The following is a 57,671-nucleotide window of genomic DNA, read 5'->3' on the forward strand; positions in this document are numbered from 1 at the left end:
GGCAGCAGTTCGGGCAAGGATTATTTTATCGGCACCGTCACGGTCAACGTCGGCATTACCGAAAACAACGACTGGTTTGATATTCACGGTACCGTACGCTTCGGGGAGTTTGAAATTCCCTTCGTGAAGCTGCGGCCTTATATCCTGCAGAAGCGCCACGAATTCAAGCTGCCCAACGGACAGATTGCCATCATTCCGGAGGAGTGGTTTACGCAATACCTGGAGCTGTTTGCCTTCTCGGAGGAGCATCACCATTCGCTCACGCTTAAGAAGCACCACGTCGCTTTGGTTTCGGACCTGGAGAACGGCAACCTGGCTACCGTGACCATGTCGAGGAAGCTGGAGCGCCTGCGCGGCTTCGAAGTAGTGGAGGACCGGCCGTTGCCGGCAGGCTTCAAAGGCAGCCTGCGTCCTTACCAAAAAGCGGGCTACAACTGGCTGCACTTTGTACAGGACTACCACTTCGGCGGCTGCTTAGCCGACGATATGGGTTTGGGCAAAACGGTACAAACGCTGGCCATGCTACTGCAGCGCAAGGAAAGCGGTGCCGCGGCCGGAGCTGCCTCTTTGCTGGTAATGCCCACGTCGCTGGTGTACAACTGGCTGAGCGAGGCTTTGAAGTTCACGCCCGATCTGCGGGTGCTGACCTACACGGGCACCTACCGCGACAAGAACGTGGAGCAGTTTCAGGATTATGACCTGATTCTGACCTCGTACGGTATCGTGCGCCTGGATGCTGAGCTGCTGAAGACCTACAAGTTTGACTATGTCATTCTGGACGAGTCGCAGGCCATCAAGAACCCCAGCTCCACGACCTCGCAGGCCGTGCGGCACCTGCACTCGCGCCACCGCCTGATCCTGACAGGTACGCCGGTGGAAAACAGCACGATGGACCTCTGGTCGCAGATGTCGTTTATCAACCCCGGCCTGCTCGGCTCGCAGACGTTCTTCCGCAAGGAATTCCTGAAGCCCATCGAGAAGGAAAAAGACGAGCTGAAGACGCGCCGCCTGCACGCGCTCATCAAGCCTTTCATTCTGCGCCGTCACAAAGCCCAGGTGGCCACGGAACTGCCCGAGAAAATTGAGCACCTGAGCTACTGCCGCATGACCGACGAGCAGCAGCAGTGCTACGAGGAAACCAAGAGCTACTACCGCAACAAGATTCTGCAGAGCATCGAGGAGCACGGCACGGCCAGCACGCAGTTTATGCTACTGCAGGGCCTCACCAAGCTGCGCCAGATAGCCAACCACCCCCGCATGGCCGACGAGACCTACGAGGCCGAATCGGGCAAGCTGCGCGAGGTGGTGCGCATGATTCGCGGGGTAGTAGCCGAGGGTCACAAGGTGCTGGTGTTTAGTCAGTTCGTGAAGCACTTGGAGCTGGTGCGCCACGTACTCGACGAAAAGCAGATCGAGTACGCCTACCTCGACGGTAATACCCGCGACCGACAAAAGGAAGTGGCCCGTTTTCAGACTGACGAGGACCTGCGCGTGTTCCTCATCAGCCTCAAAGCTGGGGGCGTAGGCCTGAACCTCACCGCCGCCGACTACGTGTTCATTCTCGACCCGTGGTGGAACCCCGCCGTGGAAGCCCAGGCCGTCGACCGTGCCCACCGCATCGGGCAGGAGCGCACGGTCTTCACCTACAAGTTCATCACCAAGGGCACGGTAGAGGAGAAGATTTTGGCCCTGCAGAACCGTAAGATTCAGCTGGTGTCGGATCTGATAACCACCGACGAGGCCATTATCAAGAGCCTGACGAAGGAGGATATCGAGGAACTGCTGGGTTAATCGGCAGCCGGCTTCTTAAGCAATTGTTGCAGCTCCTGTGCTTTGGCCAGGAGCTGCCGCTGTTTTTGAGCCTGTTCCTGCGCGGTGGCTGAGGTGAGCTGCTTTTGACCGCTCATCCAGCGGATGAGCTGACCTCCGCTGAAGTAGTAGCATTGGGTACTGGTAATAGAGCCTGCTAGGGAGGGACGTTTTTGGAAATGAACAGCGTACTGCTGCTCCCGCTCCAGCACGAAGATGAGCTTGCCTTGGTCGAAGTAGTATTCCCAGTGGCTCTGCCCCATTTCGCCGTAGAAGGTGGCTTCCACTAGGCGCAGCTCCTGACGCTGGAAGTAGCCCGTGGCCGTGCCACCCTCCGTCGACCAGCCCCACACATCTATTTTGCGCTTGTGCAAGGTGGACAGGGCCTGACGCGTGATGTTGTATTGCTGGCGAATGCGCGTAAGCTCCGCATTGGAAACAGTAGTTTGCTGCAAATGGGCGCTTAGCAGCGCTGCACATGAAGCAATAACAATAGGCAGCATAATCATGGCTTCAAGTAACGATTTGCTTATCGATTTCCTGCGCCGCATCCACCCCGTGCCCGAGGCCGACCTGGAACGGCTGCTGCCGCTGTGGCAGGAGGTGCACTATGGGCGGCGGGAGTTCATCACGCGCGCCGGAGAAGTCGGGCGGCATCTGTACTTCGTGCTGGAGGGCATTCAGCGCAGCTACCACCTGCGCGATGGAAAGGAATACACGATGGCTTTCACATACCCGCCATCGTTCACGGGCATTCCCGAGTCGGTGCTGACGCGGCAGCCTTCGCCGCACTTTCTGGAGTGCATCACGCCGAGCCGACTGCTACGCCTGCCGTACGACAAAGTAGATGAGCTGCTATTGGAGTCGCCGGCGCTGGAGCGGCTGCTGCGCAAGCTTACGGAGCAGATATTGGTGGGCGTGCTGCACCGCCAGACGGAGTTGCTGACCTGCTCCATGACCGAACGCTTCCGGTTGTTTCTGCAGCGTAGCCCACATCTGCTCAATGCGGTGCCGCATAAGCACCTGGCTTCGTACCTCGGTATGGATGCCACCAATTTCAGCAAGCTACTGAACCAACTGCCGGTGTGAATCTTGGTGCAGACCAAGAATAAGCTGGTCTGCGCAAAAGAGCTTTGCCTTATTCATCTACGGATAAGGCAACATGAAAACAGCACCTGCTACCGAAGTACGGGAAGACACGCCGCCGACCCGCCCGGCCTGGCTGGATGAGAATGAATTCCCGTTTACACCGCGTCATGTGCAGTTGCCGGCGGGCCGCTTGCACTACGTGGACGAGGGACAGGGCGAAACGGTGGTGTTCGTGCATGGCACGCCTACGTGGTCGTTTCTGTTCCGGGCGCAGCTGAAAGCCATGGTCGGTGCCGGGTACCGCTGCATTGCGCCGGACCACCTCGGCTACGGCTTATCCGACAAACCCCAGGACTGGGATTATCACCCCGAAAGCCATTCCCGTAATCTGGAACAACTGCTGGAGCACCTGCAGGTGCGCGACATCACGCTGGTGGTGCACGATTTTGGCGGACCCATCGGGCTTAGCTACGTCCTGCGGCAACCGGAGCGGGTGAAGCGTTTGGTGCTGATGAATACCTGGCTGTGGTCAACCAAGGAGGAGCCGCAAGCCCGGCGGGCCGATGCGTTGCTGCACAGCTGGCTCGGGCGGTTTCTGTACCTGCGCCTCAACTTCTCAGCCAAGGTGCTGCTCCGAAAAGGCTTTGCTGATACCAAGAAGCTGACGCCGCAGGTGCACCAGCACTATCGGTCACCGTTTCCGAATTGGGCTGCCCGCTGGGGCGTGCTCAAAACGGGGCAATGGCTGGTACGCGCTTCCGATTGGTACGCGGCGCAGGAGCGGCAGTTGGCGCAATTAGCCGCCAAGCCGGCATTGCTGCTGTGGGGCAAGCAGGATGCATTCTTCCGCGAAGAGCACCTCGTCCGCTGGCAGCGCCTGTTGCCCCAAGCTTGTACCGTGACGCTGGAGTGTGGCCACTTTTTGCCGGAAGAACAACCAGAGTCGGTAACGAGGGAATTGCTGTTATTTCAGCAAAGATCATGATGGCTGGTCTGATTATCAGCCAAATGCATGGATGCAAAGTCGGCCATCAACTGACTCAGGTGCTCGATATCGGTAGGGGTGTGCAGGGCCGAAAGTACCACCCGGGTAATGCGCGCATCGGCGGGTGTAGGATAATGAAAGCTCGAAACCAGTACGTCACGCTCCTGTAGAAATTCACACAGCGCATCGGCCGGCGTATAGAAAACCGGAAACTCCCGCGCCGACTGAAACAACCCCGATGCGGCGGTAGCCTCGGTGAAGCGGGAAATATTGGCTGCGAGCTGCTGACGTGCCGTCTGGTACAAGCTTGTCGCTTGCATGAAGGCGTGCAGGTATGCCGGCACCACCGGCGAGCTGGCCCCAAAAAAGGCGCTGCGCCGCAGTTCTTCAATAAACGTAGCATCGGCCCAAACCACACCGCCTGGAATACCGCAGGCCTTGCCCAAGGAGCTTACAACCACGAGCTGCACGCCGGATGGTACCCGCACTTCGGGGCTGATGCCGGCTCCGTCTGTACCGATGACGCCGAAGCCGTGGGAATCGTCGATGAGGACGGTGATGGGCCGATCGGTGGGCAACTCTTGCGCCCAGCTGAAGTCGTAGCGCTGCACGCGCAATGGGTCCAGCGAGTTGCTGACGATGACCACCGGCTCGGCAGGTTCTTGGTGCAGGCGCTGCAGCAGCTGCGCGGCCCAGTCGGCGTGAGAAAGGGGCGAGGCGGCCACCACTGCCGGCTCCGATAGCCAAGCCGCTGGGTGCGTGCCCGGCGCGTACTCGAAGCGGCCAGCCGAGGCCAGAGCTTTTACGGCCATCTGACCGGCCAAGTAACCCGACGAAACCGTGACGGCGGCCTCGGCCCCGACTGTGGTGGCCAGGTGGGCTTCGGCCTCTTCGTAAATGCGCAGCCGCAGGGAGCCGTGCCGCGACGAGCCGTAGTTGGTACCGTAGCGGGCCAGGCCTTCGGCGAGCAGACCGGCAAAAGCAGGGTTGCGGGCCATGCCGAGGTAACCGGTACCGCTGCAGTAGAGGTACTCGCGGCCGTCGTCGGCGAGCAGGGTGCGGCCGGGCAGGTGATGAGCGTGCAGCATACTACGGGCAGGCTATTCGCGCAGATACATTCGGAACGTGGTGCCACGCCCTTCCTGACTTTCAACCTCAATGCGGCCGCCATTGGCCTGCACGATGCGGTTGACCAGGTACAGGCCTACGCCTGTTCCTTCGGCGTGGGAGGTGTGGAAGCGGCGAAAAAGCTGGAACATCTCGCCGCCGTGCCGCGCCAAGTTGAAACCCAGGCCGTTGTCGGCCACCAGCAGCACCGGCTGCTCATCGGCCAGCTCCGCTGCTATGTGCACGTGCGGCGTGCGGCTGGGGTCAGCATATTTCAGGGCATTGCCCACGAGGTTAAACAGAATGGTGCGCAGGTTGGTCCGGGAGTACCGTACCCTGGGAACTGAATCGAAAGCAGTGGTGATGCGGGCCTGAGAGGCCGCAACCTGTGGCTGTAGCGCTACGAGTACCTCGCTGATTAGCTCGTCCAGGCTAACCGTTTCCACCGGCAGATTCGTGGTTTGCGGGGTCTGGCCCAGCGCAGCTAAGCCATCGATGCTGCTGCTGAGCTGGTGCAGGGCACTGGCCATCAGCGGCAGCAGCAGCTGTTCTTCGCGCGGGTCGGCAAAGGAGATATTGCGCCGTAGCTCATCGAAAAGGCCGGTGAGGTTATTGACGGGCTGCTTCAGGTCGTGCGAGGCGGCGTACACGAAGTTGTCCAGGTCCTGGTTGGTGCGCGTGAGCTGCTGGTTGCTGCGACTCAGGGCAGTATTGGCCGTTTGAGCTTCCGCCATAGCCGCCTGCAGCGTGGCGTTGGCTTCGGCCAGTTCCTGGCCCAGCTTCTCCAGGCGCTGCCGGGCCAGTACCTGTTCGGTGGCGTACACGGCAAATACCAGCACGCCCTGCTGGTCGCCGTAGGCATCCGTCAGCGGCTGGCACACGAAATTCAGGTAATGCTGTTTGGGCTGGCTGGTGGCCGGATCAAGGAAGCGAATGGGCGTTTCAGTGCCTTTGAACGGCGTGCCCGTGAAGTATACCTGATCGAGCAGCCCAATAAAGCCTTGCTCCACCAGCTCCGGTAAGGCCTCCGCAGCACTAAGCCCTAATTTCGCCCGCCCGCCCACCAGCTGCTGATAGGTGTCGTTGAAAAAAGAGTACCGGTGCTCGGGGCCCACCAGGGTAGCCACGGCCGCGGGTGCCTGGCCCAGAATCTGCTGGAGGTGTTTTTCCTGCGCCTGCAGCTGCAGGCGTTGTTGCTCAGCTTCGTGCAGGGCCCGGGCCAGCGCCTGGGTGCGCTCGGCTACCCGGGCCTCCAGCTCCTCGTTGAGCTGCCGCAACGCTTCCTGCGTGAGCACCAGTTCGTCAAAGTTTGACTGGATTTCCTCGTTGGCGGCTTGCAGCTCCTCGTTGGCGGCCGACAACTCCTGCTCGCTTTCCTCCGCCCGGTACCGCGCTACTACCTGCGGCGTGACTTCATAAGCAAACACGAGGATTCCGTCGATGTCGCCTGTGGCATTGCGGCGCGGCTGGTAAATGAAATTGTAGTAGCGCTTTTCCAGGCGGTTTGGCTGGGAGTTGCTGTGGTCGAGCTGCACCAGCATTTCATTGGCCCGATACGGCATGCCGGTTCGGTACACGTCGTCGAGCAGCCCGAAAATAGGCTGCCCGGCTAGTTCCGGCATGGCTTCGCGGATGGGGCGGCCCAGCAGTGGCCGCTTGCCCACGAGGCGCTGATAGTCGGGGTTGACAAGCTCAAACACGTGCTCCGGTCCCCCAAAGATGCAGATCATGGCTGGCGCCTGCATGAACATGCCGTGCAGCTCCTGCCGTCCGGCTTCGGCCGCCGCCCGTGCCTGCTCGATGGTCTGATTGGCGGTGCGCAACTGCTCGTTGGCCAAGGCGAGTTGCTCGTTCAGGGCTTGCTGGCGCTGCTCGGCCGCCTCCATCAGCCGGCGCGCCCGCACCTGATCGGAGACTTCTACGGCTATGACCACCACTCCCAGCAGTTGCTCATGCTCATGGTACAGCGGTTGGTAAACGAAGGAGTAATAAGGTCCTGCCTCGGTCGGGCGGTCTGGCCGTGAAGTAGACTTTTCGTTTTCGATGGCTGGCACTTGGGTGTGAAATACTGTGGCCACGTGCTGCGCAAAGTCACGACTGTGCAACTCGGGCAGCGCTTCCTCTAAGGGCTGGCCCAGCACTTGCTGCGGGGCGCGCCCCCATATGGCGCACATCATGTCATTGGCCAGGCCGATGCGATGCTCGGGCCCTTCAAAAAAGGCCACTGCTACCGGAGCCTGGTCCAGCAACGCCCAAAAATGTTGGCGCTGGCGCTTGGCCATGGCTAGTGCGGTCTGTTCGCGCAGCTGGCTTTCGTGCAGCGCTTGCTGCAGATCGAGGCCGGAGGGAACAGGTGCTGCCAAGCTCACTAGTAGCCCCGCCCCAACGCGCCGGGCAGTAGCACTCCAATACGGGACGTCGGCGTCATCTGCGGCTTTTTGAAGTTCAAACCCTGCCGCTTCATTCACATGAAAAGCTTGGCAGAGTAGCTGCAGACTGCCATCAGCGGCACTCTGCGGAAACTGCTGGCCCCAGCTTTGGCTGGGAGAGGCGGCCAGGCCCAACTGCTGCTGGGCAGTAGCGTTTAAGAAGGCAAATGCAAAATCCACGGGTGCCTCGTCGCCTTCCGTTGCAAAAATGGGGGTGAGCAGCACCACGCCGTAGGCCGATGCCTCAAGCAGGGCCGTCAGCAGCTCACCGGGCGGAAACGAGTCGGGTAACAAAGGCGGAGCGGCTTTTGACATAGCTTCACTGACCAGCCCGTGCACCGTGCAGCGGCCAGCCGGGTAGGTGACCTACGTAAGATCAGACAATCGGGATGGAAAGCAAGCTATGCGACGGGTAGAGCCCAGCCGGGTGCAAACAAACGGGCAGCGCCCGGGTTGCATCTGCGACCTATGCACCTTACCATCCGAACGCCCGTCCGGCAAACGCCCGCTCAGGTCTGGGCCGGCTTTACGCGTCAGCTGTTTCTGGCGCTGGCGCCGCCCGCGCCGCAGCTTCGCCTGTTGCGCTTCGATGGCTGCCAGCGCGGCGATGTGGTGGAGATAGAGCTGCACCTTGGGCCGGTGCGCCTGACACGCTGGACTTCGCTTATTACTGAGCACGGCGAGCTACCCGGCGGCGGGCGCTATTTCGTGGATCAGGGGCAGGAGGTACCCGCGCCGCTCCGCTTCTGGCGGCATCGTCACCTGCTGGAGGCCGCGCCGAGTGGCGGTACCGTCATCGTCGATGCCATCGAATACCGCACGGCTTCAGCTTGGCTTGATAAGCTGATTTACCCGGTGATGTGGGCGCAGTTTGCCTGGCGCGGCCCCGTTTATCGGCGCGTGTTTGGGGCGCCTACAGCGGCAGCACCATCCTGATATCAGCCCGCTGGTATTCCGAAGCCGGCAGCGGTGCTTCCCGGAAGCCCAGCTTGCGGTAGAGCGTAAGGGCAGGGGCGAGGCTGGTGTTCGACACCAACTCGATTTCACGGGCGCCTATTTCCCGCGCCTTGTCGATAGCGGCCTGCCCGAGCAGCCTGCCAATGCCCAAGCCTTGGGCCGAGGGCGTCACGGCCATTTTGGCCAGCTCGTACACGCCGTCGGGCTCTTTGATAAGGGCGCAGGTGCCCACAATCTGTCCCGCGTGTTCGGCCATGAAAATGTAGCCTCCCGCATCGAGGATGTAGCGCTGCGGGTCGTTGAGCACGCGGTGGTCGGCTTCCTCCAGCTCGAAATAGCGCGTTATCCACTCGTGGTTCAGGGCCCGAAAAGCGGGCTGGTGCTGGGGTTGGTAAGCAATGATGCGGACGTCGGCCATAGGTCGTAAGCGGGCGGTTGACGCAAAGTTGGGGCTGCTTTTCCAATTGACTGTGGCGCTGCCGCCGCTATTGCCGAACTTTGCGGCCTTTCTTTCGCGTTAGCCCCGTCTATGCCTCAGCCCGCTACCATCTTCCTCAAGCCCGGAAAAGATCAATCCCTGCGCCGCCTCCACCCGTGGGTGTTCTCAGGCGCCATTGCCCGCATGCAGGGCGAAGTGGTGGAAGGCGAGGTGGTGCAGGTGCGCGCCCACAACGGCGAACCGCTCGGCCAGGGCCACTACGCGCCTGGCTCCATTGCGGTGCGCATGCTGGCCTTTGGCGACGCCGACCCCATCGACGACCAGTTTTGGGTGGAAAAGCTGCGCAATGCTTACCAGCTGCGTCATAGCCTGGGCCTTACCGGTGCTGGCAACACCAATGTGTATCGCTTGGTGCACGCCGAAGGCGACGGTGTTCCCGGCCTCATTATCGACGTGTATGGCGACGTAGCCGTGGTGCAGGCGCACAGCGCCGGCATGTACCGTGCCCGACCGCAGATAGCCGCTGCCCTGCAAGCCGCGGTGCCCGGCCTGCGCGCCATCTACGACAAGAGCAGCGAAACCGTGCCCACCAAGGCCGCGCCCGACGCCGAGAACGGCTACCTGCTGGGTGAGAGCACCGGCGCCGAGCACGTCGTTAATGAAAACGGTCACCGCTTCGCCGTAGACTGGGAAACGGGCCAGAAAACCGGCTTCTTCATCGACCAGCGCGACAACCGGGCCCTGCTGGCTCGCTACGCCCCCGGCCGCCGTGTGCTGAACACATTCTGCTACACCGGCGGGTTCTCGGTGTATGCCCTGCAAGCCGGCGCCGATCTGGTGCACTCCGTCGATTCGAGCAAGAAAGCCATCGAGCTGACCAACCGCAACGCCGAGCTGAGCGGCTTGGCTGATAAGCACGAAGCCTACGCCCAGGACGTGTTTAGCTTCCTCAAAGACCGTCACAACCAGTACGACCTCATCGTGCTCGATCCGCCGGCTTTCGCCAAGCACCTCTCGGCCCGCCACAACGCCATCATGGGCTACAAGCGCCTGAACGTGGCCGGCATCAAGCAAATCGCGCCCGGTGGGCTGCTGTTCACCTTCAGCTGCTCGCAGGTAGTGAGCATGGAACTGTTCGAGGGCGCCGTAATGGCCGCGGCCATCGAAGCGGGCCGCCCGGCGCGCATCCTGCACCGCCTCACCCAGCCCGCCGACCATCCCGTGAGCTTGTTCCACCCCGAAGGCGAGTACCTAAAGGGCTTGGTGCTGGCGGTAGACTAAGGGCCGTAGGCAATAAATAAGAAAGAGCGTCCTGCTTCATCTGGTGTCCGCCGGTGGGGCAGGACGTTTTTCAAGGCCCGGGACGTCTTTTGCGGCGCGGTATCAGCCCTGGGCTTGATAGTGTAGCGAAGCATCTGCCTTTAGTACTTTTCAGCATGAGTTGCTGGAAAGCCTATTTTACATCAGCTATTGTCGCGCTGCTCCTGTCTGCCTGCGAGCAAAAACGCTCAAGCGCGGAGAAAGCAGCCCCGCCGGTAACGCCGCCGGATACAGTAGTGACTAAGGCTACCCCGGCTGTGGCCGTCGCTCGCCTTCTGCCGCGCGACACCGTTGATGCCAGCCGCGTCGATATGAGCCACCGCGTGGGCCGCGACACCACTTTTACCGTGAGCGGCCAGCAGTACCGGCTGCTGCTGCGGGCCGAGGCCGATTCATCCAAGCCGTTGGTCGTGGTTACGAGCGGCCTTGTGGGCGGAGCATTTGCCGACGACTCCAGCACCTTTGCCCAAACCAAGCGGGTGCGCGGCTATCAAGGGCATTACTTTATTACGCTGCTCGGCCCGCATGGCCAGCGCGTGTTCCGGCGCAAGCTGTCTAAATCGGACTTCAGTAAAATAGTGGGCCAAGACGTGGCTACCGTCAGCAACCTAGTCCCGCCCGCCTTCATGGGCTACCACGCCCCGAGCCAGACACTGGCTTTTACGCTAGACATCGGCATTCCCTTCAGCGACGTATGGTGGCGGTGCGTGCTGCTGTTGGGCCTTGATGGGCAGCTGCGCCGGCCGCCGCTGCCTTGCTGGTATGTCTGGGACGGGCTTCATTGCGACCCGCGCCTGTTCGCCGACGGTACCGTTCTCACCTGCGAGGCCCTGGTTACGCCGAGCAACTCAATCATCAAGCTTGATAAACCTAAAGCAGCTTTGGTCGCCGCTTTCGTGCTTTCCGATTCGACGCTCTGCACCGTGTATAATTACGGAGAACAGCGACGCAAGCCCCGCAGCACTTCGCGCGCTGTGGCCGCTCCAGATGCGGACCCAAGCGTTAGCGCCGGTTTCGTCGACGACGATTCGGACGAGTACGAATGGGTGGTGCCGAAAGCCTATCGCAACGCACCCAATGCCTTCGTCATCAACACCCGCGGGCAGGTGCGTCAGCAGTTCCGGTTCGAAGCTTTTACCGATGCTACAGAATACAATGTGCTGCGCAAGTGCCTGCCCCAAACACACACGTACTATCTCCTCGACGAAAAGCGCGGCCTGTACTTGCTCGATAAACACAGCCCCGCATCCGTAAACCGGTTGCGCTTCGAGCTGATGCAACCGTTCCGCAAGCCGCAAGGCAAGTCCGAGGTGCGCTTCAGCTTCCAAACCTGGACGAAGAAGTTTACTTTCTACGTCGATACGCTACAGCCAACCCGCGTACGCTACCAGCGTATCGTGCGCCCAAACGACGACGTGCTGGAACCTTAGCCGCCGAATTTGTTTAGCAAGTCTAGCCCTTCCTCCATGTCCGTAGCCCCCGCCACCCGCAAATTCCGTCAAGCCTCGTCCCTGAAGCAGCCGGTGGCCGTCGTGGGCGCCGGCATTGGCGGCATTGCCACGGCTGTGCGGCTGGCCGCCAAGGGCCACAAGGTGACGGTGTTCGAAGGCCGGGATTCCTTCGGCGGCAAGATGCACCAGTTCGACCTGCCCGGCGGCTACCGCTTCGATGCCGGTCCGTCGCTATTCACCTTGCCACAACTAGTGGACGAGCTGTTTCGCCTGGCCGAGCGCGACCCGCAGGATTACTTTCGCTACGAGCGGCTCGACCCCATTACGCAGTACTTCTTTGCCGATGGCACCCGCCTCACGGCTTGGGCCGATGAGGAAAGATTTGCCCAGGAAATCGAGCAGAAACTACGGGTGCCGGCCGCCGAAGTGCGCCGCTTTCTGCACGGCTCGCGTCGGGCCTACGAGGCCACGGCCCAAACCTTCCTGCACAAGTCGCTGCACCGGGCCGATACTTACCTTAGCCGCGATACACTCAAGGCCGTGGCCGAAATGCCGCGTCTTGGGCTGCTCAGCACCATGCACAGCCGGCACCAAAGCGCCTTCCCGCAGGATGCGCGCCTCGTGCAGCTCTTCGACCGCTTCGCCACTTACAACGGCTCCGACCCGTACCAGGCCCCAGCCACGCTCTCGTTGATTCCGCACCTGGAGCACGGCATCGGCGCGTTCTACCCCGAAGGCGGCATTTACAGCATTGCCAGCTCGCTGGTGCGCCTGGCCGAAGAGCTGGGTGTGGAGTTTCGCTACCGCGAGCCAGTAGAAGAAATTCTGACCGCCGACGGCCGCGTGACCGGCGTGCGTACGGCCCAGGATATCTACGACTTCGGGCAGGTAGTCAGCAACATGGACGTGGTGCCCACCTACCGCCGCCTGCTGCCCCGGCAGCCCGCCCCAGAGCGTACCCTGGCCCAACCCCGTTCTTCTTCGGCGCTGATTTTCTACTGGGGCATCGGCCGTGAGTTTCGGGAGCTGAGCCTGCACAATATTTTCTTTTCTGCCGATTACCGCCGCGAGTTCGAGGCCATCTTTCAGGACAAAACGGTGGCCGACGACGTGACGGTGTACGTCAACATCACCTCCAAACACTCGCCCGACGACGCGCCTGCCGGCCACGAAAACTGGTTTGTGATGGTGAACGTGCCTCACGACGAAGGGCAGGACTGGCCCGCCCTGCAGCAGCGCACCCGCGCCGCCGTGCTGCGCCGCCTGAACCTGGCCCTAGGAATCGACGTTGAGCCTCTGATCCGGGCCGAACGGGTGTGGACGCCACCGGGCATCGCCGCCGATACGTCGTCGTACGGTGGGGCACTGTACGGCAGCTCGTCCAACACCATGCTGTCGGCGTTTCTGCGGCACCCCAACTTCTCGCGCAAGCTGGAAGGGCTGTACTTTTGCGGCGGCTCGGTGCATCCCGGCGGCGGCATTCCGCTCTGCCTGCTGTCAGCCAAAATCGTTTCAGGCTTAATCGATTAAAAATGAGGAGGTAAAGATTGGAAATGGATTTCGTGCAGCTTACAACCACTACACAGACTTCTGCCGTCGGCAACGTGGTAAGTCGCACGGATGGGTAGCCGCCCGAGGCGCAGGAGCCCAAGCGAATCCTTTCTCATTTTTAATTATCGATTTTAACTCTCTACATGCCACAACCCGAACAACTTACGCCGTCTGTGGCTGCTGCGCCCGCTCCGCAGTCGAAAGGGCGGTTGCGTTTTGCGCAGTTTGTGCTGGTCCTGTTTTACGTCACCGGCTTCGTGGGGCTGGGTTATTCGCAGGACCCTGGCTTCTACCTGCAGTTTATGCCGCTCACGCTGCTGCTCACCGCGGCGCTGCTGCTCAGTTTCGACCGGCATAGCCCGGCGCCCATGTTTGGGTGGTTTGCTTTCACCACCATGCTGGTCGGCTACGGCGTGGAAGTCATTGGCGTGCGTACCAACCTGCTGTTTGGGCAGTACTCCTACGGCGAAGTGCTCGGTCCCAAGTTTCTGGACGTGCCCATTATCATCGGGCTAAACTGGCTGATCCTGACGTATCTGGCTGGTGGGCTGGCGCAGCGCTTACCACTGCCAGGCATTGTGCAGGCGTTGCTGGCCGCCGTGCTGATGGTAGGCCTGGATGTTTGCATCGAGCCCGTGGCCCAGCATTTCGGGTGGTGGAAATGGATTGCCGATGTGATTCCGCTGCAGAACTTTAAAGCCTGGTTTGCTGTCTCGCTAATCCTGCAGGTATACTTGAACCGCAGCCATATCGCAGCCGGGCGCAATCCGCTGGTGCCGTTCGTGTATATGCTTCAGCTCTTGTTCTTTTTTGGATTGGCCTGGCTGGTGAGCTAACTTGAGCCGCCGCGCTTTTTTCACTTCCGATTTCCCCTGCATGAGCCCCACGTTGCGCGAGACCTTGTTGCAAGAGGCATTCGATTTGTTTCTGACCCGAGGCATTAGTGCACTCTCCTTAGAAGAGATTGTTCGGGTGCTGGACGTTTCACCGGCTACGTTCCGGGAGATGTTTCGGGATAAAAATGACTTGGTGGCGCAAGCAGTGCAGTTCGATATCGAACGGCAGATGCGTGAGCACGCCGATCTGTACTCCCGCATCAGTAACCCTATTCAGCGGCTGTTTGCGCTGCTGGAAATGGGCATTCGCGACCTGCAGAAAATCAAGTCGCCGGATTATGTGACTGACATGATGCGGGACTTTCCGGATGCCTGGACCATTGCCATGCAGCACCTGGAGGAGTACTCGCACCCGATGATCCACCAACTGCTCAACGATGGCGTGCTGCAGAAGATGGTGCGCGGCGACATCAACATCGCTCTGGTGACCAAGATCATCCTGAGCATGTTCAATCTAATTTTGAACGAGCAGATCTTTCCGCCGAGCCGCTACAACTTGGCCGAGATTTACCGCAGCGTGTACCTGTATTACGTCCGCGGGTTGTGCACGGAGGAGGGGATTCGGGCCGCTTCCACGTATTTCGCCCGCATGTAGTTGGGGCGAGGAGGTGACAAGTCAGCAGACATGGTTTAACTATCCCGCTGCTGCTGTGCTACCCAGATGCGCATTTAACTTAAAAGGGCCGCTCCTCGGAGTGGCCCTTTTGTTTGAATAGAGCTGTAACCGGTCTCATGTGACTGGTTGCCTCTTACCCCAGTTGTCAGCGCCTTTAGCTGATTGAAACGCGCACCTTCTTGGTGTACTCGCGCAGGGCAGTGGTAAAGTCGGTGTTATGATCCTGCATGTGGTTCAGGATAAAGATGGCAGCAAACACGTGGGTGAGCTGCTCGCCCTCATCTTCGCCTTCCACCTCAAAAGAAGGTTGCCGCTCGTCGAGCAGGGCTTCTTCGGCTTCCAGCAGGGTCTGCAGGGTCTGGCTTTCGACGAGGCGCTTGATGGCTGGAATTTTCATGGCTGATTAACGGATTTTATCGATCAGCGACACCACAGCTTCCTCTTTGCTGGCAGCCACGGTCTCGACTAGCTGACCGCCTTTAAATACGGCGAAGAAGGGCAGGTTGGTCACGTTGGCTGCCTTGCGGGCTTCGGGGCTCTGCTCGGCATTTACGTCCAAGAAAGCCACATCGACGTTGGCTTCCGAATCGGAGAGGCGCTTGAACTTGGGCGAAAACAGGCGGCAGTTGCCGCACCAGTCGGCGTAGTATTTCACTACTACTTTATCATTTTCCTGAAGCAGTTGCTGAAAGTCTGCGTCGGTCGCTTTTAGAACGGGCATGTATGCTAAGAATGAGTTGGCGTGTGCAGCAGATAAGAATGATTCCTATCTGACTGCAAACCTAAAGCGTTTGGGGCAAAAAAAGTTTAACCCGCCCCGCAAATAGCAAAGCTGCTACGTGCGAGGCGGGCCAAGCGTTGGGCGAAGAGCCCTAAGGTTAGTTACGCTGGGGGAAAATGCCTTGCATGGCAATACAGAATTTAAGCCCTAGGTAAGGCTGCAGGTTATTGTGCGGCTGTGAACCACCGGTGGAGCTGATGGCCGCGAAGTTCAATTGGGTGTTTAGCGTCGGGTGAAAAGCAGCATTGCCGGTACCGCTGTTAGCCAGCGCCGCGCCGCCCGGCGCCGTCGTGGTGCCTACGGCCGCTGCAGCGTTGACAAGGTGGCTGTGAGCGGGTAGCTGATTGATCGATAGCGTTTCTTGCTCTGTACCGGCTTGCTGGCCCAGGCTCTGATTGGAGAGGCCATTCCCCTGACCCATATGCACAGGAACCCGGCCATTCAGGTTGGGCAACGCAAAAGTGGTTTGGCCATTGCCGCCGTAGGTGGTGCCCAATAGGGAAAATAGGGCCGAGTTCTGCGCAATGGTCAAGATCTGGCCATTGCAATCCGCGTAACCCCGCGGCGCAAAGTTGTAGGGAACAAGGATAATCTCGCCGAGGTAAGGATCGAAGCCGCCCGTCAGCGGGCGGCTCACGCTGGCTTGCGCCGCCGATTGCCAGGGCTTGAGTAGGCGCTGCCACCAGCGGCGGCGTTCTGGGGTATGCAAAGACGAAGACATGGCAACCAAACTAATTCCGCGATGGATAAAGGCCTTCCAGTGCGATGCAGAAGTTGATGGCCAAGTAAGGCTGCAGGTTGTTGTGCGGCTGCGAGCCGCCCGCCACGCCGATGGTAGCTGAGTTCAAAGTGGTATTGGGCCCGGCGCTGCTGTACTGGGCGGTACCGTTTCCGCTGTTGGCCAGCAGATTGTTGGTGGGCACGGCCGAAGTGCCGGCCAGCGAGGAGGCGTTTAAAGTGTGGCTATGAGCCGGCATCTCATTCAGGGTGAGCATGTGGTTCTCAGCACCGCCCGCTTGGCCTAGGCTGTAATTCTGCAGGCCCGGTCCCTGACCTGCGTGTAACGGCACGCGGCCGCGTAGGTCAGGCAAGGCAAAAGTGGTTTGACCGTTGCCGCCGTAGGTGGTGCCTAATAGGGAAAACAGAGCCGTATTCTGCGCAATGGGCAAGATCTGGCCGTTGCACATCGCCCAGCCAACGGGCGCAAAATTGAAAGCCACCATCATGATTTCGCCAACAAACGGTTCATAGCCGTTGACGGAGGCCACGCCGCGGGTGGCCGCGTGGCTTTCGCCCGCCACGCCCGCCAGCAGTCCGCCCCCGATCAGGCTACCTAGGCGCTTTAGCCAGTTGCGGCGGGGCAGTTCGGTAGCTGGCAGCTCCGGAATCGGTGCGTAGCCGTCAGAAGTAAGTATGTAACGCATGCGAAGGAGAGGAGCGGTTAGTTGATGCGGCGCCAGCCGCTGTTGACGTAGATGTACTGAGCCGCAAAACCCGGCTGCAGGTTTTCGGTGCCGCTGGCGCTGGTTACGGGCACGTACACGTCGTCAAGGTTGGTGAGGATGAGCAGTTGCCCGGCGGCTACGCCCGTGCTGCCCAAGGTGATGGTGCCGTTGGCAGCGGTAGAGCTGTTGCTGGGGTAGTTCATCACGGTAGCCGTAGGGTTCAGCGTCACGGCGCCGGTACCGGCCGTCATGCTGGCCGTACCGTACGTCACGGGGCCGCTGCCGCCGCTTGGCGTCTGCCAGGAGGCCACACCGTTGGCATCAGAAGTGAGTACCTTCCCGGCGCCTTGCGTGCCGTCTACGATCTTAACTGAACCGCCCACGTGCAGGCGCGTATCCGGGGCAGAAGTACCCACGCCTACGTTGCCGGTGCTCCAATCCACTAGCAGGCGTGTGGCGTTGGCGGTTACGTCGCGCACCACGAAGTCGTAGTTTTCTCCGCCAACTTCGTTTAGGTTGGTTTCATTGACGGGTACCCCAATGTCCCACAGGCGCTGAGCGCTGCCGTTGCCGGAGCCAAGGCGGATAAGAGCTGCCCGCGCCGAGTTGCCGCTACCAATCTGAAAGATTGTGGCTGGGGCGCCGACGCCTATGCCCACGTTGCCGGAAGACATCAGGCGCATTACTTCGCGGTAGTTCTGGCTGGCGTCGTTGTAGCCACCGGTGCCGCCGGCGCCTACTCGCAGCGCCAAGCCATTCTCGGCGCCACCAGCAGTCATGAAGGCCGAACTGCCGTCGTGCGACCAGAACATATGGTCCCAGGCGGCCGGGTTGCGAAAACCAAAAGAGGACAGCACATCCAGGTTCACGAAGGTAGAAGGCGCGTGCCCTACACCAACGCGGCCCGCGTTGTCGATGCGCAGGCCGTTGGCGTTGCCGGAGGCGTTGGATAACCAGTTTCCATTGAGCCCCAGGTTCTGGGTGGCGGTATGGTCGCCTAGGTTATCAGCAGCTACGCGCACCCACGCCGAGCCTTGGTACTGGTACAGGCCTGCCGCAGCCCCCGTCTGGGTATCGGTTTGATACACCAGCAAGCCGTTGGCGGGTGTGGTAATGGCCACGCGCTGGTCGCGGGTCATGCGCGGCGGCAGGAAGCCCTTCGTGGTGGAGCTTACATCCAGCATGGCGGAGGTAGTGGGCGTGGTGGTCCCGACGCCGACAGAACCAGTTTGGCCTTGAGCCGACCACGCTGCCAGCAAACCACCAGCCACAAGTGCGTAGCGTTTGATCATAGAGGATTTCGAGGGGGATGGAATCGGATGCAAGGTACGAGATGCACTATAAATATTTGGCAATTATTATATAAAAAATCCAATATGAATCAGCGCAGTTATAACCCCGGCCTGGGGCGGGTGCGTACAGCGAGTATGTACTTCCGTAGCCTCTTGTTGCTGATGCTAAGCTGCTGGCTGGCGGCCTGCTCTGGTGAAGAGCAAGCCGACCGACCGGCCGCGAGCGGCGCAGCCACAGCGGCCGTTCCCGTTCCGGTTATGCGCAACATCGTTTTCTTCGGCAATAGTCTCACGGCTGGCTATGGCCTGCCCGCTCAGCAAGCCTTTCCCGCTCTTATTCAGCAGCGAATTGACTCACTGGGCTTGTCATGGCAGTGCATAAATGCGGGCGTGAGCGGCGAAACCTCGGCCGGCGGTGTAGCCCGCCTGCCCTCGGTGCTGAGCAAGCGCCGGCCCGATGTGTTTGTGCTGGAGCTAGGCGCCAACGACGGCCTGCGTGGCATTCCGGTGCGCGAAACCACCCAGAACTTGCAGCGCATCATCGACGAGGTCCATCGGCAGTACCCCGAAGCGCAGATTGTGCTGGTAGGAATGGAATTTCCCTTCGACCTTGGCCCCTTGGGAAACCACCAATTTGCGCGCTACGCCAACGAGTTTAAGGCGCTGTTTCGGCTGGTAGCGGAAAAGAACAACTTGCCCTTCGTGCCCTTCCTGTTGCAGGGCGTGCTCGGTCGCCGCGACCTGAACCTGCCCGACAACGCCCACCCCAATGCCGCCGGCTACCGCATCGTGGCTGACAACGTGTGGCAGGTGCTGGAACCGGTGCTGCGCAATTATCAGGCGCAGTCAGCCGTGCATTAACGCCAAACGGGCCCGCAACCTTGGCTGCGGGCCCGTTTGGCCTAAGGAAAACCAGAAAGCTTAAGCCTGCTGCGTTTTGAGCACCGAGGCGTTGTACATCAGCTCGTAGTACTCGGTAGCCATGCGGCCCGACTCGAACTGCGGCTCCACTTCGCGCATGGCCGTCTGGACGAGGTTCCAGTACTCGGCCGGGTTGCCGTAGTACAGCGGCAGAATCTCTTGCTCCAGTACGTCCATGGTGCCGTTGGCCTCGATGGCGTCCTTTACTTCGTCGGTTTCGTGCAGGTTGGCCAGCGGAATGAGGAAGCCGTTTTCGCCGTGGCGCACAAATTCCGGAATCCAGCCATCGGGGATGCTCAGGCTGAGCGAACCATTCATGGCGGCGGTCATGCCGCTGGTGCCCGAAGCCTCGCGCGGGAAGCGCGGGGTGTTCAGCCACACGTCAGAGCCTTTCTTGAGCAGGCCCGAAAGCTGCAACTCGTAGCCGGTGAGCACGGCGCACTGCTTCAGGTGCTTGGTGCGCTGGATCAGGTCGTTGAACAAGCCGATGGCGGCGTAGTCCTTCGGATAGGGCTTGCCGGCCCAGATTACCTGCACCGGGCGGTCAGTGCTGCGCACCATGGCCTCGAAGCGGGCAAAATCGTGCAGGATGAGGTTAGCGCGCTTGTAACCGGCGAAGCGACGGGCCCATACCACGGTCAGGGCGTCCGGATCGAGGATGGTGCCGGTTTGGTTGGCGACTTCCTTGAACAGCTCCTGCTTAAGCTGACGCTTGCGAGCCTTGAGGGCGTCCACGTCGCCAGCGGCCAGGGCCTCGTGCAGCTGCTTATCGCGCCAGTAGGTACCGTTCTGCGAGTTGGTGATGTGAATGATGGGGCAGATGCCGGCGTTGCCGTTCCACATCTGGTTGGCCACGCGGCCGTGCACGGCCGATACGCCGTTGGCAATGTGCGACATGCGCAGGGCCGTGAGCGTGTAGTTCACGCGCTCGTGCTCCACAAAGCCCAGGCGGCGTACTTCTTCTTCCGAGGTGCCGGCGAAGAAGGTCATGTCGTTGAGCAGCTTGAAGCCGTGCTCTTCGTTGCCGGCCAGCTCGGGGGTGTGCGTGGTAAATACCAGGCGCTTCTGCACTTCGGCCAGCTGCTGCCCGTGCTTCTGATACAGGTGGAAAGCCAGCGGCAGGCCGTGGCCCTCGTTGAGGTGGTAGATGTCGGGAGTAAGGTTGAGCAGGTCGAGCAGCTTGCCACCGCCTACGCCCAGCAGGATGCTCTGGGCCACGCGGGCCGCCAGGTCGGCGTCGTAGAGGTGGTGCGAGATGGTGCGCGAGAGGTAGTCGTTCTCGGGCACGTCGGTGCTCAGGAAGAACATCGGGCAGGTGCCAAACACTTCCGGGGCCAGGTAGTAGGCACGCACCTTCACCGGGGCCGAGTGAATGGTAATGTCGAAAAGCAAGCCGGTATCCTGCAGGAAGCTGTAATGCTTCTCCACGTAATCTACGCGCAGGGTCTGGTCTTGCTGGCGGGCTTGGTCGTAGTAGCCGTAGCTCCACAGGATGCCAATGCCAATCATGTTCTGCTTCAGCTCGTAGGCCGAGCGCATGTGCGAGCCGGCTAGGAAGCCGAGGCCGCCGCTATAGGTTTTTAGGGCCTGATCGATGGCAAATTCCATCGAGAAGTACGCCGCGGATTTGCTGAATTCGGGGGCTGGCTGGTAAGAGTTCAGTTCAAACGCCATCTGGGTTGGAAAATCGGTGGTTAAATGAGCTTAGGGGAGGAAAGCTTCCAAAGCCCGTTTTCGGGGGCGAAAAATGGGTTTGGGGCCCATAAGGTACGAAAGCTGAACCATTAACGCGAGCTAGCGCACCGCCTTTTGGCAGGGAAAAGTTGTGCGAACGTTTGCACAAATCCGACCCACGAAACGCCGCTATAAGTGGAAAGCTGCAGCCAATGAGCCTGATACGGCCGCCGGAGCATTAGTTGCGTCTTTATTTATGTTTTTGCAGGTATTAATGGCTATCAATCAATGAGATTGGGGCGGGGTGGTTGCGCAAATGTTGCTGACGCCCGCTAAAGGTCCTACTTTGCTGTCTGTAGCCGCTGAGCTACGCATGTTCGGTTTATTCCCCAACCTCTATGCTTCGTTCCTTTTCCTGGTTGCCGCTGCTGCTTGTGCTGCTCGGCGCCCCGGCCGTTGTTCGTGCCGCCGAGCCCTCGGCAGCCGCTCCCAAAGACGGCATCACTCGCATCGACCCCACGTTTTGGTGGGTGGGCATGCGCAATCCTGAACTGCAGCTGCTGGTGTACGGTCCAGGTATTGGGGCCAGCACGGCCGCCATCGACGGGAGCTACCAAGGTGTGAGCATTGCGGGGCAGCAGAAAATGGAAAACCCCAACTACCTGCTGGTGAATCTGCTGGTGCAGCCCACGGCCAAGGTGGGCAAGCTGCCGCTCACTTTCACGGGCGGCCCTAAGAAGCTCAAGTATCAATACGAGCTGCGTGCCCGCACCACGCCGGGCGACAAGTCCAAGGTGCAGGGCATCAACAGCTCCGACTTCATCTACCTGCTGATGCCGGACCGCTTCGCCAACGGCAACCCCAAAAACGACTTCATCAAAGGCATGCGCGCCCCGGGCGTGGCCCGCGACTCCATGTTCTCGCGCCACGGCGGCGATTTGAAAGGCATCGAGGACCGCTTCGGCTACCTGAAGGAGTTGGGCGTGACGGCCATCTGGCCTACGCCCATCGTGGAAAACGACGAGCCCAAGGCCAGCTACCACGGCTACGCCCTCACCGACTGGTACAAGGTAGATGCCCGCTACGGCACCAACGAGGACTACGTACGCTTCGTCCAGAACGCCCACAAGCAGGGCCTGAAGGTGATTCACGACGTGGTGCTGAATCACATGGGCACCTCCAGCTACCTCGTGCGCGACGCACCGGCCAAGGACTGGTTTCACCAATGGAACGAGTTTACGCGCTCCAACTTTCGCGACGCGGCCTTCAACGACCCGTATGTATCGCAGTACGACCAGAAGCAATTCGGGGAGGGCTGGTTCGACAAGCACATGGCCGACCTGAACCAGAGCAATCCGCTGGTATCGAAGTACCTGATCCAGAATTTCCTGTGGTGGGTGGAGTACACCGGCCTCGATGGCTACCGCGTGGATACCTATACCTACTCCGACCGCAAGTTCCTGATGGACTGGGGGCAGGCCATTCTGGATGAGTACCCGCAGCTGGGCATGTTTGCCGAAACCTGGGTGCAGGGCACCGGGCAGCAGGCCTACTTTGCGCGCAACATTTTTCCCGCCGTGTCGGGCTTCAAGAGCAACATGCCCGGCGTCATCGACTTTCAGCTGCAGTACGCCCTCAACGATGCCCTGACCAAGGAGCCGGGCTGGACGGAAGGCATCAACCGCCTCTATTACACCATGCAGACCGACTGGATGTACGTGAAGCCCTTGAACAACGTGCTCTTCCTCGACAACCACGACGTAAGCCGCTTCTACTCAGTTATTGGGGAGGATTTCCAGAAGTACAAGATGGGCATTGCCTGGCTGCTCACTTCGCGCGGCATTCCGCAGCTGTACTACGGCACCGAGGTGCTGATGAAAAACTACTCCAACCCCGATGGCAAGGTGCGCGAGGACTTTCCCGGCGGCTGGCCCGGCGACAAGGAAAACCGCTTCACCAAAGCAGGCCGCTCGGAGCAGCAGAACGTGGCTTTTGACTACGTAAGCAAGCTGGCGCAGTACCGGAAGTCGCACCCGGTGCTGCACACGGGTAAGTACATGCACTTCATCCCCGATAACGGCGTGTACACCTACTTCCGCTACAACGACCAGGGCGAGACGGTGATGGTGGTGATGAACGCTGCCAAGGAAGCCCGTACGGTAAGCACCGAGCGATTTGCGGAACGCATGCAAGGCTTCACGAAGGCGCAGGAAGTAATTACCGGCACCACGCTGGATAACCTGGCCTCGATGAAAATTCCGCCCTACACGGCTTGGGTGCTGGAACTACAGAAGTAATCCGCCTACAACGCAAGAAACAAGGCCGCCGGACCAACCTCCGGCGGCCTTTGCGTATTATTTACCTCAGCAACCATTGCCGCCTTATGACTGATCTAACCAACCAAGTAGCCATTGTAACCGGTGCCAGCCGCGGCATCGGCCGAGCTATAGCTACGCTGCTGGCCCTGCAGGGCGCCCATGTAGTATGCGTAGCTCGCTCCGAGCACGACGTGCAGGAAGTAGCCCAAAAAATTAACGGTCTGGCCATCGTGGCCGACGTGAGCAACGAAGCCGATGCCCAGCTGGTGGTGGCCGAGGCGATGAGCCACTACGGCCGGCTGGATATCGTCGTTTGCAACGCTGGCGTGGGCTCCTTCAACTTGCTGGAGAACTTCGATGCCGCCGAGTGGGACCGGATGTTCAACGTGAATGTGAAAGGCACCTTCCTGCTCTGCAAAGCCGCCGTGCCCCACCTCAAGGCCCAGCAACGAGGCCATATCGTGGGCATTGCCTCCGACGTGAGCAAACGCACCTTCGTGCACGGCACCGCCTATGGCGCCAGCAAGTACGCCCAGCACGCCGTACTCGATGCCTTACGCAAGGAAGTGCGCCCACACGGCGTGAAGGTGAGCGTGATTTACCCCGGCTTGGTCGATACGCACTTCAACGAAGCCAAGCCCGGCGGTGCCGATAAGGAAAAAACGCACCTGCAGCCCCTGGACGTGGCCCAGGCTGTGCGCTACGTGCTGGAAGCCCCGCCCCACGTAGTGGTGGATGAGCTTACGCTGCACCCCGTAACGCAGGAATGGTAGTAGGACAGGCGCCGCTAGGCGCCCAACTGGCTGCCGTTTGGCGGAGCCATTCACTCAGCTCTTAAATTAATTACGCAACAAAAACAGCTGGTCAGTTTAGGCGCTAAGTCCCCTAAATTCCTAAATTACGGACCCTATGCGACCAAAAATACTGCTGCCAGCTGCTGCTCTCACCCTTGGCTTAGCTGCCTTTACCCAGCCGCCCGTAGCGGCCCCGCCGATGGCGCACTACCTCGAACCCGCCCCTGCCGACCCGAACACCACCGACGAAATTCCGAAGGACAACAAGCTCATTGTCTATCAGATGATGGTGCGGCTGTTCGGCAACACCAAGACCACCAACAAAACCCACGGCTCAGCCGCCGAAAACGGCGTGGGCAAGTTCAACGACATTACCGACAAGGCCCTGCAGGAGCTCAAGAAGTTCGGCGTATCGCACGTGTGGTACACCGGCATCTTGGAGCACGCCACCATGGCCGATTACACCAAAATCGGCATTCCGCTCGACGATGCCGACGTGGTGAAAGGCCGCGCCGGCTCGCCCTACGCCGTGAAGGACTACTACGACGTGGACCCTGACCTGGCGGCGGACCCCAAGAAGCGCATGCAGGAGTTTGACGCCCTAGTCAAGCGCACCCATGATAATGGCCTGAAGCTGCTCATCGACTTCATACCCAATCACGTAGCGCGCAGCTATAAGTCCGATGCCAAGCCGGCCGGCGTGGTGGACCTGGGCGAAAAGGACGACAAAACCAAGGCCTTTGCCGTCAACAACAACTTCTACTACCTGCCCGGCAAGGCCTTCGTGGTGCCTAAAGGCAACGATCCACTCGGCCCCGGAGCCAAAGGCCCCAAGGAAGACGGCAAGTACACGGAAACCCCCGCCCGCGCCACCGGCAACGACGTGTTTTCGGAAGCCCCGAAGCTGGACGACTGGTTTGAGACGACCAAGCTTAACTACGGCGTCGACTACGTCAACGGCCGCAAAACCTACTTCGAGCCCGTACCCGATACCTGGATTAAGATGCGCGACATCCTGGTGTTCTGGGCCAACAAAAACGTGGACGGTTTCCGCTGCGACGTGGCCGAGCTGGTGCCCGTGGAGTTCTGGGCCTGGGTTATTCCCGAAGTCAAGAAGGTAAAGCCCGACATCATCTTCTTAGGCGAAGCTTACAATCCCAAGGAGTACCGCACCTACCTGGAGAAGGGCAAGTTCGATTTCCTCTACGACAAGGTGGGCCTCTATGACGGCCTGCGCCGCCTGATGCGACAGGAAGGCACCACCGAGGACATCACCAAAGTGTGGCGCGACGAAAGCCGCGGCTTTTCCTCGCACATGCTACGCTTCCTCGAAAACCACGACGAGCAGCGCATCGCCTCCAAGGACTTCGCCGGCAACGCCATGACGGCCATTCCGGCCATGACGGTATCGGCCACGCTGGGCTCGGGCCCGGTCATGATGTATTTCGGGCAGGAGGTAGGCGAGCCGGGCAGCGGCGTAGCGGGCTTCTCCACCGAAGACGGCCGTACTACCATCTTCGATTATTGGGGCGTGCCCGAGCATCAGAAGTGGTTGAACGACGGCAAGTTCGACGGCGGCAAGCTGAGCATGCAGCAGAAGCAGTTGCGCGACTTCTACAGCCGCCTGCTCAATATCACGGCCTCCAACGAAGCCCTGCGCCGCGGCCGCTTCTACGAGCTGCAAGACGCCAACAACCTCAGCAAGGAGTACAGCGACAAAAACCTGTACAGCTACCTGCGCTTCACCGACAAGCAGCGCATGCTGGTGGTGGTCAACTTCAGCCACACCCAGACCTACGTACCCACGCTCAAGGTGCCGAACGAGGCATGGCGGCTGATGGGCCTCGACCCGCAGCGCACCCAGTTCACTTACACCGACGTGCTCAACGGCCGCTCTAAGAACAGCACCTCGCGCATTACGCTGCCGCCGTTGTCGGCTGTGATTCTGGAAATCAATCCGCTGCCCTAAAGAAGTGATAAGTACAGGTAACGCATGTAACCTGTCGTCCGTCACTTGTCGCTTCATTCCCCATTCCCACACACTCTCCCATGGCCTCCGCTTCCGCCACCGTGTCAGCCGCCACGCAGCATAAGCCCCGCCTCTCGTTCTGGCAAATCTGGAACATGAGCTTCGGCTTCCTTGGCATTCAGTTCGGCTTTGCCCTGCAAAACGCCAACGTCAGCCGCATCTTTGAAACGATGGGTGGCACCGAAATAGCCCTGTATTGGCTAGCTGCGCCGCTGACCGGCCTGCTGGTGCAGCCCATCATCGGCTATATGTCGGACCGCACCTGGAGCCCTAAGTGGGGGCGCCGCCGGCCCTTCTTTTTGGTCGGCGCCATCCTGGCGTCGATAGCCCTGCTGGTGATGCCCAACGTGACGGCGCTGTGGATGGCTGTGGGCATGCTTTGGATTATGGACTCCAGCATCAACATCTCCATGGAGCCTTTCCGGGCTTTGGTAGGTGACCTGTTGCCCTCGGAGCAGCGTACCACTGGCTTTGCCGCCCAAACATTCTTTATCGGGGTAGGCGCCGTAGTGGCCTCAGCCTTGCCGTGGATGTTTACCAACTGGTTTGATGTGCCGAATACAGCCCCCTCGGGTCAGATTCCGCTATCGGTGAAGTACGCCTTCTACATCGGCGGCGTCGTGTTTTTCTTGGCCGTGCTCTGGACGGTGCTGCGCACCAAGGAATACCCGCCGGCCGATTTGGCGGAGTTTGAGGAAGAAAAGCGCCGCAACGCCGGTTTCCTCAACGGCGTGCGCGAATCCTTCGAAGGTGTGCTGCACATGCCTAAAACCATGAAGCAGCTAGCCGTGGTACAGTTCTTCTCTTGGTTGGCTCTGTTTTCGATGTGGATTTACACCACGCCGGCTATTACCAGCCATATTTATCACACCACCGATACCACCTCCAAGCTTTACAATGAAGGAGCCGACTGGGTAGGAGTGTGCTTTGCCGTCTACAACGGCGTGTCAGCCATTTTCGCGCTGTTGTTGCCTGTTATTGCCCGGGCCACTTCGCGCCGGTTCACGCACATGATCTGCTTGGTAGCTGGTGGTCTGGGATTGATTTCGTTCTATTTCATCCAAGACCCCAAGTTGTTGGTGCTGTCGATGATCGGCGTAGGCATTGCCTGGGCCTCCATCCTGTCGGTGCCGTACGCCATGCTAGCCGGCGCGCTGCCGGCCAATAAGATGGGTTATTACATGGGAGTGTTCAACTTCTTTATCGTGATTCCCCAGGTAGTAGCTGGCCTGATTTTGGGCTTCTTTACCAACAATGTTTTCAACGGCCAGCCCATTTACACGCTGGTGTTGGGCGGCTGCTCGATGATCATTTCGGGCCTACTCACTTTGCGCGTCAACGACGCCGACGATGTGCATATACCCGACGTGGAGCCAATATCCGGCCCGGCCTACGAGGCGCCGGTACAAGCCGATCCGCGTGTGTAAGTTGAGCCAAGTAGATAAAACCAACGCCCCGGTTGATTCGTCAACCGGGGCGTTGGTTTTATGGAAGGGCGCGGTTGTGCGCGTCGCTACAGACCCGTTTGCAGCCAGTGGTGGGCGGAGTGCTCGTCAGTAAAAGTGCTGATGTCAGCGCCTTGTCGGATCTTCTCCGCAATGGTGGGTTCTGCGGCTTCCAGGCGGGCATTGATACTTTCCGAATGGTAGGGCGTCACAAGGTATGCTATGCGGCGTGGGGCAGGCAAAGTGTCGCGCATCAGCTCCCGAAAGGTGGTCAGCACCCAAGTGAAGTCCTCGGCCGACGCTAGCCCGCGGGCGCGCAGATCGATCAGCCACCGGCCACTGCCCGACTCCTGACCCAGTTCCAAGGCGGAGTGGTAGCCGGCACGATGCTCTGCGGAACTGACCGGCCGCGTCCAGCGCAGAAACAGCACGTGCAGATCGGGCCGGTAAGTAAGGCGTAAGTAGTCCTGATCGATGGCTTCCATGAACGGTAGCGGCGGTGAGCATTAGCAGAAAGGCTGTGCTATGCTGAAGATAATCTTGTGGCGATATAATACCAAACGCAGGCCGTAATAAACTCAACGGTAACACCAAACGGGGTAAAGCACGTAAGCCAACAGCCGCACCACTTTATTCCCACCGTGCCGTTTATGCTGCTATTTCATGGATTCTTTGCCTTGTTTTTTGGGCTCTGTGGTTATCTGTTGTTTAGGCTATTCTGGCACCCGCGCCGCCTGCGCCCTGCCAAAGCACGGCCCCGCGTGAGCATCTTGGTGCCGGCCCGCAACGAAGCCGACAAAATCGAACGCTGCCTGCAGTCGTTGACTGCCCTGAACTATCCCGCTGATAAGCTGGAAATTCTCATTGGCGACGACCATTCCACCGATGATACCGCCGCCGTAGTGGCCCGCTTCATCAAGGATAAACCACAGTTTCGGCTGGTGCGCATCGGCGCGCCAGTGGGCCAGGCAAAGGGCAAGAGTAACGCCATTGCGCAGCTCACCCGGCAGGCCACCAGCGACTATTTCCTGCTCACCGACGCCGACATGGCCCTGGCGCCCGAGTGGGTGGAGTACATGCTGGGCGCCGCCGACATCGACGGTGCTGGCCGCGTGGGCGTGGTTACTGGTGCTACCACGGCCGAGGGCGGCCTGTTTGGCAAGCTGCAGGGGCTGGACTGGTTGTTCGGCCTGAGCGTTATCCGCATCATTTCCGATGCCGGCAAACCCGTGACAGCCGTGGGCAACAACATGCTCGTCACGCGTAAGGCCTACGATTCCATCGGTGGCTACGAGGCACTGGCGTTTCAGATAACGGAAGATTTGCAGCTGTTCGCCTGCATCGTGCAGGCGGGCTGGGACTACCGCAACCTCTGGAACCGTCACGTACTGGGCGTATCGGTGCCGCAGCCCACGGTGCAGTGCCTGCTGGAGCAGCGCAAACGTTGGATGCGGGGCACCACGCGCTTACCAGTGTACCTCTCCGGCCTGTTTGGGGTGTACGGCATCTTCTACACGGTACTGTTCTGCCCGCCGCTGATGTCGTGGCCGCTCACGCCGCTGCTCTTTCTGCTGAAGCTGGTGCTCCAGACGCTATTCCTATGGGGCAGCCTGCGGCAGGTAGGCCGGCGCGAGGCGCTCTGGGTGCTGCTGGTGTACGAGTTCTACCTGGCCGGTATGTCGCTGCTGGTCATCGGCTACACGCTGATGCCTGGGCAGATTCGGTGGAAAGAGCGCCGCTACGTGTGGGCGGAGGTATAGGGCTGAGATTGAGAGGCTCCGTATATTCTGTGCGTCATGCTGAGCTAGTCGAAGCATCTCTACCGCTTCGTTATTCGTGAGAGATGTTCCGGCAAGCTCAGCATGGCATTGTAGCGTATACAATAAGCAGTAGCGCAAATCGAAGCGGCCGTCGGTTACGTGCACGTCGGGGCAGCCGGGCTGCTAGAGGAAAAACGTGAAGCGGCCTGAGACGATTTGCTCCACTTGATCGAAGCGCGTTATATCCACAACTCCCACCGGACCGCTTTCACTTTCGTACTCGCAGAGCGTGTTGAGGTCGGCGTGATATATATAGCTACCGGTGGGGGCGGAGGTGGGTGTGTCGAGCACATAGCGACCGGGGCCGCGCACACCGGAGAGGTGAAGGATGAAGGACTGGTTAACTTTCCGAGTACGCTGTTTGGCGCTGATCAGGAGTTCATTTGGGTGGACGTACTCGGTTGAAAGACGGCTACCGGAGAAAGAGTTATTAACTGGCAGCTACACATGCCCGTTGAGCTTGCAACCGAAGGTGTTGGCGCCGCTCTGCGTCTCGGCCGGCAGTTATGGCTCGGGCTTGGGCCGCGGATCATTCGTTTTACACTTGGAGCACTGCGTGAGCGTGAGCAGGGCAACAATGGTCCAGATACGCGGCATAGAATCACGGAATCAGCAACAAGCCAAATAGCACCGCCAACATACGCAGCCGCGGCGTAGCGCCAAGGTGGGTAGGAGACTGAAGAGCCCGAAGACAGCTGGCCGGGTTGCATTTGCCACTAGCATAACCGACCTTCCGACCCCAATCTACCTTCATTCCTACCTGCCAAACCATGAAACAAACCTACTCCCGCCCCGCCGCAAGGTGGTGGGCTTGGGGGCTACTGGGCTTGCTGCTGCTGAACGTCGGCTGCGCCTTCGCCCAAAACCCGCCCAAGCGCGAGATGCGCGCCGTCTGGATAGCCCACGTCTTCAACCTCGACTGGCCCCGTACGCGCACCCTCACGCCCGCCCAGCAGCGCGCTGACTTTATCACCCTGCTCGACCGCCACAAGGCCAACGGTATCAACGCCGTCATCGTGCAGGTGCGCGCTTCCGGTGATGCCATTTACCCCAGCACCTTGGAGCCGTGGAGCGAATGGCTCACGGGTACGCAGGGCGTGGGCCCGACGCCGGCTTATGATCCGCTGCAATTCATGATTCAAGAGGCGCACAAGCGCGGATTGGAGTTTCACGCCTGGATCAATCCGTACCGGGCCGTAACCAATGCTAACACCTCCAGCATCGCCCAAAATCACGTCTCGCGCTTGCACCCCGACTGGGTGGTGCCCTACGGCACGCTGCGCGTGCTCAATCCTGGCCTGCCCGCCGTGCGCCAGTACCTCACCCGCGTGGTGATGGACGTGGTGCGCCGCTACGACGTCGACGGCATTCACTTCGACGATTATTTCTACCCCGCGCCCCAGACTGGCGTCACCTTCGACGACGACGCGGCCTTCGCGGCCGATCCACGCGGCTTTACCGCCCGCGCCGATTGGCGCCGCGACAACATCGACCTGTTTGTGCAGACCGTGGGCGACAGTATCCGAGGGGCCAAGCCGCGGGTGAAGTTCGGCATTTCGCCGCCCGGCGTGTGGCGCAACGGCACCAGCGTGGGCGGCACCGCCACCACCGCTTTTCAGAGCTACACCGACATCTTCGCCGATTCGCGCAAGTGGCTGCAGCGGGGCTGGGTCGATTATCTCGCCCCGCAGGTGTACTGGACCAGCACCACCGCGGCCGCCCGCTACGACCTCATCGTGCCGTGGTGGAACAACCAGGTATCGACCACCACGCCGCGCCACGTGTACATCGGCCACGCGGCCTACAAAGTCAGTGCTACGGCTACCGATGCCTTCAACCAACCTACGCAGATTCCCAATCAACTGCGCCTGCTGCGCCAGCAGCCCAACGTGCAGGGCAGCATATTCTATAAGTCCACCGAACTGCTGAACAACCCGCTGGGCGTGGCCGACTCTTTGCGCACCAACTTCTACCGCCACCGCGCCCTGCGGCCCACCATGCCGTGGAAAGACAACGTGCCGCCGACCACGCCGGTGCAGGCCAGCATCTGGAGCGATGGTCAGAACTCCGGCTTCGTGTACCTGAACTGGCAGCCCGGCCCCGCGGCTTCCGACGGTGAGACGGCCCGGCAGTACGTGGTGTACCGTCTGCCCGCCAGCACCGGCCCGCTCACCGCCGCCGACCTGGCCGATCCGGCTAACATCGTGGCCATTCTCGATACCGTGGGCTACCGTGAAGTGTGGCGCCCCGGCAACTTCCGCTACACCGTCACGGCGCTGGACCGCTTGCACAACGAAAGCGCGCCGGTGCAGCAGTTCATCGTGCTGCTGCCCAACAAGGATACCGCCAGCACCAACCTGCTGGAGCCGGCTTTCCCGAACCCCTTCTCGGAAAGCACCCAGCTCAGCTTCACACTGCCCAGCTCCGGCGACGTGCGCGTGCAGGTACGCGACATCACCGGCCGTCTCGTAAGCACTTTGGCCGAAGGCCCGCGAAGTGCCGGTCGCCATACGGTTACGCTATCGGCGGGCACGCTGCCGGCAGGCCTGTACATCGTGGAGCTAGCCACTGAAAGCGGTGCCTGGCAGCAAAAGGTGCTGCTGACGCAGTAAAATGCTGTAGCGTGGACTACAAAGTCCGCGCTACACCTAACCGACAGCGCCCCGACCAATTGGCCGGGGCGCTGTCTTTTTAAGTTCGGGGCTTGCTCTGTTGCAGGCTTTTCTCTCGCGTCGCTTTAAACTCTGACCCCGCTTTCCACTGCGGGAAAGTCGTTTCGCCGGCCAAGCGCTGGCCTACGCGGAAGAGCAGGCGCGCATCCTGCTCCATGCCGGTGAAATCCATATTGGGGCTATACTCATCGGAAGGCTGATGGTAGTGTTTGCTACGGTACTCCTCGCGCAGCTTGGCGGTGAAGTCCTTGCCCTTGGTGCGGTGCTCCGAGCGGCCACCGGCGTACAGCGCCGGCACGCCCACGTGGGCGAGGCTGAAGTGGTCGGAACGGAAAAAGCTGCCCTGCTCCGGCGTGGGGTCGGGCGCGATGTAGCGGTCCTGCTCCTGGGCAGCCGTACGGGCATAGTCGTCCAGCTCTGATTGGCCGTAGCCCACCACCGTCAGGTCTTTCATCGGACCGTAGGAGGACAGGGCGTCCATGTTCAGATCGGCTACCGTTTGGTGAAGCGGAAACAGCGGGTTGCTGGCGTAGTAGGCCGAGCCCAGCAAGCCTTGCTCTTCGCCCGTCACGGCCAAGAACACGATGCTGCGGGCGGGCTTTTCCTTGGCTCGCACGAAGCCTTTGGCAATGCTTAGCAGCGCGCCTATGCCCGAGGCATTGTCCACGGCGCCGTTGTAGATGGAGTCGCCATCGACTACCGGCCCGATGCCGATGTGGTCCCAGTGCGCCGTGTACAGGATGTACTCCTCGGGGCGGGAGGTGCCAGGCAATACGGCCACCACGTTCTTGGATTCGGTGCGGCGCAGCTTGTTCCGGATGCTGGTACTCACGGCCAAGTTGCCCAACGGCCGGGCCTTAAAGCCACGCTGGTGCGCCGCCCGGAATGCTTCGTCGTAGTTTTGCCCAGCGGCTTGGAAGAGTCGCTTGGCCACGTCCAGCTGAATCCAGCCTTCCACGGCCGGTTTGGAAGCGCCTTTGTCAGCTGTTTGCGGGTAGAGCTTGGCGCCGCTCCAACTGCTTTGCACCACTGACCACGGATAGGCAGCCGGCTTGGTGTCATGCACGATGAGCACGCCAGCGGCGCCTTGCCGGGCGGCTTCCTCGTATTTGTAGGTCCAGCGGCCGTAGTAAGTCATGGTATTGCCCTTGAACAGCGTAGAGTCGCCGCTCTGAAAGCCGGGGTCGTTTACCAATACCACCACGGTTTTGCCTTTCACATCGAGGCCGGCGTAGTCGTTCCAGTTGTATTCAGGCGCTACTATGCCGTAGCCGGCAAACACCAGCGGCGAGTTTTGCAAGCTGACTTTGGGCTGCTCACGCTCGGTAAAAGCCACGTAGTCCTGCAGGTAGTTCAGCGTGATGGGCTGGCCCTGGCCACCTGTTACCTGCATGGTGGGAGCTGGCGTACCGGTAATCTCCACCAGCGGCACAGGCTGAAAGTAGCTGCCACCGGGCCCAGGCTGCAGGCCCAGCTTCTTGTACTCCGCTGCGATGTAAGCCGTGGTTTTTTCTTCGCCCACGGTGAACGGCTTGCGTCCCTGAAACTCATCGGAAGCCAGCACGCGGATATGCTCGCCGATGTCGCGGGCCCGAATGCTGTCGGCTGGTGCGGCGTCGGTCTGGGCCGCGGCTTCGGTGTTGTTGTTAGAGCTGTTGCCCTGGCAACTGGCCAGCCACAGCAGTGCGGCCGGTAGGAGAGGAGTAAAGCGCATGAAAAGGGTTTGGTATGGTAGGACGCTAAAGCTAGAAATTGTTGCGAGGAGTCTAAGGCTAGAGTTAGTTCCCCTCCTCAGCTGAGGAGGAGTTAGGGGTGGTTGATAGGCTAGAGCTAGTGAGCTAAAAGGCTAGATGTCGTTCACGCGTCATTCAACCACCCCTAGCCCCTCCTCAGCTGAGGAGGGGAACTAATTCTAGCCTTAGACCTGGTTCTAAACGAATCTACACCACGGCTTTTTTAAAAAGCCTGGCCTCTACGCAGCCTCTTCTTATTTGGTTGCGTCATTCGCGCGAACGAACCCCTGCCTAACGGGTGTTCGGGCAATGCTCCTTAACTTGGCTTCACTCTCATTTCTCTCCTAGCATTTATGACCCGCAACCAACTGTTGCTGCTGGGCTTGGGCGCTTTCTTGTCGGTGGGTACACCGGCCGCTACCCTAGCGCAGTCCAAACCAGCCGCAAAGGCCACCACCAAAGCCCCAACTACGAGCGGCACGCGCCTCGTGGAGAAAGTAACGCGCAAGCCCGGTGAAGTGGTAATCCCGTACGAGAAGTACGTGTTGCCCAACGGCTTGACGCTCATCATCGCCGAAGACCACTCCGACCCCATCGCGCACGTCGACGTGACCTACCATGTGGGTTCGGCCCGCGAGACCATCGGCAAGTCGGGTTTCGCCCACTTCTTCGAGCACATGATGTTCCAGGGCTCCGATAACGTAGCCGACGAGGAACATTTCAAGCTGGTGACATCGGCCGGCGGTACCCTGAACGGCACCACCAACCGCGACCGGACGAACTACTTCGAAACCGTACCTTCGAACCAGCTCGAAACCGCGCTGTGGCTCGAAGCCGACCGCATGGGCTTCCTGCTCGATGCCGTAACGGAGAAGAAATTCGAAGTGCAGCGCGCTACCGTGAAAAACGAGCGCGGCCAGAACTACGACAACCGCCCCTACGGCCTGGCTTCGGAGCAAGTAGCCAAGACGCTGTACCCCTACGGCCACCCGTACTCCTGGCTGACTATCGGCTACCTCGAAGACCTGGACCGCTCCGATCTGCAAGACCTGAAGAACTTCTTCCTGCGCTGGTACGGCCCGAACAACGCTTCGGTAACCGTGGGCGGCGACGTGAAGCCCGCTGAGGTTATCAAGCTGGTAGAAAAATACTTCGGCTCCATTCCGCGCGGCCCCGAGGTGCAGAACATGAAGCTGCCCATCCCGCAGCTCACCCAGGACCGCTACACGCACTATCAGGACAACGTTCGTTTCCCGATGCTGCAGATGGTGTTCCCGACGGTACCCGCCAACCACCCCGACGAAATTGCCATCGACGCGCTGGCCGAAATCATTGGTGGTTCCAAAACCTCGCCGCTGTACCAGAACCTGGTGAAGGCCCAGAAGGCCGTGCAGGCGCAGGCGTACCACCCCACTTCCGAGCTGAGCGGTGAGTTTACGATGATAGGCCTGAGCTTCCCCGGCAAGCCCTTGAGCGAGCTGGAAGGCATCATGCGCGCTTCCATTGAGGAAGTAGCCAAGCGCGGCATCACCGACGAGGAAGTAGCCCGCTACAAAGCCTCGGCTGAAGCCGACCTCATCAACCGCCTGCAAAGCGTGAGCGGCAAGGTGAGCACCCTGGCTGCCTACCAGTACCAGACCGGCAACCCCAACCGCCTGCCCATCGAGTTGAAGCGCATTCAGTCGCTGACCAAGGCCGATGTGGAGCGCGTGTTCAAGCAGTACGTATCGGGCAAAAAGGCGGTGGTGCTGAGCGTAGTGCCCAAAACCAGCCCCGACCTCGTGGCTAAGCCCGACAACTTCACCGTCGACAAATCCGGCTTCAAAGCTCCGAAGGACGAGTACGCCGGCTTGAAGTACGTGAAGGCCAAGGACAACTTCGACCGCACCAAGCAGCCCAAAGCCGGCGCCAGCCCCATGGTGGCCGTTCCGGCTGTGTGGAAAAGCGAAATGAGCAACAAGCTGAAGGTTATCGGCACGCAGAACACCGAGATGCCGACGACTACCATGCTGCTCACCATTCGCGGTGGCCACCGCCTCGAAAGCACCATGCCCGGCAAAGCCGGCATTGCGGCGCTTACGGCGGCCATCATGAACGAAGACACCGAGAAGTACACGGCTGAGCAGTTTGCGGCCGAGCTGGAGAAGCTGGGTGCCAGCATCCAGATCAGCGGTGGGGCCGATGCCACCACCGTATCGGTGCAGACGCTGACCAAGAACGTGGACAAGACGCTGGCCCTGCTGCAGGAGCGCCTCATGCGTCCGAAGTTTGATCAGGGCGACTTCGACCGCCTCAAGAAGCAGACGCTGGAAGGCATTGCCAACCAGAACACGCAGCCGGTAGTAGTAGCCGATAAGACCTACAACCGCCTGCTCTACGGCCAGAACGACATCATGGCGGTGCCCACCTCGGGTACGGCCAGCAGCGTGGAGAGCATCACGCTCGACGACGTGAAGAAGTTCTACGCCGCCACGTACGCGCCCAACATCAGTCACCTCGTGGTGGTGTCTGACGCCGATCAGAAGACCATCACGCCCAAGCTCGCCTTCCTGGAGAAGTGGGAGCAGAAGAACGTGACGCTGCCTGCTGATAAGCCGGCTCCGAAGGCTGATAAGACCAAGCTGTACTTCGTAAACAAGGACGGCGCGCCGCAGTCGGAAATCCGCATCGGCTACATGGGCATGCCCTACGATGCCACCGGTGAGTACTACCGCGCGTACCTGATGAACTACATCCTGGGTGGCGCCTTCAACTCGCGCATCAACCTGAACCTGCGCGAAGACAAAGGCTACACCTACGGCGCCCGCTCGGGCTTCAGCGGCTCACGCTACTCCGGTCCCTACACGGCCCAGGCTGGCGTGCGCGCCGATGCTTCGGCTGCTTCGGTAAAGGAGTTCATGAAGGAAATCGAGAACTTCCGCAAAGGTGGTATTACCGATGAGGAGCTGGCCTTCCTGAAAGCCTCCATCGGCCAAAGCGACGCGCTGAAGTACGAAACCGGCCAGCAGAAGGCCGCCTTCCTCTCGCGCCTCGTGGAGTACGACCTGCCCACCGACTACGTGAAGCAGCAGGCCGAAATCCTGAACAACCTCACCAAGGAAGACGTGGCCCAGATGGCCCAGAAGCTGCTGCCTGCCGAGCAGATGTACATCGTGACGGTAGGCGACAAGAAGTACCTGCCCGAACTCCGTCAGCTTGGCTACGAAGTAGTAGAGCTGGACATGGATGGCAACCCGGTAGCTCCGGCCGTAGCCGCTGAGCCCACGGCTGCCCCGGTAGCCACCTCGGCCACCTCCGACAAGAAGAGCAAGACCAAGGTGAAAGACGCCGATGGCAAGAAGGAGAAGCGCAAGAGCAAATCCGACTCCGACAGCGGCAAAGAGAAAGTGAAGACCGACAAGGCGGAGTAATCAGCCGCGGTTCGCACTAAATGCCAAACCGGGCGTAGCCACTGCGGCTACGCCCGGTTTTTGTTTTGTCGAGGAGTTTAGAATGTCACGTCGAAACGGCCGTGGGTAATTTGTACGGGTCGGCTGCTGCTGACTTCGCGGGCAGTAAACTCAAACGTGCCACTGACGATGCGCTGCACCGTATCGAGGCGCGTGACAGTTATCCAGCCTGTGGCGTCTGGGCCGGTGTAAAAGTTTTAGTCGTTGGGCCAGTTCTCAATGGCGTATTGACCATACGCTGGTACTCTTGGGCCAGGAGCCAGATTAGCACCAACTTGGTTCAGCTAATAAGTGCCTGTTCGCCTTAACGCCGGCAGGTAGAAGCTCACAGTATAGTTTTCGGCCCGGGTGACGCGTCTAAAGCTCAACGTCAAGTGCCCTACCGGCCACCGTTGCGCCGAGATTGGTCGAGGTTGCCAGGATATTACGTCCTGGGGCTGCCAGGCTTGCCCATCAATGAGGCAGCCCATTCGATTGTTACCCTCCTGCGTGGCGGGCGGCAACGTTTCAAGGGGCGTTTTCTCCTTCTTGCAGCCGGTTGTCAGCAGCAACGAGGAGTACAGTAGCAGTAGTGGTATTCGGGGCATAGTCAGCTAAGCACTAGTGACAACGGCAAACAGGCAGCTGCTCGGGTAAGATGCGAAGCATGGACCGAACTCAACCACGAATCTTCATCTAATTCAGACTTTAGCACGGCCTATAGAAGTCACCATCACAGCCCAAAAGTATTGCTAGCGTTTCGCCTGAGTCAAACATGCCGCAGTGGACTTTTGCGCCTGGCCCTGAAGTAATTGTCCTTCGCGCCACTACAGTTGGGCAACCTCGGATGCCACCAACGAATCAGTATATAAAAGTAGCAATATTTTCAGGTGAAGCTGTACCTTCCTGTCGCTACATCAACCAATCTCTCAACACCGTATGATCCGCAAACCGCTTATCCTGCTGGGCTTGGGCTCAGTGCTATGCGTCGGGCCGGTAGCCCACGCCCAACAGCGCCCCGCCGCCGGGCGGCCCGCGCCGGCCAAATCCACTGCCGCTAAGCCCGCCGCCACCGGCACCCGCCTGGTGGAAAAGGTGACAGCCAAGCCCGGCCAGCTGGTGGTGCCTTACGAAAAATACGTGCTGCCCAACGGGCTGACGCTGATTATCCACGAAGACCATTCTGACCCCATCGCGCACGTCGACGTGACCTATCACGTGGGGTCGGCCCGCGAGACCATCGGCAAGTCGGGCTTCGCTCACTTCTTCGAGCACATGATGTTCCAGGGCTCCGACCACGTCGAAGATGAGGAACACTTCAAACTGGTAAGCGCCGCGGGCGGCACGCTGAACGGCACCACCGACCGCGACCGGACCAACTACTTCGAAACCGTGCCCTCTAACCAACTCGAAATCGCGCTGTGGCTGGAAGCCGACCGCATGGGCTTCCTGCTCGACGCCGTGACGCAGCAGAAGTTCGAGGTGCAGCGCGCCACCGTCAAGAACGAGCGTGGCCAAGGCGTGGATAACTACCCCTACGGCAAAGCCGATGAGCTGCTGCTCCAAAGCATGTACCCCTACGGCCACGCTTACAGCTGGCCCGTCATCGGTTACCTCGAAGACCTGGACCGGGCTGACCTGCAAGACCTGAAGAACTTCTTCCTGCGCTGGTACGGGCCTAATAATGCCACCATCACCGTAGCCGGCGACGTGAAGCCCGCCGAGGTTATTCGCATGGCTGAGAAATACTTCGGGCCGATCAAGCGCGGGCCGGAAGTAGCGCGCGTGAAGCCCACTGCCCCCGTACTGGACAAGACGCGCTACGTGAGCTACGAAGACGCCAACATCAGCCAGCCCATGCTGCAGGTGGTATTCCCCGGCGTGCCGCAGTTCCACCCCGATGAAGTAGCCCTCGATGCCCTGGCCGAAATCCTGGGCAAGGGTCAGAACTCGCTGCTCTACAAAAACCTGATCAAGACACAGAAAGCTACCCAGGCCTTCGCCTACAATCCCTGCTACGAACTGGGTGGCGAGTTCACGCTGCAGATAACCAACTTCGCCGATGCCGACCTCGACGAAACCGAGGCGCTGGTGCGTAAGACTCTGGCTGAGTTTGAGCAGCGCGGCGTAACCGACGAGGACCTCGCCCGCTTTAAAGCGGCCCGCGAAGCCGACAACATCAACAGCCTCAGCAGCGTGATGTACAAGGCCATGCGCCTGGCGAGCTACGAGTACCTGACCGGCAACCCCAACATGCTGCCCCAAGATATGAAGCGCGTGCAGGCCCTCACCAAGGCCGACGTGATGCGCGCCTACAACCAATACCTGAAGGGCAAACCTTCGGTGGTGCTGAGCGTGGTGCCCACCGGCAAAAGCCAGCTCATGGCCGGTACCAGCAATTTCTCCGTCGACAAATCCGGCTTCAAAGCGCCCAAGGATGAGTACGCCGGCCTGCAATACGTAAAGGCTAAGGACAACTTCGACCGTGGCCAGCGGCCCAAGCCCGGCGCCAACCCCGTGGTGAAAGTGCCCGCCCTCTGGCGCGCCGACCTGCAGAACGGCCTGCGCGTGATGGGCACCAAGAACACCGAGCTGCCCAGCACCAATATGCTGCTGACCATCCGCGGCGGCCACCGCCTGCTGCAGCCGACGCCGCAGAAAGCCGGCTTGGCCGAGCTGACAGCTAAGATGCTCTCGGAAAGCACCGAGAAGTACACCACCGAGCAAATGGCCGCCGAGCTCAACCGCCTCGGCAGCTACGTGCGCATCTCCGCCGGCGACAACGAGACCAAGGTTTACGTGCAGAGTCTGACCAAAAATCTCGATGCGACGCTGGCTCTGTTGGAGCAAAGCCTACTGCACCCACGCTTCACGGAGGACGACTTCGCCCGCGTGAAAAAGCAACAGCTCAACATGGTAGAGGACTTCAAGAACCAGCCCGGCGTGGTGGCCGATTTGGCCTTCAACCGCCTCGTGTACGGCAACGACAACATCGTCGGCACGGCCGTAGCCGGCTCGCCCGCCACCGTAGCCAGCATCACCCTCGACGACGTGAAGCGCTTCTACCAGCAGAACTTCGCGCCCAACATCAGCCACCTCGTAGTGGTCAGTGACGCCGATCAGGCCGCCATTACGCCCAAACTGTTCTTCCTGGATAAATGGCAGCGCAAGGATGTAGCCATTCCCAAGGACATACCCGCCCCGAAAGCTGACAAGACCAAGCTCTACTTCGTGAGCAAAGACGGCGCCCCGCAGTCCGAAATCCGCATCGGTTACATGGGCATGCCCTTCGACGCCACTGGGGAGTTTTACCGCGCCGGCCTGGCCAACTACCTGCTCGGCGGGGCTTTCAACTCGCGCATCAACCTGAACCTGCGCGAAGACAAAGGCTATACCTACGGGGCATGGTCGTACTTCGCTGGCACGCGCTATGCGGCGCCGTTTACGGCCCAGGCCGGCGTGCGTGCCGATGCTTCGGCCCAAGCCGTGAAGGAGTTTATGAAGGAGATGGAAAACTACCGCAAGGAGGGCATCAGCGAGGAAGAACTGCAGTTCATGAAGGCCAGCATCGGGCAGCGCGACGCGCTGAAGTACGAAACCGGTCAGCAGAAAGCATCCTTCCTGGCCCGCCTGCTGGAGTATGATCTGAAGCCCGACTACGTAGATCAGCAGACGCAAATTCTGCAGCAGATCAAGCGCGAAGAAATTCAAGCCCTGGCTCAGAAGTACCTTGCCCCCGACAACATGAAAATCGTGGCCGTCGGTGACAAGAAGTACCTGCCCGAACTCAAGGCACTTGGCTACGAGGTAGTTGAAATCGATATGGACGGTAAGCCCGTAATGGCCGCCGCGCCCGTAGCCACGGAAGCACCTGCTGCGCCGGCCGCCCCCGCTACTTCCGACAAGAAGAGCAAGAAGGCCAAGCGCAAGGCGTAAGCTAGTACTCAACCTATGCCTGATTAAATCCGCGCAGCTGAGTAGGCAACAGGTACTCGAATCACAAGAACAAACGGGCGTAGCCACTCTGGCTACGCCCGTTTTTGTTACAGTAGATAACCTAACCCGTCATGTCGAGCTTGTCGAGACATCTCGCCAGACAGCATCCTCAGTGAAGGAACTACTATCCGGCGAGATGTCTCGACAAGCTCGATATGACCGTTCTGGGGAGTGAGTTAAAGGAAATACAAAACGCTGTTTTCCTACCCCCAGACCTTGGTGCCGGCCGTGCAGTTACGGCACATCTCCACTTGGTCACGGCCTTTGAGCAGGGCCTTGCGGAAGCCTTGGTACTTCGGACCGTGCCAGAGCTGGCGGAAGGACTCGCCCTTCAGGTCGCCGAGGCGGTACTCGGCGTCTTTGTCGAAGCAGCAGGGCACCACCAGTCCGTCCCAGGTAATTACGCAGCTGTGCCACATCTTCCAGCAGTGGTTGAGCAGGCGGTTCTTGATGCTCCAGGAGCCGTCCTGGTTGTTCTGGTAGCGCGAGTAGTAGTCGATAGTCGGAATCAGCGGCGAGCCTTGCTGGTAGTCGTAGATCTGGGCGGTTTTAAACCACACATCGTCCACGCCTAGCTCCGCGGCCAGGCGCTTGGCATCCTCAATCTGGTGCTCGTTGGGGCGCACCACCAGAAACTGGAATATCACCCGCGGCGTCTGCGACTTCAGCTCCCGCTTGTACTTCACAATGCGCTTAGTGCCTTCCAGCACCTTGTCCAGGCGGCCACCCACGCGGTACTGCTGGTACACCTCCTGCGTGGTGCCATCGAGGGAAATGATGAGGCGGTCGAGGCCGCTTTCTACCGTCTTCTTGGCGTTGGATTCGGTGAGGTAGTGGCCGTTGGTACTGGTGGCGGTGTAGATTTTCTTCCGCGACGCGTACTGCACCATGTCCAGAAATTGTGGGTGCAGGTACGGCTCGCCCTGAAAATAGAAAGTGAGGTACCACAGCCGTGGCGCCAGCTCATCGATGGTGCGGTAAAATACGTCGTCCTGCAGCATACCCGTAGGCCGCGTGAAGGAGCGCAGGCCGCTGGGACACTCGGGGCAGCGTAGGTTGCAGGAGGTGGTAGGCTCCAGCGAAACAGCCAGTGGTAGCCCCCACGCCCGCGACTTCTTGGTGAGGCGGCTGAGCACGTACGAGCCCGTCACCTGCGCCGCGTTGAGGGCGCGCAGCGGCGTTAGCTTGGAAAGAAAGTTCAGCCCGTCGTGGAAGGTGGAGCGCATCGGCAGCAAAGGTCGCGAATGGCGGATAAACCGCGGCGGATTGCGGATGTTCGCCAATCCAGGAGCCTGGCGCGTTCAAAGCCTTCCAGCGCTATACCTTAAAGCAAAACGGCCCCACCAATTAAGGCGGGGCCGTGCTTAGGTTGGTGGGGCCGTTTACTTACCCGTCTGCAGCGTGCTGCTGTACGTGGAAGCTTTGCCGAATGACTCCTTAATCTCATCCACGGCGGCGCGGCTGCTTAGGCGCTTGGGTTTGGTGTTGAGGAAGGTGCCATCTTCGGCGATGAGGAAGTAGGCGGGTACTTCCTGCAGCATGTAAGCTTTGGCTAAGGGGCCGCGCTGACCGCCGGGGGCACGCAGGTGCACGCCGGCCATTTTTTTGCTGACTACCAGTTGCTTCCAGGCAGGCTCGTTTTCATCGAGGGCAATGTTGACGAACACGATGTTCTGGCCCTGAAACTTCTTGGCCAACTCCTGGGCATAGGGCAAGTCGCGCAGGGCGAGGCCGCTGGTGGTGCGCCAGAAGTTGATGTACACCAGCTTGCCGGCAAAGCTGCGCAGCGACATGGTGTCGCCGGTGGCCGAGACTAGCCGAAAATCCGGTGCCGGCGAACCGATGGCGAAGTCCTTGTGCACATCGAAATCAGCCTTCAGAACCGGGTAATACTTGTTGTTCTGGTCGACACTATTGCGGAAGTCGTCCAGCATGGCTGCCGACTGCCGTACGTGCCCAAAGCGGAAAGATTCCTGCAGCACCCGGCCCATGATGATGGGCTTGATGGGGCCTTGCAGCTTTTCCTTGGCCAGGTTGTAGCACATCTGGTAGTACTCCGGGTCGCCTTTCTTACGGCCGGCCGCGATGGCAGCGTAGTGCACGTAGTTGAGCAGGAATTCCTGGTACGACTCGTTTTGCAGCGCGTTGGCGTTGTTGATCAAGGCTGCGTCGTTGAGGAAGTCGTAGTACGTGGCCGACATCTTCAGGCGACCTTCCGTGGCTACTACTTGCTCGCGCAGGTCCTGGTAGGTCAGGCGGTCGTTGGCGTAGCTGTAGTCGATTTCGGCTTTGGTATACTGACGGAAGGCGGCCGACACGTTCGGGTCTTCCTCCACGCCCTTCAGGAACTTGGTTTCTTCCTTGCGGCGGTAGTCCAGAAAGGAAAGAAAGCCCGGCTCGTAAAGGTTGATGTTGTCGGGCAGCACCTGAAAGCCGTCGTTTTCCACAAACCGTTCGTCAAATTCGGCCAGGTAGGAATTGGCTTCGGACCCTTTGCCTTTGAACTTCACCGTCGAGGCCAGGTCCGAGCCCTTGAATCGCACATCCATGTTAGTGCCCGGCTCCAGCCACAGAGCAGCTACGTCCTCGCCGTACACTAGGTCGGCCTTCATGGGGCCGTTTACCTTCAGGGCCAGCCGCCATTCGCCCTTGTTGTCGACGCGGGCGTACGTCAGCTGCTCCTTGGGGTCGAGCGGATGCTCGCGCACCGATACGGCGACGGTGTCCACCGTTTTACCGCTGATTTTACCGGTAAGCACTACGGTGCTTTGGGCCTGGCTGGCCAGCGACGCAAATAGCGCTACAGCAGCTATCGACAGAGCAGAAAGACGTGAGACAAAAGACATCGAGCGGCTAGGTATCGAGGTTAGGGCAGAGCAACAATTGCGCTTATACGGGAACAAGCCCATACCGATAACATTAAGTCAAGAAAGATCTGACTCAAGCGTTTCACGGTAAAAGTCAATTGCTGCACCGAAGATACGGCAGTTAGGTTTACAAAATCCAATCTTCGGAACCACATTTTTGGGTGATAAGCTGATTTTCTGGGCTTAACCAAACAGCCCGCTTAGAACTTCATCGAGACGTCCTACCGGGTGCACTTTTAGTCCAAAGCGGCCGAGGTCGAGCCCGCGGCCGTTGAATTGGGAGATGTACATCTCCCGAAAGCCCAGCTTCTCGGCCTCGGACAAACGCTGATCCAGCCGGCTCACAGCGCGAATCTCTCCGCTCAAGCCCACCTCGGCCGCGAGGCACACGTCGCCGGGCACCGGAATGTCATTGAGGGAACTGACGACGGCCGCGCACACGGCCGCGTCCAGCGCCGGGTCTTCGAGGCGCAGGCCGCCGGCGATGTTCAGGAACACATCGTGCTGGCCCAGGCGAAGGCCCGAGCGCTTCTCCAGCACGGCCAGCAGCATCTGCAGGCGCTTGCTGTCGAAGCCGGTACTGCTGCGCTGCGGCGTGCCATAAGTGGCGGGCGTCACCAAAGCCTGCACTTCCACCAGCAGTGGGCGGTTGCCCTCCAGCGTGGCGCCGATGGCCACCCCACTGAGCAGCTCATCGCGCTGCGACAGGAGAATTTCGGAGGGGTTCGACACCTGCCGCAGGCCCGAGCCCTGCATCTCGTAAATGCCCAGCTCGGAGGTGGAGCCGAAACGGTTTTTGATAGTGCGCAGGATGCGGTAGGTAAGGTGCCGGTCGCCTTCAAACTGCAGCACCGTATCCACCATGTGCTCCAGAATTTTGGGTCCCGCAATGGAGCCATCCTTGGTGATGTGACCGATGAGCAGCACCGGCACACCGGTTTCCTTGGCGTACTTCAACAGCTCGGTGGTGCACTCGCGCACCTGGCTCACCGAGCCCGGGCCCGATTCCACCAGCTGCGAATGCAAAGTCTGGATGGAGTCTACGACCACCACATTGGGCTGCAGCGCATCGATCTGCTTGAAGATGTTCTGGGTGCTGGTTTCGGTAAGGATGTACAGGCCCGCATGCTGCTTGCCCATACGCTCGGCGCGCATCTTGATTTGCTGTTCGCTTTCCTCCCCCGATACGTACAGAATGCGCAAGTTCTTGAGCTGCATGGCAATCTGCAGCATCAGGGTGCTTTTGCCGATGCCCGGCTCGCCGCCGATGAGTACCAGAGAGCCGGGCACGAGGCCGCCGCCGAGTACGCGGTTCAGCTCGCCGTCGTGGGTGTTGAGGCGGGACTCTTCTTCGTACAGAATGTCACCAAGGGGCTTGGGCTTGGCGGCTTTGCTGGTGGTGCCCACCGAAGTAGAAGCTTTCCAGGCCGTGGCGGCCGTGGTTTCTTCCTTCTGCACCACTTCCTCTACGTAGGTATTCCACTCGCTGCAGGCAGGGCACCGGCCAATCCATTTGGCCGACTGCGCCCCGCAGTTCTGGCAGAAAAAAAGCGTCTTGATTTTGGCCATGAAGCTGAACCAGGGTAAAAGAAGGTAATGCTACGGACTGCTAAAAAGTTTGGTAAGAACGTGGTTTTTGATGGCTTGCGGCTAATCTATTAAGCTTGTTCGCAGCGCAGTAACCGGCTCTGCTCCTTGTATAACAATTGTCATATATAATGAGCAGCAGTACCTTGCGCCAACTATAACTACGCTATGAAACACCGCTACCTCTGCCTGCCGCTGGCCACGATCGGAATGCTGCTAATGCTCGGGAACGGGCAGGGCGCCCGCGCCCAAACCACCCAGCACCTCGGGCTCAACGATTACGACCTGCGCCTGCGCACGGCTTCCGACGCCAACCACGGCCTCGGCTGGTTTGGGGATGCCGCCAGCACCAAAAACTGGGCAGGTCAGGCTGTCAACGGGCCCGTACTCTACGGCCTCAGCGGCGGCGTGTTGGGTATCAGCCAGAATAGTACCCGCAGCTCGGTGCTCACCTGGAAGGCCAACGGCATGGTGGGCATCGGGACGCCCGACCCGTCATTGCTGTTTCACCTCCGGCGCAGCGACACGCCGGCCATTCGGATGGAGCAAACCAATACCGGCGGCTTCCCGGCTCAGACCTGGGACATCGGCGCCAACGAGGCCAACTTCTTCGTGCGCGACCTGACCGGCGGCAGCCGCCTGCCCTTCCGCATCCGGCCCGGGGCACCCACCAGTTCCATTGATATAAATGCTGCCGGAAATGTCGGGATTGGCACTGCTGCTCCCCAAGCCCGGTTGGACATCAATGGCAACGTAAAGGTGCAGGGCACCAATACGCTGGAGTTCGGGGCCGGCGTCACGGGCAAGCAGGCCGAAGCGGGCACCATTGGCTACGGCAATCTGATGGCTGATGCGCTCAACATCGTGGGGGCAGGCACGACGGAGCAAAACCGCAAAGTGACGGTGTATTCCGAAGGCGGCATGACGGTGCGCGGCAACCTCACGCTCAGCGGAGCAGTGGCCTCCAGCTCCGACCGCCGGCTCAAAACCGACATCCGGCCGCTCGATGGGGCGCTGATTGGGGTGCTCGGGCTGCAAGGGCACCGCTACCGCTTCCGGCCCGGCGCCGGCCCGCAGGGAGAGCAGCTGGGCTTCATCGCCCAAGAAGTAGAGAAGCTTTACCCCGAGCTGGTCAGCACTGGTCCCGATGGCCTTAAGGCCGTGAATTACGCCCAGCTGACGCCCGTGCTGGTGGAGGCCCTCAAGGAGCAGCAGCGGCAAATAGAGGCCCTAAAGGCTGAAGTGATGGGCCGCCAGAGTCAGCTACAGCAACAGGCGCAAACGGTGGCTGGGCTGGAGCAGCGCCTGACCCGACTGGAAGCGCTGCTAGGCGAGCGGGCACAGCGCTAGCCAGTGGCGGGCCAGCCGGGGTTAAGTTTTCATTAGGAAAACAGTCGAAGCGGTTCGATCTTAAAGTATTGGCTATTCCTTGCACGTCTTTACTGGCAAAACCTCCTGGTGGTGGGTAGGTTGCATAGGAGAAACCCAATATAGAGCGGCCATGGCTACTTCCGAAACCCAACTTATTACGGCTGAAGACCTAGCTGCCGTGCCCACGCTGGCGGGTTTGCCCGACGAGGTGCTGGCGTGGCTGCTGGAGCACGGCGAGCAACGCGGGCTACCGGTCGGAGCCGAGTTGTTCCGGCCCGGCGACCCGGCCGACCACCTCTTCGTGCTGCTGCGCGGCACCATCCAGCTGTGGCGTGAGCAGGGCGGGCACCGCGAGCCGTTTCTGCGCTTTGAAGCACCCATGATATCGGGCGTACTGCCCTATTCGCGCCTGCGCCAGAGCATGGCCCTCGGCCTCATTACGGCCGACGCGCTGGTGCTCATGGTGCACCGCGACCAGTTTCCGGAAATGGAGCGCTTCAGCCCCGAGCTGGTGCAGCGCCTCGTGGCCCTGATGAGCGACCGGGTGCGCGATGAAGCCCGCGGGCAGGAACGCGACGATAAGCTGCGCGCCCTTGGCAAGCTGGCCGCTGGCTTGGCCCACGAGCTCAATAATCCTGCCGCTGCCATCAGCCGCTCGGCTTCTGAGTTATCCACCCGCACCGGCGCCGAACCCATGCTGCTGCAGGACTTGCTGGCCGTCGATGTACCCGCGGAGCAGTTGCCGGCCCTGCTGGCCTTGGCCAGCAGCTCAGCCCTGCCTGGCACTTCCATTTCAGCGTTGGAGCAGGCTGACTCCGAAGAAGAGCTGGAAGACTGGCTGAGTACCCAAGGTATCAGCAATGCCCACGATTTGGCCGCAGGCCTGCTCAGCGGCGGACTCGATGCCGATGCATTGGCGCCCGTGCTCGGGGCGTTGCCCCAGGCCGCCCGACAGCCCGCGTTGCGTTGGCTCGAAAGTCAGCTGACCAGTCGCCAATTAGTGCGCGACGTGCAGGAGGCCGCCCGCCGCATCTCGGAGCTGGTGCGCAACGTGAAGGATTACTCCTACATGGACCGCGCCACCGGAATGGTGCCCACCGATGTTCACGCCGGCCTCGACAGCACCCTCGCGCTGCTCAGCTACCCGCTGCGCAAGCTGCGCGCCCACGTCGTGCGAGACTACGCGCCTGGCTTGATGCTCATCACCGCCCAGCCCGGCGCGCTGAACCAGGTGTGGACCAACCTCATCGACAACGCTTCCGATGCTATCGGGGAAGAGGGCACCATCACGGTGCGCACCCGCCGCGACGGTGAGTATGTGTGCGTCTGCGTTATCGACGACGGCTCGGGCATTCCGGCCGACGTGCTGCCCCACATTTTCGAGCCGTTTTACACTACCAAGCCCGTAGGCGAAGGCACTGGCCTGGGCCTTGACATTGCTCGGCGAATCGTGCTCAGTCACGGCGGCCGCGTACAGGTAAAGTCGGAGCCCGGTCACACCGAGTTTTGCGTGTGGCTGCCACTCGGCGAATAAGATGCTATGCAAAAGAGCGGTCAGGCTTCGGCTAGCCAATATGACGCCTATTTTACAGCTGTCGAGTTGGGTGATAAGCGCCAAAGTTGGAATGGTGAAGTAGTCAATTTGCACTAGTTCGGTTGGCTGCCACCACTCACGATTCACCATTTCATAAACTTACTCTTCTCTAGCCCACCCTCTTCTCATGGCTAAAAAGCCCGTTTTGCTCGTGGTCGATGACGACCCGCAGGTGCTGTCGGCCATCGACCGTGACCTGCGCCAGGAATTTCGCGCCGATTACCGCATCGTGCGCGCCGGTTCCGGCACCGAGGGGCTGCAAGCTATGCAGCAGCTCAAGGCCCGCGCCGAGCCGTTGGCTTTGGTGCTGTCGGATCAGCGCATGCCCGACATGGAGGGCGTGCAGCTGCTGGAGCAGGCGCGTACCCTCCACCCCGATGCCAAGCGCGTGCTGCTCACGGCGTACTCCGATACTGAAGCTGCCATCCGGGCCATCAACGACGCCCGGCTCGACTACTACCTCATGAAGCCCTGGGACCCGCCCCAGGACTTGCTGTATCCCACTTTGCACGATTTGCTAAGCGCCTGGCAGGCTACCTACCAGCCGCGCTTCCAAGGCGTGCGGCTGCTGGGCTTCCAATGGTCGCCGCTGTCGCACGAGCTGAAGGACTTTCTGTCGGCGTACATGGTGGCGTTTCAGTGGATGGACTTCGAGTCGAACCCCGAGGCGCCGCTGCTGCTCGATACCATCGGCCTGACCCCCAGCGACTTGCCAGTGGCCATTTTCGCCGACGGTGAAGCGCTAGCCCAGCCCACCCGCACAGCCGTGGCCGAAAAGCTAGGCTTGGCCTTGAAGGCAACGCAGGAGTTGTACGATGTGGTGGTAGTGGGCGCCGGGCCCTCGGGGTTGGCGGCGGCTGTGTACGGAGCTTCGGAAGGGCTGAAGACCTTGCTGATTGAAAAGCAAACGCCTGGTGGACAGGCCGGCACCTCCTCACGCATCGAGAATTACCTGGGCTTTCCCACGGGCCTGAGCGGTACTGAGCTGGCCCACCGGGCCTGGTCGCAGGCGGTGCGTCTCGGGGCTGAGTTTTTGTCGCCGCAGGAAGTCACCAAGCTGTGCGTGCAGGACGAATACAAGGTGCTCACGCTGGCCGACGGCAGCGAAGTGCGCTGCCGGGCCGTGGTGCTGACCACCGGCGTGAGCTACCGACAGTTGGCGGTGCCAGGCATGGAGCAGCTTACCGGCGCCGGTGTGTACTACGGCGCGGCCCGCACCGAAGCACGTTCTTGCTCCGAGCAGGACGTGTATGTGGTGGGCGGCGGCAACTCGGCCGGACAAGCAGCCATGTACTTGGCTACTTATGCCCGGCACGTGTACATCGTCATCCGCGGAGCATCGTTAGCCGCGTCGATGTCGGCTTACCTGATCGAGCAAATCGGGCGGACGCCGAACATCAAGCTGCTGCCTTACACCGAAATAGAAGCGGTAAGCGGGCATGACCGGCTGGAAACGGTGGTGCTGCGCCAAAACCAGACTGGCGTAGTGCAGGAGTGCCCGGCGCGGGCCGTGTTTGTATTTATCGGTGCCAAACCCAGCACCGAGTGGCTTTGCGACGTGACCCTGTGCGACGCCAAAGGTTTTGTGCTGACCGGCCGCGACCTACTTACCGATGCGCGTTTTGCGCAGCGCTGGAAAAAGACGCGCGAGCCGTATGCGCTGGAAACTTCGGTGCCCGGCATCTTCGCCGCCGGCGACTCCCGGGCTGGGGCCATGGCGCGAGTTGCCTCGGCAGTGGGCGAGGGCTCTATGGCCATCAAGTTTGTGCATCAGTACCTAGACGAGTAGCGCGTGCTACACGGCAACGAGGCCAGTGCTACCAGACCGACGTCCGGTGGCACTGGCCTCGTGCTTTGTCAGGGGTACAAGAGGGCACTGAAATAGTCCGGACTGCCGCCAGGAAATCAGAACCTGAAGAAAGTACAACAAATAGGGCTGAGCCCGATGGTTTTCGTTATTTTCCGGACCATTTAGGGCTTTTCTCTCATTACTGACTATCACAATTCCCCAACCGCATGAAACACCTCGACGCGCTGCTGCTGGCGGCGCTGTTGCTGGGCGCTACATCGTTGCCCGCGCAGAACCGTCCGGCTCCTTCTCCTGCGCCTAAGCTGATGCTGGCCAGCGGTACCGTGGCGCCGCCCGCCAACTTCGCCACCTGGGCCGCGCCCGGCACCGCCGACCGCCCAGCCGCCACTGAGCAGTGGCGCGGACAGTACTACCGGGTGCTGCAGTTTGAGCAGCTCCCCACGGAAGCGCAGAAAGCCGCGCTGGCCCGCCTGGGCGTGCAGCTGCTGCAGTACCTGCCGCACAATGCCTACGTAGCCGCCCTGCCCGCTGGCCTCGACCGCACCCGCCTGCAGGGCTTCCGCCTGCGCAGCGTGCTGCCCATCGAAGGCCGCTGGAAAATGACCAACCAGCTGGCCAATGAGCCCGCTCCGGCCTACGCCCAGCGCGCCGGTGGCCGCGTGGCCGTGGTGGTGCAACACCATCCCACCATTCGGCCGGAAGAGGCGGCAGCCTGGGCCCGCCAAGCAGGTTACGGACTGGAGGAGCAGCTGAGCTATAGCCAGCAGATTACGCTGATCGTGCCGGCTGCCGACGTGGCCCGCCTGGCCCAGCAGCCCTGGGTGGCCACGTTGGAGTACGTATCGCCGCCAGCGGAGCCCGAAAACCACCGCGACCGGACCAACCACCGCTCCAACGTGCTGTCGACCGACTACGGCGCAGGGCGTAAGTACAACGGTGCGGGCGTAAACGTAGCCCACGGCGACGATGGCGCCATCGGGCCGCACATCGACTACCAGGGCCGTTTCGACCAGACGTCCTCGGGCCCGAGCCGCGGCAACCACGGCGACCACGTGGCCGGCATCATCATGGGCGCCGGCAACCTCGATCCGCGGGTGCGAGGCCAGGCCACCGGGGCGTTCAACTACTACTACGACTACCCCCAGAACATCAACAGCGCACCTACGCACTACAACACGCGTAACGTGCGCATTACCAGCTCGTCCTACGGCGACGGCAACAACACGGGCTACACGTCTTTCACCCGCTCGGTGGATATGATGACGCGCCAGATGCCCTTGCTGCTGCACGTATTCTCGTCGGGCAACTCGGGCACTGCCGACATGGGCTACGGCGCCGGCGCTGGTTGGGCCAACATAACCGGCGGCCACAAGCAGGGCAAGAACGTGGTGACCGTCGGCAACGTGACCTTCCAGGACGCGCTGAACTCCAGCTCCTCGCGCGGGCCGGCCAAGGACGGCCGCATCAAGCCCGAGGTATGCGCCGTGGGCACCAGCGTTAACTCCACCATCGACCCCAATACCTACGCCCTGTTCACCGGCACGTCCATGGCCTGCCCAGCCGTGTCGGGCGTACTGGCGCAGCTGATGCACGCGCACAAGCAGCTCAACAACGGCACCGAGGCGCCTGGGGCGCTGCTAAAAGCCGCCCTGATGAACTCGGCCGATGACCTCGGCAATGCCGGGCCCGACTACCGCTTCGGCTTCGGCCGCGTGAATGCGCTGCGCGCCATTCGGGTACTGGAAGACCGCACGTATCAGTCCAACGACATCACCCAGGGCCAGACGCGCACCCATAGCATCACGGTGCCGGCCGGCCTTAAGGAGCTACGCGTGATGGTGTACTGGCACGACTACGAAGCCGCTGCCAACGCCAGCAGCGCCCTCGTCAACAACCTCGATGCTACTCTGACCGCCCCCGGCGGTACTGCTTACCAGCCTTGGGTGCTCGATTCGCGCCCCACGGCCACGGCCCTAAACACCATCGCAACCCGCGGCCGCGACACGCTCAACAACGTGGAGCAAATGACCCTGGAAAACCCCGCGGCTGGCACGTACTCGCTGTCGGTAGCTGGCGCTGCAGTGCCGCAAGGCCCACAGAACTACGTGGTGGTGTACAGCTTCATTCAGGATGGCTTGGAAGTGACTTACCCCATCGGCGGCGAAGCCTTTGTGCCGGGTGAGGTGGAAACCATCCGCTGGGATGCTTCCAATGGCACTACGCCCTTCTCGGTAGAGTACACTACCGACAACGGGACTACCTGGCAAACTATATCGAGCACCGTGGCAGCTGCCACTCGCTTCTTTAACTGGACGGTACCTGCTGGCCTTCAGAGCGGCCAGGTGCGCGTGCGCGTAACCCGCGGCACCCAGTCGGATCAGTCCGACGTCAACTTCTCGATCAGCGGTGTACCGGCTAACCTCCGCGCCGAATCGGTATGCCGCACCAGCACCACGCTGGCCTGGAACGCCGTGCCCGGCGCCACCAGCTACGACGTGTTCCGCCTGGGCGCCATGTACATGGATTCCGTGACCAACGTCACCGGTACCACCATCAGCCTGCCCAATGTGGGCACCGGCGAGCAGTGGTTTGCGGTGCGGGCCCGGGGCGCCAACGGCCTGCGCGGCCGCCGCACCATTGCCTTCCAGCGGCCGGCTACGCTGGCCAACTGCCAGGAAGCTCCAGTGGCAGCTATCAATGTGCTGTCGCGCATTGCCTGCATCAATACCCCCGTGCAGCTGCAAGACCGCAGCCAGCTGCAGCCGACGAGCTGGCAGTGGACCATCACGCCCAGCGCGGGCGTAACGTTTGTGGGTGGTACTTCGGCCGCTTCCCAGAATCCGCAGGTGCAGTTTAGCACCGCCGGCACCTACACCGTGACGCTGACGGCTACCAACGCTTTCGGCAACGACGTGAAGACCGAGACCAACCTGCTGACGGTAACAACCGGCCGCAGCTTGCCCTTGGTGGAGCAATTTGCCACGGCTGCCTTCCCGCCCGCCGGTTGGCAAGTTATCGACCCCAACAATGACAACTTCACCTGGAAGCTAAGCTCGTCGGCGGTGATAGGCCCGAACGGGACCTCGCAGCGTGCCACCATGATGAACTGGTACGACTACCCTGACCGCGGCCGCCTGGACTACCTGGTGCTGCCAGCCCTCGCTATCAACGCCAGCCGAAGCGCCGTGCTGCAGTTTGCCGTGGCGTACGCCCCCATTGCCACGTACAATGACCGACTAGCCGTGGAAATCAGCACCGACTGCGGACAAACGTTCCAGCCGACTGCTTACTCCAAAACCGGCGCCCAGCTAGCCACCACTACCACCGTGAGCGGCCGCTTCGTGCCGAACAGCGCGGCCCAGTGGCGCAGCGAGCGGGTAGATCTTACGCCCCACCTGGCCAGCGCCGCCAATGCTACCGACGTGGTGATACGCCTGGTAAGCCAGAACGACTACGGCAACGACGTGTACGTGACTGGCATCAGCGTACAGGACGTGGTGACCAGCGCCCGCCCAACAGCCGCCATGGCACAGTTCAATGCCTACCCGGTACCCTTCGGGCAGCAGCTGAACGTGGAGCTACAGGCTCGTCAGCGCGGCGCAGCCACCCTGCAGGTCCTTGATGCGCTGGGCCGCGAGTTGCGTAGCCAGCCGGTACAGCTCACCGGGCAGCTGCAGCGCGTAGAGCTCGGCACCGATGCCCTAGCCGCCGGCCTGTATACCCTTCGCCTGACTTTAGCCGATGGCAGCAGCCAAGTGCTGAAAGTTGTGAAGTAATTTTAGAGGCTTGCCTTTTAAAATGTCCCGCTGCCGGCGCAAGCCTGGTGGCGGGACATTTTGATTTTCAGATGTATACCCGTGAAAATGGCTGCGCGGGAACTAATTAATTGCCTGCAAGAAAGCAGGTTGCAAATTTTTATAGATTTTCTCTTGTGTATAACAAGAATTTTTTTAACAAAAGAAGGCCGCCAACGGTATAGGAGAAAAGCACCGAAGGCCTGGAGCCGCAACCACCAGAGCTGGTGCCTGCTCTATGAAACAGCTTTTCTCCTCCTTATATCCACTCTTATTGCTCCGCCGCAGCCTGATGCTGGGCGTGGTAGCAGTGCTCCTGGCGGGCTGCGACTTAATCGAGTTCAGCCCCAATGAAACGCGTACGCCTGAGGCGTACCGCGACCTGACGCGCAAGAACCTCGAACGCCTGCAGGCCCAGCCCAATCCCATGGGCGGCGATACCCTGCGCTTCGTGTTCATTGGTGATTCGCAGCGGTTTTACTCCGAGGCCGAAGACTTCGTGCAAAGCGTCAACCAGCAGCCTGGCGTCGCTTTCGTGGCCATTGCAGGCGATATTTCCGACTTTGGCCTGGTACGGGAAATGCGTTGGGTGCACGACAGGCTCAAACACCTGAATGTGCCTTACCTCACCGTCATCGGCAACCACGACATCGTGGCCAACGGCCGCCGGGCGTACGAAGAAGTATACGGCCCGCTCAACTACAGCTTCACGTACGGCGGTACCCGTTTTGTACTCGTCGACACTAACGGCCGGGAATACGGCTTCAACGGCCGCATTCCGGACGTGAACTGGATGCAGCGCGAGTTGGCCAACCCCGGTCCTGAGGTGTTGCGGCAAGTGGTCATGAGCCACGTAGCTCCTATGAGCGAGGACTTTGATCCGCAACTGATTGCGCCATACGTAGCAGCGCTAAGCTCCGCACCGCGTCTGATTTTCAAACTGAACGGGCACAACCACGATTTCAGCATTGGGCAGCCTTACGAAAACGGCGTGACGTTCATCAACTCGCATAGCTTCGAGAAGCGCCAGTACGTGGTGCTCACGGTGTGGGGCGAGAAGGAGTTCAAGCTTGATAAAGTCGAGTACTAATGCGCCGGCTCCTTCTACTTCCGCTGCTGGCCGCGTTGCTGCCGGTCGGCGCCTTCGCATCGGGCGGGCTCGATGACGAGGACGACAAAAAAGCTGCCCCTACGGGCCTGATTGCCCAGCCCTGGTACCGGCCTCACCACCTCATTGTGCAGACGGCCGGCGGACAAGGCATGATTACGGGCGGCGTGGGTTATACCACCCTGCGCGGCCGCGTGGATATCGACGTGCTAGGCGGCTACGTGCCCAAAAAGTACAGCATCACGCCCATGGGCATCTTCACCGCCAAGGCTACTTATTCGCCCTGGACGCTGCCCCTTGGGCAAAGCCAGTGGCAGGTGCGGCCGCTATCAGTGGGCGGCTTCGTGAGCCATACCGCCAGCAACGGCCTAAACGAGTCCCGCGACGATAAGTATTACAAAGGTTACTACTGGTGGTCGTCGCGTACCCGTGTGGGCGGCTTTGTAGGTGGCCGCGTAGCCCGCGTCATAGGTAGCACCCGGTACGGAAACCCGCGCACCGTATCGGCTTACTATGAGCTTGGTACCAATGACCTGTACCTCACCAGCATCATGACCAACCTTGGTGGCCTGGGCGTGAAAGATATTCTCACGCTGGGGTTCGGAGTGAAAGTTGATCTGTAGTAAATGACGCCCAAGGCATCCTGCCTCCCAGATTGTCATGTTGAGCTTGCCGAAGCATCTCCACCGCTTCGCCCGCCCGATACACTTCAACGGAGCAGTAGAGATGGTTCGGCAAGCTCAGCATGACGGCCCATTGGCTGCATTGTGCCACATGGTGACCCTCCAGCGCTACACCCGGGCCGCGGCCACATAGGCGTCGCGGGCTTCGCCAAGCAGGCGCAGGATGGTGGTGCGCTGCCGCAGCAGGTTTTCCACCACGTCGGGCTGACGGCGAAACAGGCGCAGTAAGCGCAGCCGCTGCAGGCGCACGGTGAGGCGGTTCCAATAATACAGGGCGAAGAAACCCGTAACAGGCAGGCTAAGCGCATACAGAGCTGTAAGCCATGCATTGTCGGTGAGGCGGTGCACCAGCCAGGTTTGCAGCGGGTACAGCAGCCCGAAGGTGAGCATACCCGACACCATCATAATGGGCGCGATGAATTCTACTTCCTGGGTGACACGCCGGGCTATCAGGGAAGGAATGATGTAAGGCAGGTAATTATTCAGTGCCCCATAGGCATATACCGGAAAGCCCAGCACTACTTTCAACGCCACGAGCAGGCCGCGCTGCAAGCGGCCACGGCCGTCGCTACTGCGGCGCAAGGCTTCGTCGCTCATGCCCAGGCGCTTCAACTCCTCGCTGTATTGGGTCACGCGTTGGCGCAGCTCCTGTAGGTGTCGCGGGTCGTGGCGCTCAAACCAGGTTACGGCCTGCAGCAGCGTGCGCGTGAGCTGAAACTCCTCGTAGGGGCTGCCTTCGTCGTGCTCCGGCGCCAGGTACTGGCCGAAGGTTTCTTCCACCTGCCGCACCAGCGCGTCCTCCTCGTCGTCGCGGGTCACGATGAGGTGCTGCTCCAGCCGCTGGCGCAGCTCTTCGGTCAGGGCATCGGCAGCGGCTTCGGGGTCTTGGCGGTACAGGGCGGCGTAATCGGCCACCCGGATGGGCTCGGCGGGGTACACCAGCACGTCGGAGCGGAAGCGCGTGGAGGCTGAGTAGTTCAGGCCGATGGGCAGAATGCGCACGCCCAGCCGGAAATCGTGGCGGGCCTCGGCGCCTAGCGCAATACGAGCCGCGCCGGTTTTGAGGGGGCGCAGGCGGCGCTCAGCAAAGGAACTGCCCTCGGGGAAAATCATGAGCGAGCCGCCGCCCCCGAGGTGGTCGTAGCTGCGGCCAAAGGCTTTCTCATTCAGCTCGGCCAGTTGCTCGGGCGTGATATCAGCCTCGCCGGTTTCCACATCCTGGCGCCGGTACACCGGAATGCAGTTGGAGCGCTCAAAAAACCAGCGCGACACCGGGTTCTGAAAGAAGGTGCTCTTAGCCAGAAAGAAGATCTGCTGCCGGCGCTTGGCGGCTACCAGCAGCGGGTCCATGAGGGTATTGGGGTGATTGGCAGCGATAAGCAGCGGCCCCGGCTCCTGCAGGCGCTCGGGGTGACGGATTTCAAAACGGCGGAAGAACACGCGCAGCGCCAGCTGCACGGGGGGCTTCATCAGGGCGTAAAAAAGCATAGCGGAGCGGAAGCACCCCAGGCGGTGCGGCTTCCTTTCCGAAGAATACGGAGTTTTCGGCAGTGTGGCACGGTGGAAGGCAAACGGCGGTGGTTCTTTTAAGTGAGCTTATTTCGCCGCAGTTACCTACTTCGGCCGCTACTCTTCTCCATCAATGTGGTCTTGTCGCCATTCTGTAAGCGGTGCCATTGACTCATCTTGTTATTAGGACTGCTCGGGCCATGCTCGGCATGCCTACCAAAACGAAGCGGCCCGCCAAAGGCGGGCCGTTTGCGGAGGTGAGTGAATGGTTGCTTAGGAACGGGTTGAACTCAACGATGCAAAAGTAGAAACAGGGATAAAAAGGCTAAAAACGAGTGACTCGGTAGGCCA

The 57,671-nt window shown here is 60.5% G+C and carries 42 protein-coding genes and 1 pseudogene (2 of these 43 cut by a window edge); 24 read left to right on the forward strand and 19 right to left on the reverse strand.

Annotation, left to right across the window (positions count from 1 at the left end):
* Positions 1-1,791, forward strand: partial view of a DEAD/DEAH box helicase gene (locus AC5FXY_RS03205; protein ID WP_493555184.1) — the 3' portion only. 1,140 nt of this gene lie to the left of the window's left edge; 1,791 of the gene's 2,931 nt are visible here — the last part of the coding sequence; its start codon lies off the left edge, out of view; its stop codon occupies positions 1,789-1,791.
* Here AC5FXY_RS03205 and AC5FXY_RS03210 read toward each other — a convergent pair.
* Positions 1,788-2,264, reverse strand: coding sequence for a hypothetical protein (locus AC5FXY_RS03210; RefSeq protein ID WP_493555185.1), 477 nt, complete (start codon positions 2,262-2,264; stop codon positions 1,788-1,790). The genes AC5FXY_RS03205 and AC5FXY_RS03210 overlap by 4 nt on opposite strands.
* A gap of 52 nt (positions 2,265-2,316) precedes the next feature.
* Between AC5FXY_RS03210 and AC5FXY_RS03215 the strand changes: the two genes are divergently transcribed.
* Both AC5FXY_RS03215 and AC5FXY_RS03220 read left to right on the forward strand, forming a co-directional pair.
* Positions 2,317-2,898 carry a Crp/Fnr family transcriptional regulator gene (locus tag AC5FXY_RS03215; protein ID WP_493555186.1) on the forward strand — a complete coding sequence of 194 codons (582 nt, stop codon included), beginning with the start codon at positions 2,317-2,319 and terminating at the stop codon, positions 2,896-2,898.
* A 73-nt stretch (positions 2,899-2,971) separates the two neighbouring features.
* Positions 2,972-3,883: an alpha/beta fold hydrolase gene (locus AC5FXY_RS03220; RefSeq protein ID WP_493555187.1), complete on the forward strand. Its 912-nt coding sequence runs from the start codon at positions 2,972-2,974 to the stop codon at positions 3,881-3,883.
* Here the strand turns inward: AC5FXY_RS03220 and AC5FXY_RS03225 are convergent.
* A complete protein-coding gene (locus AC5FXY_RS03225) occupies positions 3,868-4,971 on the reverse strand; it encodes an aminotransferase class I/II-fold pyridoxal phosphate-dependent enzyme (RefSeq protein ID WP_493555188.1) in 1,104 nt (367 codons plus the stop codon). The two genes, AC5FXY_RS03220 and AC5FXY_RS03225, sit on opposite strands and share 16 nt — an antisense overlap.
* A gap of 12 nt (positions 4,972-4,983) precedes the next feature.
* Entirely contained in the window at positions 4,984-7,734 is a 2,751-nt protein-coding gene (locus AC5FXY_RS03230) for a PAS domain-containing sensor histidine kinase (protein ID WP_493555189.1), read from the reverse strand.
* Positions 7,735-7,887: 153 nt separating this feature from the next.
* On the opposite strand from AC5FXY_RS03230, the gene AC5FXY_RS03235 reads away from it, so the two are divergent.
* Positions 7,888-8,355, forward strand: a complete 468-nt coding sequence (locus AC5FXY_RS03235; RefSeq protein ID WP_493555190.1) for an SRPBCC family protein — start codon at positions 7,888-7,890, stop codon at positions 8,353-8,355.
* Here AC5FXY_RS03235 and AC5FXY_RS03240 read toward each other — a convergent pair.
* Positions 8,333-8,794, reverse strand: a complete 462-nt coding sequence (locus AC5FXY_RS03240) for a GNAT family N-acetyltransferase (RefSeq protein ID WP_493555191.1) — start codon at positions 8,792-8,794, stop codon at positions 8,333-8,335. The genes AC5FXY_RS03235 and AC5FXY_RS03240 overlap by 23 nt on opposite strands.
* Positions 8,795-8,905: 111 nt before the next feature.
* Between AC5FXY_RS03240 and AC5FXY_RS03245 the strand changes: the two genes are divergently transcribed.
* The 5 genes from AC5FXY_RS03245 to AC5FXY_RS03265 all read left to right on the forward strand — a co-directional run bounded on the left by AC5FXY_RS03245 (position 8,906) and on the right by AC5FXY_RS03265 (position 14,628).
* On the forward strand, positions 8,906-10,096 hold the full coding sequence (locus tag AC5FXY_RS03245) for a class I SAM-dependent rRNA methyltransferase (RefSeq protein ID WP_493555192.1): 1,191 nt from the start codon (positions 8,906-8,908) through the stop codon (positions 10,094-10,096).
* Positions 10,097-10,392: 296 nt separating this feature from the next.
* A complete protein-coding gene (locus AC5FXY_RS03250; RefSeq protein ID WP_493555193.1) occupies positions 10,393-11,565 on the forward strand; it encodes a hypothetical protein in 1,173 nt (390 codons plus the stop codon).
* Between the two features lie 36 nt (positions 11,566-11,601).
* Complete coding sequence (gene crtD / locus AC5FXY_RS03255; protein ID WP_493555194.1) at positions 11,602-13,116, forward strand: 1-hydroxycarotenoid 3,4-desaturase CrtD; 1,515 nt, start codon at positions 11,602-11,604, stop codon at positions 13,114-13,116.
* Positions 13,117-13,280: 164 nt separating this feature from the next.
* Positions 13,281-13,973 (forward strand): carotenoid biosynthesis protein, encoded by a 693-nt coding sequence (locus AC5FXY_RS03260; RefSeq protein ID WP_493555195.1) that lies wholly within the window; start codon positions 13,281-13,283, stop codon positions 13,971-13,973.
* A gap of 40 nt (positions 13,974-14,013) precedes the next feature.
* The gene (locus AC5FXY_RS03265; RefSeq protein WP_493555196.1) at positions 14,014-14,628 is read left to right on the forward strand and encodes a TetR/AcrR family transcriptional regulator; all 615 of its coding nucleotides are present in this window, start codon (positions 14,014-14,016) and stop codon (positions 14,626-14,628) included.
* 175 nt (positions 14,629-14,803) lie between these two features.
* Here the strand turns inward: AC5FXY_RS03265 and AC5FXY_RS03270 are convergent, their stop codons facing one another.
* From AC5FXY_RS03270 to AC5FXY_RS03290, 5 genes are all read right to left on the reverse strand, one after another.
* Positions 14,804-15,046 carry a DUF6952 family protein gene (locus AC5FXY_RS03270; RefSeq protein WP_493555197.1) on the reverse strand — a complete coding sequence of 81 codons (243 nt, stop codon included), beginning with the start codon at positions 15,044-15,046 and terminating at the stop codon, positions 14,804-14,806.
* Between the two features lie 6 nt (positions 15,047-15,052).
* On the reverse strand, positions 15,053-15,370 hold the full coding sequence (locus AC5FXY_RS03275; protein ID WP_493555198.1) for a thioredoxin family protein: 318 nt from the start codon (positions 15,368-15,370) through the stop codon (positions 15,053-15,055).
* 157 nt (positions 15,371-15,527) lie between these two features.
* The gene (locus AC5FXY_RS03280) at positions 15,528-16,151 is read right to left on the reverse strand and encodes a phage tail protein (RefSeq protein ID WP_493555199.1); all 624 of its coding nucleotides are present in this window, start codon (positions 16,149-16,151) and stop codon (positions 15,528-15,530) included.
* A 10-nt stretch (positions 16,152-16,161) separates the two neighbouring features.
* Positions 16,162-16,854: a phage tail protein gene (locus AC5FXY_RS03285; protein WP_493555200.1), complete on the reverse strand. Its 693-nt coding sequence runs from the start codon at positions 16,852-16,854 to the stop codon at positions 16,162-16,164.
* Between the two features lie 17 nt (positions 16,855-16,871).
* Positions 16,872-18,167: a phage tail-like protein gene (locus AC5FXY_RS03290; RefSeq protein WP_493555201.1), complete on the reverse strand. Its 1,296-nt coding sequence runs from the start codon at positions 18,165-18,167 to the stop codon at positions 16,872-16,874.
* A gap of 258 nt (positions 18,168-18,425) precedes the next feature.
* On the opposite strand from AC5FXY_RS03290, the gene AC5FXY_RS03295 reads away from it, so the two are divergent.
* On the forward strand, positions 18,426-19,028 hold the full coding sequence (locus AC5FXY_RS03295) for an arylesterase (RefSeq protein ID WP_493555202.1): 603 nt from the start codon (positions 18,426-18,428) through the stop codon (positions 19,026-19,028).
* 60 nt (positions 19,029-19,088) lie between these two features.
* Here the strand turns inward: AC5FXY_RS03295 and glgP are convergent, their stop codons facing one another.
* Entirely contained in the window at positions 19,089-20,762 is a 1,674-nt protein-coding gene (gene glgP, locus AC5FXY_RS03300; protein WP_493555203.1) for an alpha-glucan family phosphorylase, read from the reverse strand.
* A 398-nt stretch (positions 20,763-21,160) separates the two neighbouring features.
* On the opposite strand from glgP, the gene AC5FXY_RS03305 reads away from it, so the two are divergent.
* The 4 genes from AC5FXY_RS03305 to AC5FXY_RS03320 all read left to right on the forward strand — a co-directional run bounded on the left by AC5FXY_RS03305 (position 21,161) and on the right by AC5FXY_RS03320 (position 27,330).
* Positions 21,161-23,059: a glycoside hydrolase family 13 protein gene (locus tag AC5FXY_RS03305; RefSeq protein WP_493555204.1), complete on the forward strand. Its 1,899-nt coding sequence runs from the start codon at positions 21,161-21,163 to the stop codon at positions 23,057-23,059.
* A gap of 86 nt (positions 23,060-23,145) precedes the next feature.
* Positions 23,146-23,853 carry an SDR family oxidoreductase gene (locus AC5FXY_RS03310; RefSeq protein WP_493555205.1) on the forward strand — a complete coding sequence of 236 codons (708 nt, stop codon included), beginning with the start codon at positions 23,146-23,148 and terminating at the stop codon, positions 23,851-23,853.
* A 136-nt stretch (positions 23,854-23,989) separates the two neighbouring features.
* Positions 23,990-25,843, forward strand: coding sequence for an alpha-amylase family glycosyl hydrolase (locus tag AC5FXY_RS03315; RefSeq protein ID WP_493555206.1), 1,854 nt, complete (start codon positions 23,990-23,992; stop codon positions 25,841-25,843).
* 80 nt (positions 25,844-25,923) lie between these two features.
* Complete coding sequence (locus tag AC5FXY_RS03320; protein WP_493555207.1) at positions 25,924-27,330, forward strand: MFS transporter; 1,407 nt, start codon at positions 25,924-25,926, stop codon at positions 27,328-27,330.
* Positions 27,331-27,416: 86 nt separating this feature from the next.
* Here AC5FXY_RS03320 and AC5FXY_RS03325 read toward each other — a convergent pair whose 3' ends face one another.
* Positions 27,417-27,833 (reverse strand): hypothetical protein, encoded by a 417-nt coding sequence (locus AC5FXY_RS03325; RefSeq protein WP_493555208.1) that lies wholly within the window; start codon positions 27,831-27,833, stop codon positions 27,417-27,419.
* 165 nt (positions 27,834-27,998) lie between these two features.
* Here AC5FXY_RS03325 and AC5FXY_RS03330 point away from each other — a divergent pair, with 165 nt between their 5' ends.
* A complete protein-coding gene (locus AC5FXY_RS03330; RefSeq protein ID WP_493555209.1) occupies positions 27,999-29,108 on the forward strand; it encodes a glycosyltransferase in 1,110 nt (369 codons plus the stop codon).
* 183 nt (positions 29,109-29,291) lie between these two features.
* Here the strand turns inward: AC5FXY_RS03330 and AC5FXY_RS03335 are convergent, their stop codons facing one another.
* Positions 29,292-29,480, reverse strand: a complete 189-nt coding sequence (locus tag AC5FXY_RS03335; RefSeq protein ID WP_493555210.1) for a hypothetical protein — start codon at positions 29,478-29,480, stop codon at positions 29,292-29,294.
* Between the two features lie 458 nt (positions 29,481-29,938).
* Here AC5FXY_RS03335 and AC5FXY_RS03340 point away from each other — a divergent pair, with 458 nt between their 5' ends.
* Positions 29,939-31,780: a family 10 glycosylhydrolase gene (locus AC5FXY_RS03340; protein ID WP_493555211.1), complete on the forward strand. Its 1,842-nt coding sequence runs from the start codon at positions 29,939-29,941 to the stop codon at positions 31,778-31,780.
* A 79-nt stretch (positions 31,781-31,859) separates the two neighbouring features.
* Here the strand turns inward: AC5FXY_RS03340 and AC5FXY_RS03345 are convergent, their stop codons facing one another.
* A complete protein-coding gene (locus AC5FXY_RS03345) occupies positions 31,860-33,554 on the reverse strand; it encodes a M28 family metallopeptidase (protein WP_493555212.1) in 1,695 nt (564 codons plus the stop codon).
* 372 nt (positions 33,555-33,926) lie between these two features.
* Between AC5FXY_RS03345 and AC5FXY_RS03350 the strand changes: the two genes are divergently transcribed.
* A complete protein-coding gene (locus AC5FXY_RS03350) occupies positions 33,927-36,983 on the forward strand; it encodes a M16 family metallopeptidase (RefSeq protein WP_493555213.1) in 3,057 nt (1,018 codons plus the stop codon).
* 77 nt (positions 36,984-37,060) lie between these two features.
* On the opposite strand, the pseudogene AC5FXY_RS03355 reads toward AC5FXY_RS03350, so the two are convergent.
* Positions 37,061-37,609: pseudogene (locus AC5FXY_RS03355) on the reverse strand (Riean_0653 family protein).
* A 331-nt stretch (positions 37,610-37,940) separates the two neighbouring features.
* Between AC5FXY_RS03355 and AC5FXY_RS03360 the strand changes: the two are divergent.
* On the forward strand, positions 37,941-40,937 hold the full coding sequence (locus tag AC5FXY_RS03360) for a M16 family metallopeptidase (protein WP_493555214.1): 2,997 nt from the start codon (positions 37,941-37,943) through the stop codon (positions 40,935-40,937).
* Positions 40,938-41,200: 263 nt separating this feature from the next.
* Here the strand turns inward: AC5FXY_RS03360 and AC5FXY_RS03365 are convergent, their stop codons facing one another.
* The 3 genes from AC5FXY_RS03365 to radA all read right to left on the reverse strand — a co-directional run bounded on the left by AC5FXY_RS03365 (position 41,201) and on the right by radA (position 45,433).
* Complete coding sequence (locus tag AC5FXY_RS03365) at positions 41,201-42,223, reverse strand: SPASM domain-containing protein (RefSeq protein WP_493555215.1); 1,023 nt, start codon at positions 42,221-42,223, stop codon at positions 41,201-41,203.
* Between the two features lie 156 nt (positions 42,224-42,379).
* On the reverse strand, positions 42,380-43,843 hold the full coding sequence (locus AC5FXY_RS03370; protein WP_493555216.1) for a TlpA family protein disulfide reductase: 1,464 nt from the start codon (positions 43,841-43,843) through the stop codon (positions 42,380-42,382).
* A 204-nt stretch (positions 43,844-44,047) separates the two neighbouring features.
* Positions 44,048-45,433 carry a DNA repair protein RadA gene (radA, locus tag AC5FXY_RS03375; RefSeq protein ID WP_493555217.1) on the reverse strand — a complete coding sequence of 462 codons (1,386 nt, stop codon included), beginning with the start codon at positions 45,431-45,433 and terminating at the stop codon, positions 44,048-44,050.
* Positions 45,434-45,619: 186 nt separating this feature from the next.
* Here radA and AC5FXY_RS03380 point away from each other — a divergent pair, with 186 nt between their 5' ends.
* The 6 genes from AC5FXY_RS03380 to AC5FXY_RS03405 all read left to right on the forward strand — a co-directional run bounded on the left by AC5FXY_RS03380 (position 45,620) and on the right by AC5FXY_RS03405 (position 55,751).
* Positions 45,620-46,801: a tail fiber domain-containing protein gene (locus AC5FXY_RS03380; RefSeq protein ID WP_493555218.1), complete on the forward strand. Its 1,182-nt coding sequence runs from the start codon at positions 45,620-45,622 to the stop codon at positions 46,799-46,801.
* A 151-nt stretch (positions 46,802-46,952) separates the two neighbouring features.
* Positions 46,953-48,356 carry a sensor histidine kinase gene (locus AC5FXY_RS03385; RefSeq protein WP_493555219.1) on the forward strand — a complete coding sequence of 468 codons (1,404 nt, stop codon included), beginning with the start codon at positions 46,953-46,955 and terminating at the stop codon, positions 48,354-48,356.
* Positions 48,357-48,543: 187 nt separating this feature from the next.
* Positions 48,544-50,205, forward strand: coding sequence for an NAD(P)/FAD-dependent oxidoreductase (locus tag AC5FXY_RS03390; protein ID WP_493555220.1), 1,662 nt, complete (start codon positions 48,544-48,546; stop codon positions 50,203-50,205).
* A gap of 227 nt (positions 50,206-50,432) precedes the next feature.
* Positions 50,433-54,002 (forward strand): S8 family serine peptidase, encoded by a 3,570-nt coding sequence (locus AC5FXY_RS03395; protein WP_493555221.1) that lies wholly within the window; start codon positions 50,433-50,435, stop codon positions 54,000-54,002.
* A gap of 256 nt (positions 54,003-54,258) precedes the next feature.
* Complete coding sequence (locus AC5FXY_RS03400) at positions 54,259-55,110, forward strand: metallophosphoesterase family protein (RefSeq protein ID WP_493555222.1); 852 nt, start codon at positions 54,259-54,261, stop codon at positions 55,108-55,110.
* Positions 55,110-55,751 (forward strand): hypothetical protein, encoded by a 642-nt coding sequence (locus tag AC5FXY_RS03405; protein WP_493555223.1) that lies wholly within the window; start codon positions 55,110-55,112, stop codon positions 55,749-55,751. Before AC5FXY_RS03400 ends, AC5FXY_RS03405 begins: the two co-directional genes overlap by 1 nt.
* A 168-nt stretch (positions 55,752-55,919) precedes the next feature.
* Here AC5FXY_RS03405 and AC5FXY_RS03410 read toward each other — a convergent pair whose 3' ends face one another.
* Positions 55,920-57,299: a lysophospholipid acyltransferase family protein gene (locus tag AC5FXY_RS03410; RefSeq protein WP_493555224.1), complete on the reverse strand. Its 1,380-nt coding sequence runs from the start codon at positions 57,297-57,299 to the stop codon at positions 55,920-55,922.
* A 346-nt stretch (positions 57,300-57,645) separates the two neighbouring features.
* On the reverse strand, positions 57,646-57,671 hold the 3' portion of the coding sequence (locus AC5FXY_RS03415; protein WP_493555225.1) for a carboxypeptidase-like regulatory domain-containing protein. The gene runs 727 nt beyond the window's last position; 26 of the gene's 753 nt are visible here — the last part of the coding sequence; its start codon lies off the right edge, out of view; its stop codon occupies positions 57,646-57,648.

The sequence above is a fragment of the Hymenobacter sp. FMD4 genome, assembly GCF_058932745.1.

Excerpts from the sequence above, each read along its gene's own strand:
- AC5FXY_RS03315 (WP_493555206.1), top strand. The coding sequence starts at position 23,990 with ATGCGACCAAAAATACTGCTGCCAGCTGCTGCTCTCACCCTTGGCTTA.
- AC5FXY_RS03390 (WP_493555220.1), top strand. The coding sequence starts at position 48,544 with ATGGCTAAAAAGCCCGTTTTGCTCGTGGTCGATGACGACCCGCAGGTG.
- AC5FXY_RS03350 (WP_493555213.1), top strand. The coding sequence starts at position 33,927 with ATGACCCGCAACCAACTGTTGCTGCTGGGCTTGGGCGCTTTCTTGTCG.
- AC5FXY_RS03295 (WP_493555202.1), top strand. The coding sequence starts at position 18,426 with ATGCGCAACATCGTTTTCTTCGGCAATAGTCTCACGGCTGGCTATGGC.
- AC5FXY_RS03260 (WP_493555195.1), top strand. The coding sequence starts at position 13,281 with ATGCCACAACCCGAACAACTTACGCCGTCTGTGGCTGCTGCGCCCGCT.
- AC5FXY_RS03215 (WP_493555186.1), top strand. The coding sequence starts at position 2,317 with ATGGCTTCAAGTAACGATTTGCTTATCGATTTCCTGCGCCGCATCCAC.
- AC5FXY_RS03410 (WP_493555224.1), bottom strand. The coding sequence starts at position 57,299 with ATGCTTTTTTACGCCCTGATGAAGCCCCCCGTGCAGCTGGCGCTGCGC.
- AC5FXY_RS03400 (WP_493555222.1), top strand. The coding sequence starts at position 54,259 with ATGAAACAGCTTTTCTCCTCCTTATATCCACTCTTATTGCTCCGCCGC.
- AC5FXY_RS03380 (WP_493555218.1), top strand. The coding sequence starts at position 45,620 with ATGAAACACCGCTACCTCTGCCTGCCGCTGGCCACGATCGGAATGCTG.
- AC5FXY_RS03240 (WP_493555191.1), bottom strand. The coding sequence starts at position 8,794 with ATGGCCGACGTCCGCATCATTGCTTACCAACCCCAGCACCAGCCCGCT.
- AC5FXY_RS03395 (WP_493555221.1), top strand. The coding sequence starts at position 50,433 with ATGAAACACCTCGACGCGCTGCTGCTGGCGGCGCTGTTGCTGGGCGCT.
- AC5FXY_RS03245 (WP_493555192.1), top strand. The coding sequence starts at position 8,906 with ATGCCTCAGCCCGCTACCATCTTCCTCAAGCCCGGAAAAGATCAATCC.
- AC5FXY_RS03405 (WP_493555223.1), top strand. The coding sequence starts at position 55,110 with ATGCGCCGGCTCCTTCTACTTCCGCTGCTGGCCGCGTTGCTGCCGGTC.
- AC5FXY_RS03270 (WP_493555197.1), bottom strand. The coding sequence starts at position 15,046 with ATGAAAATTCCAGCCATCAAGCGCCTCGTCGAAAGCCAGACCCTGCAG.
- AC5FXY_RS03285 (WP_493555200.1), bottom strand. The coding sequence starts at position 16,854 with ATGCGTTACATACTTACTTCTGACGGCTACGCACCGATTCCGGAGCTG.
- AC5FXY_RS03290 (WP_493555201.1), bottom strand. The coding sequence starts at position 18,167 with ATGATCAAACGCTACGCACTTGTGGCTGGTGGTTTGCTGGCAGCGTGG.
- AC5FXY_RS03225 (WP_493555188.1), bottom strand. The coding sequence starts at position 4,971 with ATGCTGCACGCTCATCACCTGCCCGGCCGCACCCTGCTCGCCGACGAC.
- AC5FXY_RS03310 (WP_493555205.1), top strand. The coding sequence starts at position 23,146 with ATGACTGATCTAACCAACCAAGTAGCCATTGTAACCGGTGCCAGCCGC.
- AC5FXY_RS03360 (WP_493555214.1), top strand. The coding sequence starts at position 37,941 with ATGATCCGCAAACCGCTTATCCTGCTGGGCTTGGGCTCAGTGCTATGC.
- AC5FXY_RS03340 (WP_493555211.1), top strand. The coding sequence starts at position 29,939 with ATGAAACAAACCTACTCCCGCCCCGCCGCAAGGTGGTGGGCTTGGGGG.
- AC5FXY_RS03385 (WP_493555219.1), top strand. The coding sequence starts at position 46,953 with ATGGCTACTTCCGAAACCCAACTTATTACGGCTGAAGACCTAGCTGCC.
- crtD (WP_493555194.1), top strand. The coding sequence starts at position 11,602 with ATGTCCGTAGCCCCCGCCACCCGCAAATTCCGTCAAGCCTCGTCCCTG.
- AC5FXY_RS03280 (WP_493555199.1), bottom strand. The coding sequence starts at position 16,151 with ATGTCTTCGTCTTTGCATACCCCAGAACGCCGCCGCTGGTGGCAGCGC.
- glgP (WP_493555203.1), bottom strand. The coding sequence starts at position 20,762 with ATGGCGTTTGAACTGAACTCTTACCAGCCAGCCCCCGAATTCAGCAAA.
- AC5FXY_RS03265 (WP_493555196.1), top strand. The coding sequence starts at position 14,014 with ATGAGCCCCACGTTGCGCGAGACCTTGTTGCAAGAGGCATTCGATTTG.
- AC5FXY_RS03365 (WP_493555215.1), bottom strand. The coding sequence starts at position 42,223 with ATGCGCTCCACCTTCCACGACGGGCTGAACTTTCTTTCCAAGCTAACG.
- AC5FXY_RS03275 (WP_493555198.1), bottom strand. The coding sequence starts at position 15,370 with ATGCCCGTTCTAAAAGCGACCGACGCAGACTTTCAGCAACTGCTTCAG.
- AC5FXY_RS03325 (WP_493555208.1), bottom strand. The coding sequence starts at position 27,833 with ATGGAAGCCATCGATCAGGACTACTTACGCCTTACTTACCGGCCCGAT.
- AC5FXY_RS03220 (WP_493555187.1), top strand. The coding sequence starts at position 2,972 with ATGAAAACAGCACCTGCTACCGAAGTACGGGAAGACACGCCGCCGACC.
- AC5FXY_RS03345 (WP_493555212.1), bottom strand. The coding sequence starts at position 33,554 with ATGCGCTTTACTCCTCTCCTACCGGCCGCACTGCTGTGGCTGGCCAGT.
- radA (WP_493555217.1), bottom strand. The coding sequence starts at position 45,433 with ATGGCCAAAATCAAGACGCTTTTTTTCTGCCAGAACTGCGGGGCGCAG.
- AC5FXY_RS03320 (WP_493555207.1), top strand. The coding sequence starts at position 25,924 with ATGGCCTCCGCTTCCGCCACCGTGTCAGCCGCCACGCAGCATAAGCCC.
- AC5FXY_RS03330 (WP_493555209.1), top strand. The coding sequence starts at position 27,999 with ATGCTGCTATTTCATGGATTCTTTGCCTTGTTTTTTGGGCTCTGTGGT.
- AC5FXY_RS03230 (WP_493555189.1), bottom strand. The coding sequence starts at position 7,734 with ATGTCAAAAGCCGCTCCGCCTTTGTTACCCGACTCGTTTCCGCCCGGT.
- AC5FXY_RS03305 (WP_493555204.1), top strand. The coding sequence starts at position 21,161 with ATGCTTCGTTCCTTTTCCTGGTTGCCGCTGCTGCTTGTGCTGCTCGGC.
- AC5FXY_RS03235 (WP_493555190.1), top strand. The coding sequence starts at position 7,888 with ATGCACCTTACCATCCGAACGCCCGTCCGGCAAACGCCCGCTCAGGTC.
- AC5FXY_RS03370 (WP_493555216.1), bottom strand. The coding sequence starts at position 43,843 with ATGTCTTTTGTCTCACGTCTTTCTGCTCTGTCGATAGCTGCTGTAGCG.